Here is a 57,671-nt window from a genome sequence, read left to right on the forward strand (position 1 = left end):
CCCTCTCCCCCTCTCCCCCTCCTCCATTCCCCACCTGGGAGGACGAACTGTATTTGGAATTCCATCGGGGTTGCTACACAACTCATGGCGATCAAAAACGTTGGAACCGTCATTGTGAGGGGTTACTCTATCAAGCAGAGCTTTTTGCGGCTTGGGCAACATTGAGTTGTGGAGTGAGTTATCCGAAGAATGAGCTAGAATCGGCGTGGAAAAAGGTATTATTTAATCAATTTCACGATATTTTGCCCGGAACTTCGATTTCGCCAGTTTATACAGATGCATTACCAACTTGGCAAGAAGTAGAACGGGTTGGTGGTAGTATTTTGCAGCAGTCTTTGAATGCGATCGCATCCCAAATCTCTCTACCGACACCTCCACGAAGAGAAGCACAACCGGTAGTTATTTTCAATTCTCTCAATTGGGTGCGATCGCAGGTTGTTGAACTTGAATTTCCAGAAGTGGATGATGGGCAAAATCTGGATTGGACAATATATAATTTGGATGGGCAAGAGGTTGAGTCTCAGAGACGTTTTATTGGATTTAGACGCGAATCGAATGGTGATGAAATACCAGTAACGTCAGTCTTGTTTTTTGCCAGCGATCTTCCTGCTTGTGGTTATCGTGTCTTCTGGCTATGTCCGTGTAAACCTACTTTACAGTCTGTTAAACCATTTGAAGAGTTTGTTTTAGAAAATGAGTGTTTGCGAGTGACGATTGACTCAGAAACGGGTGATTTGTCCGGCGTCTTTGATAAAACCAATCAGCGTGAAGTTCTCAGTGGATTGGGAAATCAACTCCAAGCATTCCAAGATAGGGGTCAGTACTGGGATGCTTGGAACATTGACCCAAATTATGCTCAACATCCTTTACCACCCGCAGAATTATTAAGCGTTCATCATTTAGAACGGGGTACCTTACGAACCCGCGTGCGAGTAGTGCGAAGAATAGGTCAATCAACTTTTTCTCAAGATTACATTTTAGAAAAAGGGTCTGCTGTTCTTAAAATAGCTAACAAGGTTAATTGGCAAGAAAATCATGTTTTGGTAAAGGTAGCTTTTCCGCTAAACTTAGAAGCAGACTTTGCGACTTATGAGATTCCCTGTGGGGCTATTCGTCGGACTACTAAACCCACATCTCCAGCAGAAAAGGCAAAATGGGAAGTTCCCGCATTGCGTTGGGCAGATTTAACGGAAATTGAAACCGCAGATGCACGCGGATGCACGCAGATGGAACAGGAAAATATCAGCGTCCATCTGCGTCCGTCTGCGGTTAAACATTCTTACGGTGTTAGTTTACTGAATGATTGTAAATACGGTTACGACAGCCAACCCAACCAACTCCGCTTAACTTTGCTACGCAGTCCCGATTGGCCCAATCCGGAAGCAGATCGAGGTGATCATGAATTTACTTATGCCTTATATCCTCATGCTGATAGTTGGGAAACAGCCCATACAGTACGACGGGGGTATGAATTAAATCTACCCTTACAAGTGCTGGTACTGAATCCACAACAGTACAGTAGTAAAGGTTCTTTATCACCTAGTGGTAGTTTGTTGAACTTATCAAATGATAATTTAATCTTGATGGCTTTTAAGCAGTCAGAAGATGACCCAGAACAGTGGATTCTCAGGTGTTATGAATGTCATGGTAAGACAGCAGAGTTGCGCTTGCAAAGTGATTTGGGATTGACTTTAAATGAGTCGGTAGACTTATTGGAACGTTCTTTGAATTCTGACGATCCGCATACCGTAAAACCCTGGAAAATTATCGGCTTCAAGGTAGGTAAGAAGGAATTTAACTAGTAGACTGCACTCTTGAGGAGCTACCAGATCCCCGACTTCTTCAAGAAGTCGGGGATCTAAACCAACTTTACAATTAATATGGCAGACCACTCACTGGTTAGTTTTTCTATCTAAAGGATGTACCTGCTTAGACAATACTGCGTCACAATATCAATGTAGGATTATAACCTTATATATTTTGGTGTTGTATATACAAAAAGTTGAATTTTCTAGAGTAATTTTTCACTGGTCTACTGATAAGAAATTAACCAGAAATTATACAACACCTTCATTTATCCACATAAGTGATTAAATCTCCAATTGGTAGGAAAAATGCCTAATAATATCAAAGAGCAAATTCAAGCCGATCTTCAACAAGCAAAACAAACTGGACAGCTAAGAAGCGATCGCATTCGAGAAATTGTCAAAGGAGCAGTTTCTCAGGTAGCTTCTGAGTTTAAAGAAGGTTCAAGCGAACTTCGTACTCTTGTCAAAGATGCTATCTCTACAGTGATTGAGAACTTACAAGACAAAGGGGGCGAACTCAAAGAAGAGGTGACAGCCTCTATTGAGGGAGCTCTAGAAGCAATTAATAGTAAAAGACACGAAGCGATCGCAAAAACTCAAGCCGAGGTTCAGCAGCTACAGGCTAAATTGGACGAACAAGAAGATAAAATCCAACAAGAAGTAGAAGGTATACTAGCAGAAATCCAAGAAACAGGTAAAGAGAACTCTTCTTCCACCAAAACTGCGGTAGACTCTGCTATTAATGCCGTCAAAGATAGTGAGGAAGTTGCTTTGCTTAAGAAACGCTACGCTCAATTGCAAGGACAGCTAGCCATTGTACGAGCTAACATAACTGCACGGTACGGTGGACGTTCCCAAGAGGTTCAAGGGTATCTAGACGAAGCAAAGAACTGGTTTAACCAGGCTCGTCCACAAGCAGAAGTCGTAGTTACACAGGTACAAGAAAAGCACTCTCAAATCGATGAAAAAATTGGAGAAGCAGGTACTGCACTAGCTAGAAAAGAGCGACAAATCAGACAAATCTTGAGAGATTTATTATTAGCAGCAGCAGATAAATTTAAAGACAAAGATTCCGTAAAAGACCAGGAAACAGTCAATAAATAGAGACTTTAATTGTAGGTAGGGCTAAAGCCCACCTTTTTTCATCTATTAAAATCACAGTCTTAAGGGCTTTCCAAGAAATATATTATCCCAGAATGTCTACAATACAGTTCAGTTAAGCAGTTATTTAGAAACCCGGTATCTTGGAGATACCGGGTTTATTCTACTATGTCTTACGTTTTTGATGTTGACCAGTTACTTATACAACATAAGCCCCTAAATTTATTTATGCAAGACAAGAAATTGATTCATTATTCAAATTCCCTACTTTTAACCATGGGGATTAACTAGTCACCAGTCGCTGCTCACTGTTAATATATTTCTCCCTCTCTATTCAGTTTCTCTTCATACTTAGCAATCACCCAGATTGCATGAATACTACCGGGAAGCCAGCCCAAAAGGGTCAGTAAAACGTTGATGAACAAAGTTGGACCAATTCCAACTGTTAGAAAAACACCTAAAGGAGGCACCAATAAACCGAGAAGAAAACGAACTATTTTCATGGGATTGTTACTTCTTAATTTAAACTCTTTTACTCACATTATCTTGAAGTTACCGAATAAATGAATCCACCACATGGACTATGTTAGTTCGGTATTAAGTAGAGACCAAATTTTCAACGGCTCTACAAATAGATAGGAAAATCTAGCTGGATGGTAATTCAGCCTTTGTTTTGTCTTCACTGCTCTTCAAAGACAGGTCTTTTTCAACAAAGTAATTGTTGATGAAGGTATTAGCAAAAGAAAGAACTACCGGACCTAAAAGAAAAGCAATGATTCCATGAACGCTAAACCCTGGAACTAAGAATGCAGATAAAGCAAAACAGATGCCATTAACAACGAGTGAAAACGCGCCCAAGGTTACAAGGTTAAGAGGAAGAGAGAGAGTTGATAGCACTGGCTTAACTGAACCGTTGATTAAACCAATCACTACAGCAGCAATCATAGCAGATGGAAAATTAGCTATGTTCACACCAGGAACGACTAGATCGACAATTAGCAGACTCAAAGCTGTAGCAAGTGCGGTTAGAAAGATACCCATAATCAATGTACCTAAAAACTAGAGTTTTAATGTCCTATTACGATCTTTAATCGACACGTTATGCTTCAACATCTCTAGTAAGGCAGATTTGGCTTATCCATTTGGATGGGCTTTAATACAATATAGGAGTAAAGATTTGAGAAGAAAGTCCTTATAAAGAAAATCTTAACAATCGATATGACTCAAAGGAGCTATACACCTTCTGATACCTTAATTATTCTGATGGCTATGTAATATTTTTAAAGTAAAGAGACAATTTATACAAAACTTCTTCTTGATGAGTTTCTAAAGTACAATCAGATAAGGGATACGCAACACAAGTTATGGTGTAACCCCTCTCTATTTCATTCGGACGCAAAAACTTTTGCTCGCTTTGATCGACTTCTCCAGTTACAAGCTTAGCAACGCAGGCTGAACATTCTCCCTGCTTGCATCCAGATGGTAAGCGGATACCCGCGTCTTCTGCTATATCCAGAATATATTGGTCATCCGGTACTTCGATAATGCGATCTAAGCCAATATTAGAATTGATCAGTCGAACTTTATAAACTGCCATCTACTGTTTTTGATATAAATTGATGAGTAATTTTGCTCAGATCCCCGACTTCTTTGAGAAGTCGGGGATCTTGCAGTGCATTCCACAAGAAAAAGTGCGTATCACACCATTGCTAGTTGTTGATTTGAGTATGTTTATACAGATGTGGTGAAAGAATAACTTGAATCTGTTTGTTCTGACACTCTTGAGAGAAAGCTTGGATTTGCTCGTCCCCATGCTCTTGCGTTAACAAAGAATTGAGAAATCCCTGAAATCCTAAAAAGGCTAGTTTGTAGATAGCCTGCTGACTAAACTGACCCTGAAAGTAGCCAGTGTGGGTATCAACTCCATTAGAAGCGTCATTATTACTAGCTTTACGTGTATATGCAAATGTTAGAGAAACATAATCCCAAAAGTTTATAGCTGGCTTTTGTATAGCCAAACTCACAATTCCTATATTTTGACTCTTATCATCTTTATAATCTGTACAATCAAAGTAAGTGAATAAGTCTGCAGGCTGTAACTCAGTTTCTGAGAATGTCCTCATTTCTTCAAGTTTTCTATGTTCCCTGTTAGAAGAGCGAATTTCTAGATATTTATAGGGTCGCTCAAACGTGTAACTATCAGCATTGCCTTGCCGATCTAAATTAACAATTCCATATGTAGGGGTGCGACCAACTTTATCATGTTGGTTAGTGAAATGACTTACTGTTACATTACCAAGCCTGTAACCACTAATACGAGTCTTAGCAGGAAAACTAAAGTAATTTGCTGCTGTAGAGTTAACTCTCAAAGGTAGATCGCCCTCGTTACAAAAGATATAAGCTTCCTGGCAGCGTCGTAAGGAAGAACGTAGAAAGTTAGCTCGTCCTGGTAAAATAGTTTCTACGGGAATATCAGGTGCAACTAAAACAAGTTGTCCTAAGCAAAATACATTGCCAATATTTGAAGAAGGTATTTTGTTGATAGATTGAACGTCAAAAATATCCGAAAGAATACGAATGACATTAGTGACTACAAAACACCCCATGCTATGACCAATAAATGATAATTTGATTCGCTTATCTTTCGCTTCCTTATGTACAGTAAAATCAACCTGTCTTAACAATTCTATTAAATCTATAACTCCATAGTTACTAGCTCTATAAACATCACGAAAATAGGCACTTATTCTCAAAAGAATTAGCGCAAAAATAACGGAAGTTGCAATCACAGACGGAATTAAAAAAGCTGTGAATAAATGAACAAGGCTAGACGGTAATCGATTGAAAAATAGGAAAATTAGTGTAGTGACTATGCTAATTCCTAGCCCTATACTTAAGGTACCAGCTAATACAATTGGTAGAGCATTCAGTGCATAGCCGAGCTTTTCTTTAAAGGTGCCTGACTGGTCTTTTTTAAAGGGATTCTCGGATGGCCATCTGTATCCTATAAATATATATTTATTTTTTTGTTCAAGATTTTCATTAACGTAATCATAAATCTTTTTACATCCTTTCTCCGTATCAGAAGGTGTAGAACTGTATCCATGAATATTTATGACAATTTCTGGTTCCTGACTTTCTATTAAATATCTTGCAATCTTTTCAATGACTCCTTTAGTTGAAGTTTCATCTTGCTCGGCGATCGGAATAAAAAATTGTGGGTTAGCAGGTTTTTGTAAATGTTCTATATCATTGTCAGCTTTTTCGACATTGAGCGTTGCAGTACTAACGACTAAATAACCAGGTACTGTTGCCGATTTATTTTCTTTAAATTCGTAAATTTTGTACTGTTCAGCATCTAGAAGACTAGTAGCATCAGTATGAGAGTTCATAAAGTGTGTACTCCTTTACATCTCAAAGTCATTTAACAAAATTAAAAACTACGTAACAAAGTTGCCTATTTTTTTAAATTAACTAATGATTGTGTAACTGAAGTCTGTTTTGCTATATGGCAATCCTAAATCATTCGTAAGAAATTGATAACCGAACGGGCGAATAAAATTCGCTACTATACAAACAAAGTCCACCTACGTGGACTTTATCAGATAACCTGCCGCCCGTATTTCTTATCACAAATCCATGACTAGCTAACCGCTTACTGGTCACTGGTCACTGGTCACTGGTCACTGAAATACTTTGGAAAGTCGGAAGCGATCGCTACGAATTTTACGACCACCTTGCCAAACTTCTACTCTATCAGGATTGACAATATAGGAATAGCTACCGTTATTTGCACGATATTTAGATTTGCCCACAACCTTAGCAGGTAGTTTCACAGGTTTATTCGGATCTTTCTTGGATTTCCCGACATATAAAATTTGATTGTTTTCCTTGTAAACTTTGACAATAAAGTTGGCTGTCTCACCTTCAAGGATCGTAGTAATACTGTACCGATTTTTAGCTCTTGAGGTAGCAGCAGGTTTCTTTTGTGATGGTGAAGTTGGTTGTGTCTTAGAGTATGGTGAGACAAAATCAATAGTGAAAGCCGTTTGAGGACTTTTAAGCGAACCTTGTGCTGTTTGTGATAAAACGTGGTTACTTGTACCGAACAGAGTGGCAGAAGTCATAAATGCTATCAAACCATAACTGGCTTGCGAACTTCTCACTTTTTGCATAAAATTCCTCCCCCCTAACAAAGATGGTTCAAAACATCCGTGGTTAATTGCTGTTACAGTGTCATAACGACAACATCAGGAGAATTAGCGGTATAATCTATAGCAACGTAAAGACAAAGATAAGAGAGAATCAACACAAAAATACCCTGCCTTTCCACAATATATATATAAGACAGGGTGTTTTACAGTTTGTTAGTTCAGTTGAAAGGGATTTTTAAATGACAACGATATGGCATTAATACCCATTGTTGTATCTGCTACTACCGTTGTAGTAACTGTTGTAGTAACGGCGATTGCCTGTACCGTAGTAACCGTTGTTGTAGCGGCGATTGCCTCTAGAGTAGTAGCCGTTCCGAGATGGTCTGTAAACGTATACAGTACGATATACAGGACGGTATACTACACGCTGATATCCATATCTTCCACCAGAACCGTAGTAAGCTCTTCTGTGGTATCTTCCGCCTGTACCGTAGTGAGCTCTTCTGTGGTATCTTCCGCCTGTACCGTAGCAGTAGCAGTTTCTGTTATATCTACCACCAACGCCATAGCCAGGACGAGTTCCATAACCAGGGGTTGTGCTAATCCAGCTAGAGGAAACCCAATTACCAGTGCTTAACTGAACAAATCCACGTCTGGCTCTTACAGGTGATGCAAGTGCTGCACCATTTCTGACACTACCAATTACAGGATAGTAGTAGCCCGGACCAGAGCGAACATTGAGGTTGCCACCATTGGTGTTTACATAGTACTGGTAACCACGACCATAGTAAGCAGCTGAAGCTGGTTGAACTTGACCTAGAATTGCAAATAATGTACCAATAGTACCCAGGCTAGCAAGAGTTAACCAAGTAGATTTGAATTGTCTGTTCCAACGAAATTGGAATTGAAACTCAGGAAGATCGTATTCAGCATCTTCCGTTGCCTCTGCATAGGCACTATCCAGTAGAGAATAAGCAAGATATTCCACAAAAATCTCCTTCTTTAAAAAGTATGCTAGATGTAGAGATTTGCCTTGCCCGTTTCCGTGTTAATTCTGAGTATTTCCGAAAATACTCAAGTAATAGTATATGGCTTAATGTAGAAATTTTTACTTAGAAATTGAAAAAAAAAATTAATATTTGTCACAAAACTCGGAGATCGTCAAATTTATCATAGCGATCGCAAAAATTTTCATAAAATGTGATTCAGATCGCTGACAAATAATTGAGTTTAGAGGAAGCAGAAGGCAGAGGGCAGAGGGCAGAAGATGCAAAATGTTATCATGCAAGCTTTTGATTGATTTTTAATGGTTGATTTATTTACACTAAGTTGTACTAGCAACTTCTCCCGTGTCTCTCGCGTCCCAATTTCTTCTTCAACCTCCGGAAACATTTTGTTTGTCAAATCTGTCAGAACGGATAGGATAGGGATTGCCATTCTGCCAAACTTCTACTTTTTGAGGGCTGACGCGATACCAGAAACTACCATTATTTGCTTGATAGGTTTGTCTGCCAAGATACTCAGCTGGTATCTTAATGGGGCTACCTGGATATTCTTTCTTTTGTCCTATGTAGTAAAACTGTCCGTCCTCGTAGCACACCTTAACATGAACGCTTACTGTTTCTCCTTCAAGCATTGTCTTGCCACTGCATTCAGCATCAACGGATTCAGGAGGTTCAGCGTCAAAATTTTCAGAATAAATCGGTTCAGGAGATTCAACTGCTCTAGACATTGATTGTGAAGGCGAGACGTGCCGTCTTCCCACAAATGGTGGCATTTCACGAGCAAAGTTATCATTTCTTCTACCCTGAGTAGGAGATGATACTATTTTTTGCGGTGGTATTCTTCCAGCAACTAAAGATGGTAAAAAACGTATGGGGTCAACAGCACGAGGACCGTTAGGATAAATTTCAAAATGCAGGTGAGGTCCACTACTATTGCCTGTAGATCCCATCTTGCCAATCATCTGACCCTTGTTGACTTTTTGTCCTCTGCGAACTAACACATTTTGATTGTGACCGTAAACTGTAACTCGACCGTCAAAATGTCGAATATTAACTGCATTGCCAAGTCCCGTGTCCTCCCAGCCTGCTCGTAGCACTACACCGTCATCTGCTGCAAAAATAGGAGTTCCAATTGGTCCTGCAATATCAATGCCTTCATGCTGCCGTTTGCGAAAACCTTGAGAAATGACCCCTTGAGCGGGCCAAATCATCCCAGAAGAAACGGAATTTGGAGAAACAAAATTTTCTGGAGAAACAGAATTTTCTGGAATCCCGAACTCTTGATTTTCCTGTGTAAGAACACGATTATTTGTACCTAGCAGAACCATAAAAGATAATAGTCCAACTAAGCCACAACCACAAACACGAGACGCAGTTATTTTTTTCATTAGCTTCCACACCGGAGGAAAAATGGTTCAGAGTGTTTTTTGAGAATTGCTGTTACAGTGTTACGACAACAACGTTAACTTAGTCATCTGAATAAATTTGTAAGTCCGTTGCGATCTTAAGATTGGCTACCACTATAGGTTTACGGAGAAGGAATGTCTTGCCAAAATACCAAGTGGAAAAAGTGAGTTTTCTCAATCATTGACAGGTAACAGAAGGCACTTTGATATTGTTCCCAAGTAGAACCGTAATGTTTACAGAAAATTATATTTAGGGCAAAATTTCCTTCATTAATTCTGACATTGGAAGTCAGAAAAGCTTGTCTGTAGGAGTTTTTCTCGTTAAGTGCAATACTATTGATAAGGAGCTTGTGGGGCGGGCATCTTGCCTGCCTAAAACGGGCGAGACGCCCGTTCCACAAGAACTGTATTGGATTCAAGCGAGAATCACTATATTTAGAAATTCAAGTATTTTTAGGGTATCTTTATCCTCCTTAACTGGTCACTGGTTACTGGTCACTGGTCACTGGTCACTGGTATTTGTAGAATTGGTTCGTCTTCTTCCTCCGGTAACCCGTACATCGATCTATATAAATTCACGTATTGTTTGGCAGAGCGATACCAACTAAAATCTTCCTTCATACCCCGTTGTTGAAGTGCTTTCCATTGAGGTTTATAGCGGTAACCTTCCCATGCTCGGATTAAGCAGGTAAATAAATCCAATGGTTCGTAGCGGTCAAAACAATAACCTGTCCCTGATTCTGTCATTGGATCGTGGTGAGATACGGTGTCAACTAGTCCTCCTGTACGGCGGACAATTGGTACGCACCCGTAACGTAGAGACATCAATTGACTGATACCACAAGGTTCAAATCGGCTTGGCATGAGGAAGGCGTCACTACCTGCGTAGATGCGACGAGCTAATGCATCATTATAAAGTATATAAGTTGCAACTCTTCCGGGATACCGAGATGCCATTTGCCACATTTGGCTTTCATAGTATCTATCTCCTGTACCCAAAAGTACAAACTGAGAATCAGTATAAGCCAGGAAACGATCTAGAATTTGCAGCACCAAATCAATGCCTTTCTGCTCTACTAAACGCGTTACCATTCCCATCAAAAAGGCACCAGAATTGACTTCTAAACCTACTTCTTCCTGTAAAGCAACTTTGTTAGCTCTACGCTTTTCTAGGGTATCGGGTGTAAATGCCTGAGTAATATATTTATCATTCTCAGGAGCGTAAATTTCAGTATCTATACCGTTGAGAATTCCAGATAATTTCCCACTAATAAAAGACAGCAAGCCTTCTAACTGTTCACCATAAGTAGCTGTTTTGATTTGCTCAGCATATGTTGGGGAAACAGTAGTGACTCTATCTGCAAACTGCACCGCAGCTGCCATTGTGTTGTGTCCTTGCATATACCAAGGACACCAAGTAATTTTCTCCAAGTACCAGCGCCACGGACCTTGGTATGCCAGGTTATGTATCGTAAAAACAGTGGTGATCTCAGGAGATTGGTGCATCCACACTGGGATCATACCCGTATGCCAGTCATGACAGTGGATAATTTCTGGCTTCCAGTAGTTCCAGCAAAACTCAGCAGCACCATTCGCAAATAGTGTGAACCGCCAGAATTCATCTTCCCCACCATAAATTTTTCGAGGCGAAAATACTGGATGTCCAAACAAGTATAAAGGAATATCAGTACCAGGCAGAACGGTTTCGTATACCGCAAAGTCTTGGAACATGGCAAATCCCTTCCAAATTGGATCTTTGGGAACGTCCATTTTGTCTGAGATGTACCCATAGTAGGGCAAAAATATTCGCACATCGTGCCCCATTCTTTTTAGGATTTTGGGTAGTGCTCCAACAACATCACCCATTCCTCCAACTTTGGCAACGGGAGCTGCCTCAGCCGCAACAAATAGAATCTGCATGGTAATCTGTATTTCCCCGGCTCTGCCTAGTTTAAACTCTACTGTAGGGTGGGCATGACTCACCGTGACATTACTGGTGGGTATTACCCACCCTACTGCCGTACAACGGTAACTTCTTTTGATCTAATCACATTGCCAGCAGAAAAAATTAAGAATTTCTTTGGATTTGAGCAAAGATTTCATCGAGAATTTCTTGTGCTCCTTGCTCTCGAACCTTTTGCGCCAGTTCAGTTCCCAATTTTTCTGCGTCTTCAGTCTCTCCAGAAACCGTGTCTTGGACTACTTTTTTCCCATCAACACTGGCAACATTACCTGTCAGTGTTAAAGTATTACCATTGATTTCTGTATTGACACCGATAGGAACTTGACAGCCACCTTCTAAATCGCGCAAGAAAGCTCGCTCTGCCAAACAGCGATCGCGTGTTTCTGGATGTTCAATGGCTTTGAGCAGCGATATCAATTCGGTATCATCAGCACGGCATTCAATTCCTAAAGCCCCTTGTCCAACAGCATGAAGGGACACTTCTTTGGACAAAACTTGATGAATGCGATCGCTCATTCCCAATCGTTCCAATCCTGCAACAGCTAGAATCAGAGCGTCGTACTCACCAGCATCCAGTTTGGACATCCGCGTGTTGAGATTTCCCCGCACATCTTTAAAACTGAGGTGAGGAAAATGATACCGCAATTGTGCCAATCGTCTTAGGGAAGAAGTCCCAATGACTGCACCTTCTGGCAAAGTATCAATTTGTTTATCCTTATGTTTTTCATGCACAACGAGCGCATCTGCTGGGTTTTCACGTTCTGTTACAGCAGCCAGTGCCAATCCTTCAGGCAAACGTGTTGGCAAATCCTTCAGGGAGTGAACAGCAAAATCAATCTCCCGATCCAGCATTCCCAGTTCAAGCTCTTTAGTAAATAATCCCTTATCGCCAATTTTGGCTAGAGCTACATCCAGAATTTTGTCACCTTGGGTAGCCATGGTGTGAACTTCAAAAGAAATTTCCGGAAAACGTTTCTGGAGTTGTTCTTGTACCCAATGGGTTTGAACGAGTGCTAATTGGCTTTTACGAGAACCAATGCGAATTGTACGTATGGAACTGGAAACAACGGATGTCATAAAAGAATATGTAAAGCCAGGAGATAAATTCACTTTATCTAGAGTACCGCAGTGAGTGACTTCTCAGCCTTGCAATCTGCCGATTTTAGTGCTTATTTCTTCTTCACATTTCTTTACTAAATTTTTGTTAATTTTATATAGCAAAATTGCCTTTTTTGCTTTTTTTTACTCTCGTGCTCATACTCTGCATGGGAATGAAGTGGTCGCAGCCTAGGGTGTTGTCTTTGGGGGTATAAAGAAGCGATCTCCTTCCCCTTAAATCAATGCTATGAGGGGTCTGTTACTCCAAATTGAGTGATGACAATTTCTCTATCAGGAAAACGTGCTGTTATAGTAAGACTTCCGCCTAGAGATGTAATATATCTTGAGAGCGTAGAAACCTGAATATCGCCCTGATGCTCAATTTTTGAAAGAGCGGATTGCCCTACCCCCATATTGTCAGCAACTTCACTTTGAGTCTTGCCTACAGATTCCCTTATTTCAGAAAGTGTCAAATATAATAGTGCAAGATTTGCCTGCATCTCACTTTCTGCTTGCTGCTGAGGCGTCATTTTTTTACGAAGTTCGCTAAAAGGCTTGGTTTTCATAGGAGTCCTTCAGTTTTTAATTCTTCGAGGTGTTCATCATAAAGCGAGTCTGCCTTTGGAATATTCTCCTCGTACCAGCGCTCGTATCCCCCTTTATTCCCCCCAAGAAGAAGAATGGCAACTCTTCTAGGATCAAAGGCATAGAGTATCCGGTACGGTTCTCCCTTGTGCTGAACTCTTAATTCCCTCATGTGAGAATGGCGTGAGCCGTTAATCTTTGAACTGTAGGGAAAAGGAAGCTCTGCACCTCGTGCCTCAAGCAGTCGAACAACTGCGTCAATCGCAACCTGAGCACTTTCATCCAATTCCATCCACCACATTTCAAATTCGTTTGTAAACTCTACCTCCCACGTCATGTTGCTTAGATAATAAATATTTTAACTAAAATATCACCTTTAACTCATATTCTGACTGCATGGAGAGGAAAAGTAAAGAAAAAGTTTCTACTAAAAATATCTGGAATTATCCTTATTCATCACGTAATCTTTAGTGCTATTTATATAGATAGCAAGTCAAAGTAACTTGACTCACTCAGTTCTGTAGGTACGGGATAATGTCTTGGCGTTGCTTGGTTGCCTTTAGTTTTGTCGCTTTATCTCTAATCAGTTGTAGCACCTCAAAGTCAGTAAAAGAAATTGGTAAGCTCGCTGGAGAAAGTGTGGTTTTCATCAACTACGAAGATCAGCCAGGGCATGGTACAGGATTTTTTGTGGTTGGTGAAGATAACCAAGCCTGCACGGTACTCACAGTGCGTCATGTGATCCCATCCAGTGCTAAATTTCAACTGCAAACCCCTGATAAAAAAATTTGGAAAGGAGCCAATATCACTAGTATCAAACGCTTTTCCAAGCAGGATTTAGCAGTTGTAACGTTCAACCCTGATAGTGGAAGTTGCCCCTATAAAGCCCTCAATTTCGGTAACTCCGACAATGTCTCTTTGGGAGACACGATCTACATTACTGGTTTTCCTGGTAGTGGTTTGGCGAAGCAGTTTACTGTTGGCACTGTGTCATTAATTGATAGCCAAACCCAAGGCTATGGCATTTCCTATACTGCAATCACCGCAGCGGGGATGAGTGGTAGCCCAGTGATGAATACATCAGGGCAAGTGGTTGCAGTTCATGGGCGTACCGATGTGGAACTTTCTCGAGAAGCTGAACTCAAAGGCGAACAACCACCACCACAACAGCAGTCTACAACAGTTACTAACCCAAGTCTCGGCGATGCAGTCGGCACTTTTAAATGGGGCATTCCGATTAATACTTATGTAGCAAATTTCGCCCAAGTAGCTACGGAGGCAGATAACTTCTTGAATGAAGGCAATGATTTGTCAGTTTCTCAACGCTATGAGAAAGCTATTGTCGCCTATGAGAAAGCCTTAGAAATCAGACCTGATTTGCATGAAGCTTGGTTTGGTAAAGGATTTGCCCAAGGCGAATTGAAACGCTACAGTGATGCGATCGCATCCTACGACAAAGCGATCGCACTCAAACCTGACAAACATGAAGCTTGGAATAACCGAGGCACTGCCTTAGATGAACTGCAACGCTATAATGATGCGATCGCATCCTACGACAAAGCGATTGCGCTCAAACCTGACTATGCTAATGCTTGGTATAATCGAGGTTATGCCTTAAATAGACTGCAACGCTATGATGATGCGATCGCATCCTACGACAAAGCGATCGCGCTCAAACCTGACGATGCTAATGCTTGGTATAATCGAGGTTATGCCTTAAATGGACTGCAACGCTACAGTGATGAGATCGCATCCTACGACAAAGCGATCGCGATCAAACCTGACAAACATGAAGCTTGGAATAACCGAGGCACTGCCTTAGATGAACTGCAACGCTATGATGAAGCGCTCAAATCATATGATAAAGCGATTGCGATCAAACCTGACAAACATGAAGCTTGGAATAACCGAGGCACTGCCTTAGATGAACTGCAACGCTATGATGAAGCGCTCAAATCATATGATAAAGCAATCAGTATTAAGCCCGACTATCAGCAAGCAATAAATAACCGCAAGCAGTTGCTTACTAAATTAGGTCGCTCAACACTGTCTTTCCCCTACACCCCATCACCTACACCCTAAACTCTGCTATAATACGCAAGTTATATTCCTAACAGCTTATTTCTTAGCATCCGATCCAGCTTTAAGATCCTCTTTTGCTAATTGGTCTTCAAAGCTGATAAACGTTGAACCAGGCGGAAAAGTGGAGACTGTTGAACTATTCGAGCCTTGGTCAACAGTAGTACCATTTCTATGAGCCTCAAGCATACGTCGTAGGGAATCATATCCGTCAACATTAGGTTTGAGTGTTATTAGCAGATTGCAATTATTGCGATCGAGCTTAGTGATGGCACAAATCACAGATTGGTTAGGTGTTTTGGGATCAAAGCGATGGCTAAACCCCACTAACCCATCTTGGCGAAAGCTTTCCAAGCGTTGGGCAATCTCATTGCATCGTTTTAGGGTATTCCAGCCACCACCAAAGCTGTTGACCATTCTCAGCCAAGGCTTTGTTCCCCGATCATTACGATACATCACCATCCAAACTTCACCACCGTTTTGTGCATCAGGTTGCAAAGTGCAAGAAAAACGATCTTTTGAACTGAAGCCAGACATCTCAGGAGTCCAGCCAGTAGCAACAATGTATGCTAATACCAAGCTAGCAATACCAGCAGCAGCACCAATCAAACCTGTAGTCAAATTTGCGCCTTCAAATATGTGCTTTCCCTTAGACATGCGATTTGCTCTCAAATCAGAGTAACACTGTTATGTATTGAAGATACATGGGACGCAAAGGCAATTACGGAAGGATTTGTAAAGAGGTGGCGATCGCTCTTCTGTTACTTTGCCCAAAGCAGCATTTCAAATTCACGTAAGCGTGGGCGAACACGCCCCTCTGCCCAGTACAATTGAAGCGGTAGTTAAAATTCTGGCAGTGGCGGCAGTACTTAATTGTGAAGACAGGATGGGAAAATGTACATTAACTACACAGTTCAAATTTGGAAAGAAGACTCGCAATTTGTAGCCCATGCCAACAGTAAAGCAGTTGAATTTTGATTTACCGCTTTCGGTGTTAATTGAGAGTCAGCAACAAGTAAATGATTTGCAACTTCTATCAATTACTACTGGACACATTTACGCTTTAGAAAAGCTACCAAACCATCATCGAGATCCATTTGATCGTTTGTTAATTGCTCAAGCAATGACTGAAAAAATGCCATTGTTAAGCGTTGATGCTGTGTTCGATCGATATCGGATTGAACGATGTTGGTAAATTTCATCTTCTCCCACTGTTGTAAAGAGCAAAATGCCTTCCCTACTCCCTACTCCCCACTCCCTATTACACCATTGCAAAATCAGATGCCATTTCTTCCTCAAGTTCATAACCTTGAGTCAACAGTTCAATGGCATTGTTGATTAAATCGACACCTTGCTGAACTGAGTCAACTACGCTCAACTGTCCGCGTAAATCGGCAGCACCAACAAAACCCTTAGCATACCAAGTCATGTGCTTGCGTGCTTGGCGTACACCTCTAATACCTTTGTACTCATATAAAGCTTCCAAGTGCTCCCTAGCGCATTCCAAACGCTGAATTGGAGTAGGCGGTGGTAAATATTCTCCGGTTTTGAGAAAAAAATCAATTTCACCAACTAGGAACGGATAACCTAGAGTTCCACGGGAACACATCACCCCATCAGCACCCGTTTGTTCCAAACACTTCAGTGCTGCTTCAACCGAAAAAATATCCCCGTTAGCAATTACGGGAATTGAAAGTACATTTTTAACGCGTTCAATCCATTCCCAACGGGCATTGCCATTATAACCTTGGGCGCGGGTACGACCGTGTACCGTAATCATTTGCGCCCCTGCATCCTGCATCCGCTTGGCAAAATCAAGAATTGTAATTTCTTTGTCATTCCAACCAATACGGGTTTTTACCGTCACAGGTACGTTTACCGACTTTACCACCTCTCGAACAATTGCCTCAGCCACTTCTGGTTGACGCAGTAGAGAAGACCCACCACCATTTTTAGTAATTTTATTGACTGGGCAACCCATATTAATATCAACGGTATCAGCACCTTCTGCAACTGCTTTCACCGCCGCTTCTGCCAAAAAATCTGGGCGACAGTCAAACAGCTGAATGCTAATTGGTCGCTCGTTGGGGTCTACCTCCATGATTTTGGGCAACTGCTTGACATAGTGTAAGCCCGTAGCATTTACCATCTCCGTGTACATCATTGACTCAGGCGCATAACGACGCACCAGTCGCCGAAATACCATATCAGTCACTCCGGACAAAGGCGACTGAAGGACTCGACTTTTGACCTCAAGCGAACCAATTTTTAGAGGAGTCGAAAGTCTAGCTTTTAAACTAGGAGACAGCGTAAGCATAAATTGAAGATTTTGGATTAGGGATTTTGGATTAGGGATTTTGGATTAGGGATTTTGGATTTTGGATTTTGGATTTTGGATTTTGGATTTTGGATTGGGGATTAGGGATTGGGGACTAGGAACTAGGGATTACAAAATAAAAGTAACAACTTAGATCTTAACTATAACTTCTCCTAATTCTAATCGCCAATCGCCAATCGCCAATCTAAAATCCAAAATCCAAAATCCAAAATCCCCAAAGACGGCAAACACCACAAGAGAAATACGGTTCACCCTATTTGTTTCAAGTATTAATTCTCATACATTAGATGAGTGACTGAATACTAATAGCCAATCACTGAGTGGTCAAGTGCTAACCAGTATAGAGGCATAACCGCCCTAACAAAGTTCGGAAAACCACCCTTCATGGACTGGCTACATCGGCTCAGTATATATATCAGCAGTACGTCAAATCATAGGGAATTATTGCTGGACTGGCTGCTTTCTAACTCAGTTGGTTCAAGATTTAGTCCTTTATACTCTCTTTAAATTTCTTGTAGTTATACGGAGCCAGCACCTACAATGGCAAAAGTAGTTGGAATTGACTTAGGTACTACAAACTCCTGCGTAGCAGTTATGGAAGGTGGTAAACCTACAGTAATTGCGAATGCAGAAGGTTTTCGGACAACACCTTCAGTCGTAGCGTTTGCGAAAAATGGCGATCGCTTGGTTGGGCAAATTGCAAAGCGCCAATCGGTGATGAACCCAGAAAACACATTTTATTCAGTGAAGCGCTTCATTGGTCGTAAATTTGACGAAATTACCCATGAAGCCACTGAAGTGTCTTACAAAGTGCTACGCGACAGTAACAGCAATGTAAAATTAGACTGTCCTGTAGTAGGCAAACAGTTTGCTCCTGAAGAAATTTCAGCGCAAGTTCTCCGCAAACTGGTAGAAGACGCTAGCAAATATATTGGTGAGACTGTAACTCAAGCAGTTATTACCGTTCCTGCATACTTTAACGACTCTCAACGTCAAGCAACCAAAGATGCTGGTAAGATCGCCGGCATTGAAGTACTGCGGATTATCAACGAGCCGACAGCCGCTTCTTTGGCTTACGGTTTTGATAAGAAAACCCAAGAAACCATTCTGGTATTCGACCTTGGTGGTGGTACCTTCGACGTATCCATTCTCGAAGTGGGCGACGGCGTATTTGAAGTGTTAGCAACTTCTGGAGACACTCACCTTGGTGGTGACGACTTCGACAAGAAAATTGTTGACTACTTGGCAGAAGAGTTCAGAAGGCAAGAAGGGATCGATTTGCGTAAGGACAAACAAGCTTTGCAACGTTTGACTGAAGCTGCAGAAAAAGCAAAGATCGAACTTTCTAGCGTTACCCAAGCAGAAATTAACCTGCCTTTCATCACTGCTACCCAGGATGGACCAAAACACCTGGATATGACGCTGACTCGTACTCAGTTTGAAAAACTCTGTGCTGACTTAATTGAGCGCTGTCGCGTTCCTGTAGAAAACGCAGTGCGTGACGCTAAGTTAAGCAAAAACGACATTAACGAAGTTGTATTAGTTGGTGGTTCTACCCGTATTCCCGCAGTACAACAGCTTGTTAAAACTGTGTTGGGTAAAGACCCCAACCAAAGCGTAAACCCTGATGAAGTCGTAGCTGTTGGTGCAGCAATTCAAGCAGGTGTGCTTGGTGGTGATGTTACTGGTATCTTACTGTTAGACGTAACACCACTGTCTCTAGGTGTTGAAACCTTGGGCGGTGTCATGACCAAGATTATCCCTCGCAACACTACCATTCCTACCAAGAAGTCGGAAGTTTTCTCTACTGCCGTGGATGGTCAAACCAACGTGGAAATCCACGTTCTCCAGGGTGAACGGGAAATGTCAAATGATAACAAGAGCTTGGGAACCTTCCGTCTTGATGGTATTCCCCCAGCACCACGTGGTGTACCCCAAATTGAAGTTATCTTTGATATTGACGCCAACGGTATTCTCAACGTGACTGCAAAGGACAAAGGTACTGGTAAGGAGCAATCTATTAGCATCACTGGTGCTTCTACCTTAGATAAGTCCGAAGTTGACCGCATGGTCAATGAAGCTGAGAGAAACGCTTCTACCGATAAAGAACGTCGCGAGAAAATTGACCGCAAGAACCAAGCTGATTCCTTGGCATACCAAGCTGAGAAGCAGTTAGAAGAATTAGGCGACAAAGTTCCGGATGCTGATAAGACCAAAGTAGCAGGTTTGGTCAAAGACCTGCGCGATGCAGTGGCTAAGGAAGATGACGAGCAAATCAAGAAGGTTATGCCCGAATTGCAACAAGCACTCTTTGCTGTTGGTAGCAACATCTACCAACAAGGGGGTGGTGATACTTCTGCAAGTAGTAGTTCTTCTTCTAGCACCTCTGATGGCGGCGCTTCCTCAAGTGGTGGCTCTGGTGATGATGTCATTGATGCCGATTTCACCGAGTCTAAGTAGGTTGGGTTGAGGAACGAAACCCAACATAATCGGCAATCTGTTGTGTTGGGTTTCGCAGCCGCTTAACCCAACCTACGTATTACCCTCAATACAATTTAAAAATGCCCATTCAAGATACTCTTGGATGGGTATTTTTATGACAGTTTTTAATATTGAAATTTTGTAAAAATTCTATGCAGCGATTATTTAAGAAAATTGATATTACTTTATACGGTTTTCATAGCAAAATTTATTCAAAAATGGGAACACTGAATATTAACAGCTAAGAGTTTGTACTCTAAGATGAACCTACAAATGAATATACAGCAGTGGTTTCCAGTTATCAAATGGTGGGTTTGGATTGCTATAACATTATCGTTTCCAGTTGGTGCGGGAGGATGGGGAGTTGTTCAACTCTTACAGTTGCCAGAACTTCCGGATTGTTTATCAGAAGCAAGTAGGACTTCTGCTTCTACAGTTTTCTACTGTGGCAAAGCGATCGCAGATGAACAAGATGTAGATAAGTTGTATCAAGCCATAGAATTAGTGAGTAGCCTACCTGCGACGCATCCCCAGTATCAAATGGCTGAACAGTTGACAGAACAATGGTCGCAGGCAATACTGCGATTGGGTGAAAATGCCTTTCAGCAGGGAGATATAGATAGAGCAGTTGATATTGTTAAAAAGATTCCGGACAGTGTTCCTACTTATAAATTAGCAGATAACAGAATTAAACTATGGAGATCTGTATGGTCAAAAGCTTCAGTAATTTATGAAAAAGCTGTAGCCAAACTAGAGAAAGATGATCGAGATAACTCGTATATAGCATTAACTGAAGCTCGAAAACTTCTAAAAATCGGGAATGATTATTGGGAGACAACCAAGTATCAAGAATTAGTGGCTCAAATTCAAGATATTAGAGAGAAACAGGAAGAGCGAGCGGCAGAAGAAGAAAAATATCGTCAATCAATAGCCAAACAAGAACCGGAGAAAATCGAGAATTGGGAGCAAGAGCAAGAAACACAAGATGTTGCTTATTTAACAAGAGCTAGGAACTTAGCCAAGTCTCAAAAAGTTGAAGAAATGATAGATGGCATTAGTGAGGCTAGCATGGTGAGTTATGGTCGTCACTATGATGAAGCACAAAAACTGATTGCTGTTATCAGACAAAATATAGAAATTGTTGATGACCGCTCCTCACTTGAACAAGCTAAAAAACTTGCAAGTCGTGATGATTTGATATCTGTACAAATGGCAATTAATGAAGCTAGTTTGATTACAAAAGGGCGTCCTCTATATAAAGAAGCAAACGAGCAAATTGCCAAGTGGAATGCGAAAGTATTGAAACTGCAAAACAGTGACCAGTGACCAATGACCAGTGACATTAATTAATAAATTTGTACCTAGAGTAAGGTGCTTCATCACAAGCTAGCTTCTAAACTAAACTTGGTACTGATTTTAGACTTATTTAGCAGCACCAAGTAATTTATTCATACCTTGCAAACAATGGCATACCCACAAGCACCTTGGATACTGAATGGCTACGCTCTCCTGACCGGACATTTGGTAAATATTGAGCGAGTGCGTCACTTGATACCGAAAGAGTTAGAAATTATTACTGTGTTACCCGGTAAAACTCTTGGTGGTGTATATCTATCCTATTATGGACAAGGATCTGAATTGGAGTATAGCGAGTTAATTGTAGTTCCGGCGTTTGTGGGCTATCAAGGAAAAGTTGGTGGGTGGGTTTCCCATATATATGTGGACAATCCAGACTCAGTTGCTGGTGGTCGAGAAATTTGGGGATTACCCAAGGAAATGGCAGAGTTTACTTGGGAAAAAGGCGAACAAATCACGGTCCGCCAGGGAGAGCGAACATTGGTTCTCATTTTTCTATTTTTAAAGCATAGCAAGTTAGCTATATTTAGACAGCTTTGCTTAATCTTAAGCTAATGTAATTTTGTTAATTCTATTAGTTTGGTTCAAGATTTATGGATGTTAATACAGATACTATTGCAATCGCTTGATATATAAATATTCTATTGATGAATGCTTTGCGAAAGCAATGTTTAGCCAAGACAGAATTCAAAAATGCAACTGTTGAAACTATCCGATTAAAACTCTTGAAGCTAGGGGCAGTGATTACTATTAGTAAACGACGAGTTGTCATCGCGATTAGTCATGCTTGCCCTTATCACGAAATTTTTGCAAAAGTTTATGAGCGTTTATCCCAACTGCCTTGCCCTGGCTAATCATGACCTAACTAAATTCATAAGACATAGCTAATTCTAATTTTTTATAACTGATGTTTTGGGTTATTTGACTTGATTTAACCTAGAAATTGCTCTGTCAATTTTGATTATTAAAAGTTTTGACTCTCAGTAGAAATCAATTTTAGTGTATTTTTTATATTTTAAGTGAATCGCATTATTACTTAGACTCACCTATAGTCTTTAGGGAATTTGATGATGTATTAATTAAATTTTCCTAAAACAGGCTAATCCAAGTGTTTTTTTCTCACTCGTGAGAAATCTGGGTTTACCATCGGATTGAATGGTGTAGCAAATTTTATCGCGCTTACTTAAGCCAAGAATTTTGCGAACGGCATCGGGGACTGTAGTCTGATAGCGATCAGTAAGGCTAGACTCTACACATATAATTTCTGTTACTGCCATAGAAAATTAATTTATTTAAGATTTCTTTTAAAGTAATGCATTTGCATTGTCTTGTCAAGAGTGCAATTTGGCGGGAATGTACCATAACTTGCTATTGCCAATACTCCCCTGTCACTACGCTACTTGAGCCACTGCCACGAATTCAAGTTTCCAAACAATCGCAGGAATTACAGATCTGACTATACTCAATTTTATGCAATCCACTTGTTGAATAGCATAAATCAAGCGGTAAAAGTTGCACTTTTGTGCCAGTTAATTGGTAATTTCTTGTAATTCATTTAATCGCCAAGGTCTTAAAATGGGTATTTCACCAACATTAGCAGATTCAAAATAACTCGTTTTCATTATGTTTAGCTACTCCCTCCTAAAGATTAATTAAAAGTAAGTAATGATTTCTTTACTAGACAATGTAGTTATATTTGCTACTGTAATTGCTATCCCTATTATTTTACGGCTAATTATTTCCAGACACTTAGCACAACAGGCTCTGCGCTGGTGGTATCAGAGGCAACATTTGAGAATGTGTCAAGAAGCTGAGTTAATTCGCAATAAAATGTTACAAGAATTATTTGTCCTCAGACGACATATTGAATTATCGCGGTTAAGCTGCTCTGAAAGTAAGTTTGACGAAAAAAATCTCGATCGCATCCAAAAAATACATTCTTCGCTGATAGACTTGAGTGAATATTTTTACCCTGCTCACCTTGATGATGGTTTACCATTGGCAATCCGTGCTTTTGTAGAATCACGGCAGTCACACTTGTTTAACTTAAATATACAACTGGACTTACCAGAGACATGGAATCAAGGATCTGAGGAAATAAATCGTATATTATTAATGCTTTTGCATGAAGCTATTGAAATTATCAACGATCATAATGCGAGTTACTCATCAATTTTGTTAAGTTTAAAACAGGAAAAAAGGTACAGTGAGCTTAGATTAAAAATCTCTAGTACAGTCAAGTTTAATCATCATGATTATTCTGCTTTACAAACATTAAATTATTTATCCCATATTTTTAAAACTTTGACTGGCGGAAAATCTGGGTATCAGCAAAATGAATTTAGCCAGATATGGTATTTTTATTGGTAGAGGCAACAAGGTTTTAATTTTCAAACCATAGTTTTCTAATGGAAGGACTGAAAAATGAATCAAATGAATTCTCAAGAAAGTAAATACAATTTTTTAATTGTCGATGACCAAGAATTAGTTTTATATGCAACTATTGATCCTCTCAGACAGCACTATCCTGGAACTGAAATAATTCAAGCAAAGACGGCTCAAGAAGCATTGAAATTAGTCGCGCAAAACAATCTAGATTTAGTTGTTGTTGATTTATCGATGCCTGAAAATAGCGGACAATCAGCTAGAATTGATGCAGGTATTGAATTGCTCAAAAAATTAATGGAGCAGTATCCGACAATAAATATAGTTGTTCAAAGTGCTTATCCTCGCTCTCTAATTCGCTTAAAACCCATCATAAATAATCATGAAGGTGGTTTTACCGTTGCAGATAAAAGTTTACCAATGAACGAGATGCTAACAAAAGTAGATTGGGCACTTAGAGGATTAAATTATACACCAAAAGAGATGCGTTCTGGCTTAGAAATGAAACCAGAGTGGCTAGAAATGTTACAACTAGCCTTTAAAGAAGGATTCACTGATAGAGCAATTTCTGAACAAATGCGGATAGCTGAACGAACAGTAAGACATTACTGGACAAAAATTCAGGATGCGCTTTCTGTGTATCCTGAAGTAAATAAAAACTTGCGAATTCAAACTGAAAGTCGAGCTAGGGAAGAAGGGTTGATTGATTAGTCATTTATTATATTGTTCGGAGTCCTGTTGAAATTAGTTTAGATGCTAAAAACAGATGTTTACAAATTTTTGGAGAATAAGTAATTCCGGTTTTCAAAAACCTGTTGACATTATTGCTGAAACTGTAGCAATAGGTTTTATCATAATAGCCCGTTTGTTTGGAGGATTTGAATTCCTTGAATTATATGTGTTTGATACATTTATGCGTATACGTCCCCAAGAAAATCCAGATGAGAGGATTTTAATAGTAGGAATAAATGAGGATGATATCCGCAACATCGGTCAATATCCGATTCCAGATGGGAAACTTGCATTATTATTACAAGAGTTACAAAATTCTCAACCTGTTGCAATTGGTTTAGATATATATCGAGATTTAGCTGTACCCCCCGGAAGTAAAGAATTAGCTAATACTTTTAAACAAGCAAAAAATCTTATTGGGGTTGAAACAATTGTTCCTGACATTAGTAAGAGAAAAGTTAATCCTCCTCCAACATTACTGTCAGAACAATTAGGTTTTGCTGACGCTGTACCCGACAAGGACGGGAAGCAAAGACGAGCTTTATTAGGTGCATCTAATGCAAATGATGAATGGCGATTATCTTTACCATTACAATTAGCACGAATTTATTTAGAAAAGCAAGGTATTAAGTTAGATAGTATTGACGGTGATGAGTATGGAATGAGATTTGGTGTGACAGAATTACCACGCTTCCGTTCCAATTCCGGTGGATATATAAAAGCAGATGCTGGTGGTAGTCAAACCTTAATTAATTTTCGCGCTCATCCTCAACCTTTTGCTATTGTTTCTCTGAAAGACGTTGTTAATAAAAAAGTCTTACCAGAGAAGATACGAAATAAAATAGTTTTAGTAGGGATTATGAGTCCTAGCGCCAAAGATTATGTAGTTTCTGAAGCGATAAAATTGAAAAACTATAGCAAAGACCCATTAATTTATGGTGTTGAAGTTCAAGCACACGTTGTCAGTCAAATAATTAGTGCTGTAGAGGACAGAAGAACTTTATTAAAAACCTGGTCAGATGGGGGAGAGTATTTGTGGATTGTATTTGTTGGGTTTGCAGGAATTTTTCTAGGACGTAGCATTAACTCTTCCAGAAAACTCGTTTTGACTATTGGTATCATTAGCTTGATTTTGGTTGGTATTTCTTATCAATTATTAATATTCGGGTGGTGGCTTCCGATTGTTCCCTCTATTTTAGTTTTTTTATGTAACGGTTTGGCGATCGCAGTTTTTTCCAAATACGACGAAGCTTTACGCACCAGGATTCAAGATCGTCAAATAGTTATTGACTCAGTGTTTGAAACAATTCACGGTGGTCCTCTACAAAAGTTGAGTATGATTTTGAGAAATCTCGACGGGGATGAAAAGTTAGATAAACAGATATTATCTACTGATTTGAGACAGCTTAATCAAGAACTGCGGCAGGTACATATACTGTTACAGAGGGAAACTTCTACTAACGGGGAGATTTTTTATTTGCGAGGAGAACAACAATTAAATTTACAGCAACCAATTCATGAAGTTCTCCACCAAGTTTATTTTGATGTTTTAGAAAGAAATCACCCAGAATTTAAGACTCTTAAGATTAAGATAGTCAATTTTCAGCGACTTGACGAACGCAATCTAAGTATTGAGCAAAAACGGGGATTGTGTCGGTTTTTAGAAGAGGGATTAACTAATGCGGGTAAATATGCACGGGGTATGACTCGATTAGATATTATCTGCAAGCAAGAGCAGGGTTTTAATGTGATTCGAGTCAGCGATAATGGTTGCGGGATTCAAGAATCGAACCGGGAACATCAAGGTTTCGGAACGAAGCAAGCACAGAATTTAGCAAAGCAATTAAGGGGGAAATTTCAACGTTTTGCAAATTCTCCCAAGGGGGCAGTTTATCAACTTATTTGGACTGCTAGGAAATTTAATTTTTGGCGTTTGTAGTTTGGTAAATCTTGGAAATCAACAAATAATGATGTGTAGAAAAGTTTTGATATAACGTTTCTACTGTTTTTATATATTATAACAGAAGCATAATTTAGTAATGCAGATTTATGCAATTAAAATGGCATAAACCATGAAAGGAATATATAAATAATTGATTTAATATATAAACAGTTAGCGGAAAGGTTAATTTTTATAGTTTACAAGAATAAAAACTAGTTCTAATTAAGTATTGGGAAACATTGATTATGTATTTACGTAAATTATTTTTAATTTGTACAGCTAGTTCACTTGGATTATTTCTCGCACCCTTAAAAACTAATGCTGATACAATTTCAGATTATTACCGTCAAAGTAATTTTGCTGCTACTCTAGTACAAATAGAACGTTGGAACTCCTACACACCCAGACAAAAACAGCTATCAAGAAAAATTGGAGAAATTGCTAATGCTTATTACCAAAAGACAGGAAAACATCTTCCTATCACCACTCAATCTATCAGAATTATTATGAAGTCTCTAAGTGCAAACCCAGAGGAAGCTGCTTTTATTCGAGATAGAATGATGGCAAATAGTAACGCACAAGCAGTTATACCAAGGGTAGATAGGCTTATTAATCGCACGCGGAACTTTTTAGGTTGTCTAAATACTGGTGGAAGTGGTTGTATTCCTTAAATTAATTATGGGCTTTGTCTGTATAATATTTTAGAACCTTCCAATTAAAATACATACAAAAAATACAATTATGACAATTAGCAACAGAGCCATGAATAAACAATTTTTAGTGATTTCAAGACATTTACTGAATCAACTGCTAATAGCTAGTGTTTCCAGCTTATTTATTGTCAATACAGCATTAGCTTATAATCCACCCAAAAAGCCATCCCGTCCAAGAACTACGACTTCCAATGCAATCAGAAATGATCTCTGTTTGCAAAGTACAGAATATAATTTAACTGTACTTGCTCCCGTTGGTCACATTGGAGAAACTATTTCCCAGCAACCTATATTTGCTTGGTTTCTACCAAACAGCAAACCACGTAAAATGGAATTGAGTGTTTTTGAGTATGTTAATGATGCAAGAGGTAAAAAAATTAAAAGTTTTCAGCTTGACAGCCAACCAGGTCGTATGATGAAGTTCTCTCCTAATTCAGAAGGGTTTACTTTTGAGTTAGGAAAAACCTATCTTTGGCAAATATCACTGTTGTGCGATCGCAATAATCCGATGAAGGATATTTTTGCTGAAGCTGTCATTCAAATTGTACCCAAGTCCCCTGCTTTAGTAAGTCAGCTTGGTCAAGCAAATGACCCTCTTAAAAGAGCGAAAATTTATGCAGATGCTGGATTATGGTATGACGCTTTTGCTGAGGTTTTAGAAAACCCCCAAGGAAAAGATTTTATGTTACAAATGCTGACTAAGTTAAGTAAATTAGAAGCAGAATCTGCTGGTGATGCTTCTGAAAAATGGTTAAAAGATAACTTAGAAGCACAAGCTTCGCAGCTTGAGAAAGTGGTTGCAAGGGAAAAGTAATTTATCAAATATTGAGAATTTGATAGTAGTGAAGAATGCGGTAGATATCTACTTGCATTCTTCATTTTTTGTAGTTTACATCCAATTCCCTATTACTACCAAAGAAGACCAAAATCCAGGATGATTGTATCTGCTTGCTGGTGTACCTGCTTGGAGAAAAGTTTTTTGGACAGCTTGTAAAGCTTCTGCTCTACCCATTGTCGGGTGGGAGTTTAATTTTTCGTAAAAATCATTTGCGAATATAACTGCAACTTCATCGTTTAAAGCCCATAATGAAGCTATAGCGGATTTTGCTCCTGCTTGGATTGCAATCCCAGCTAATCCTAATGCAGAACGATTATTACCAATAGCGGTTTCGCAAGCAGTTAATGTCAGAATTTCTAATGGTTCTCGGTTGCGAGAAATTTGACGAATGAGTTGGTCTAATTCATTAAACTGGAGGATTTGATTGTTTCCTTTCTCATCTTTATCCCCCATAACTATAAATGTATTTTTTGGTTCTGTACCAAACTTACCATGAGTCGCAACATGCAGAATAGAAAACACCTGTTGACCGAGTTGTTGCTGCAAATTCTCTCGTGTCAATTCTCTATCCACCAACTTTGTACCAGGAATTTTTTCGATCACTCCGTCTATTTCCCGCTTCACACCGTCAAGTTCTGCAAATGAGAACTCATTCAGCTTCGGTTGTTCGCTCAAACCTAAAGCTAGTACGCGCAAATTTCCCCGATTTAAAGGTTTTGAGTCAGTTAACTTTAAACTGGGGGTAGTTGCGATCGCGTATTTTTCTATTAAAAACTGTTGACCATCGTGGAGTGCAGACATGGGAACGCTACGTAAGATACCATCATGGATAAATACCAGCTTGTTGATTTTTGCAGGATTGAGTTCATTATGGAAAGGTGCAATCATCCAATTGTAAATATCTTGGCTGATTTTTAGGTCATAATTATCCCGAACTCTCTGTAAACTGCGACGAAAATTATTAATTTCTTCGTTTAAATTTTCCTTGGATATCTTGTACCATTGATATTTGTTGTTTTGACCCGGTAAGCTTAAAATTATTGCTGTCTTATTCTCAAAAATTACTGTACTGATAACAGCAGTTTTGTCATCCTGTATTTCCGGTATTTTTGCTTGCTTCTGGATAAAATCATTGATATTACAGTCATTACCAAAATAATTTTGTAATTCTGCTAGTCTCAGACCGTCAATTGTATTTAAAGCTGAACTAAAGTTATTGTTTTTCTGATTATTCTTATTTTCTAACGATGATTTCCTTGATATTGGTAATGGAGTTTCCAAACTTAGCCTCATCTCCACCAAATCGCGGTAAATTGGCTCAATAGTATCCCGAAAATCAAATTGAACATCTCGATTTGCAGTGAGAATATCTTGACGAATAGTATCTAGAGTATTTAAGGATTGTTCGTAAGCAGCGATCGCTAATTCCAGATTTCCTTGTCTTTTAAAAATACGTCCAGTTTGCCACTCCCACAAATATAAACTATCTGCAGCATTTAAATCTTGTTCTGCTGTTAACCGCGCTTTTCTGGTAAATTCTAGCGCTTGTGAATATTTTACCCGACATTCATAAATATGTCCCAATTGACCTTGTGCAAAAGACTCCGCACGAAAATCTCCATTTTTTTGAGCAATCTTCACTGCTTGTTTGAGTAAAGTTTCAGCTTGGGGAGAATTTTTTGAATTTACACATTCATATTTACCACCCAACTTTCCTTCTTTTGTTTCACTTTGGATAAACCGCGCCAAATTTATCGCTGCATAAACCCTAGTTTGATTTTCTGGTAATTTCTCCAGCAAACTCATCGCTTGTTTTAAATTATCTCTGGCTTGATTTATATTACCACTGCGATAATAAATTGGAATTAGTGTTTGTAAAATTTGTACTTCCCGTTGAAAATCTTCCTGATTTTTTGCTAGCTCTCGGCTTTTTTGTAAAGAGATAATTGCAGCATCATCTTCCGCTTTTGCTCGCTGACGAAACCTTGTCTCCGCTTGCTCCGTATCAGCTCCTTCACTAGCTAGATCGGCACGGCTATAATTTAATAAAGCCAAGCTATTGTGAGCATTCCCTAAACTGTGATTGATGGAAGCAAAATAATTAGATTTCCTTTGTTTCTCAGCTAAACTCAAACTTTGCTTGAGTACCTTCACCGCTTCGTCGTAATTTCCTCGCAGTCGATAGGTATCCCCTAAAATCCCTAAAGCTGTAATTTCTCCTTCTACATCTTTGCTGCTACGAGCAATTTGTAAAGCACTATCACCTGCACAATTTTTCGCTTTAATATCGGGATTGCACACCAAGTTTAAAGCCTTCTCTGACTGCCCAATATGATTGTAAACCTGGGCCTGCTCCGCTTTTAATCGCCCCCACATTTTCATATTACCAACTTGAAGGTAATGCGCGATCGCTCGTTCCCAATTGTTCAGCGATTCCTGCATTTTCCCCGTCTGGTAATAGGTTCTCGCTAAATTTTCCCTGACTACTACCTCATCGGATGGATTTTTAATCTTCTCCTTTAAAGCTTTTTCCCACAATGCGATCGCACCTGTTAAATCTCCTGCTTGGTAGCGTTCTACACCTTGCTCCACTAGTTGATTAGTCGCTTGAGCGTTAACTTTCTGTCCAGTTACTGTAGTTTTATTTGTAAAATTTACATTTCCCAACCACAGACAAAAGGTGAGACTGCACAGAAAAATTATTCCCAAAAAGCGCCGGATTTTTGACAGGGGACGTATATTTAGCTGCATGGTTTTATGAAGCTTAGATAAAGCTTTTGTGACAAGAAAATGAGTCCTTACCAATCCATATATCGGTTTTTGTGGATTTTGGCAATAAATATAAATTTTTTTGTAAAAGATTCACTAAGTAATTTTGCGTATGGTATTTTATTTGTAAGCAAAAATACTAAAAATTTATAAGAGTTTAACGCCGTGCTGAAGAACAGCTTGGTAAATTTGGTGCTGAAATGCGGAGTAGACATCCTAACTCCTGTAGGGCTTATATTGCTAGGTTGTGGGAGTGCGTTAGCGGAGCTTAACGAAGTGATCGCTCAAGTGCAACCTGATGGTAGCTTGGGTAGAGAAAATTCAATTATTAATTCAATTGATTCCCTCAACCAGCGTGTTGATGGTGGTGCGATTCGCGGAGCTAACTTGTTTCACAGTTTTCAAGAGTTTAATATTGGTGAAGGTAGGGGTGTATATTTTGCCAACCCAGATGGAATAAACAATATTCTATCCCGCGTCACTGGTGGTAATGCTTCTAATATTTTTGGGAAATTGGGGGTATTGGGTGGTGCGAATTTGTTTTTACTTAATCCCAATGGAATCGTATTTGGGGAAAATGCGAGTTTAGATATTCAGGGTTCCTTTGTTGCAACGACTGCTGATGCAATTGAGTTTGGGGAACAGGGGAATTTTAGTGCGACTCAACCGCAACAAAGTCGTTTGCTTTCCATCGCACCAGGAGCATTATTTTTTCAGCAAGTGCGATCGCAACCGGGGAATATTGTCAATCGCGGGAATTTGGCTGTAGGTAAGGATTTTACAGTTGCTGCTGATAATTTAGATTTACAGGGACAGTTACTTGCTGGGGGAAATTTGAACTTGCAAGGGACTAGTATTATTGAGTTAAAGAATGCAGAAGCTAAAGGTAATAATGTTGGTATTCAAGCTGGCTCATTAAATATGAGCCGCAGTTTGATAGAGGTAAATTCTTCTAGTCAGGAAAAAACTGGCAGCTTGTTTATCAAGCTGATACAAGCAGTGATAACAGAGCCGGTGATATTAATATTAATACTCGCGATCTTACCTCCCTGATTGGTGATGGAACTGCTATTGGTACCACTACTAGAGGTAAGGGAAATGCAGGGAATCTGAGGCTTAATACAAACTACTTAATAGTTAGAGACGGAGCTTTGTTAGCAGCAGATACTACTTCTAACAGTAGTGGTGAGGGAGGAAGTTTAAATATTAATGCTTCTAAAAGCATTGAAATAATTGGAACAGCAAAAACAGATAACAGTCCTAGTGGTTTAACTACTGAAACTAGAAGTTCTGGTAAAGCAGGCAATTTACAGGTCTCGACAGGACAACTAATAGTACGTGATGGTGGAACTATATTGGCTGAAACTAGCGGAACCGGAAATGCGGGAAATATCAGTATTAACGTTGATAATCTCTTAAACATGAAAACAGGGAATATTTCTACAGCTTCTACCCAGTCTTCCGGAGGTAATATTCAGATCGAAGCTGGAAATATTCGCTTATTTGATGATAGCGATATTACTACTTTTGTGAGTATTGGCGAAGGTGGAGGTGGAAACATCACCCTCACAGCTAACTCTATTATCGCCCTCGATGACAGCGATATCCTCTCCTTTGCTCGTGACGGTAAGGGAGGTGACATCAAATTTAACACCGCAGGCTTTTTCAGTACACCCCTCTACCGTCCTACTCCTCCAACTACAGATGCAAATGCTTTAGATGCACTTGACGGTAATAACCGCGTCGATGTCAACGCTTCCGGTGCAGTTAGTGGAGCCATTACGGGAGTTCCAGATATTACATTTATTGAAGAGAGCTTGACAGATTTACCCAACAATCAAATAGATACCAACGCTCTCATCGCTAATAGTTGCATTAACCGCACAGCGAACCAAAACAGCACCTTTTTCATCACTGGTAAAAGTGGTATCCCCATCCGTCCCGACGACGCACCGCTTCCTCATCATTCTACAGGTTCGATTCAGTCTTTACCTACTGTAAATAACCGTCCAAGCTGGAAAATTGGCGATCCGGTTGTGGAACCGACGGGGGTATATAAATTACCGAATGGGAAGTTGATACTGAGTCGGAAGTGTAGTTAAGAAAAAACCCGATTGTGAGATAAATCGAGGTTATCAAGGTCTAAATTGGCAGTTATATGAACTAGTAATATCTTCTATTTTTCCTCCAATTTGTATACTGTTGGTTAAGATGTTCTTGCCAGCGCATTTGTTGCCGCATTCTCACATTATATTCTTTACAAGCATTTATATTGCCATTCACACAAGCTTGACTGAGTTGATTTAGATCCTCCCTTCCGCACCCTCAGTGTCACAGACGAAAAACTGCAACTAAAATAGTACAAAATAACTAAGTTGAGAAGAGAGTTCAATCAAATTGCTTTGAGTATTATTAATGGGTTGATTCACAGAACGTCGATCTTGCCCTGAGCAGCCTACGAAGGAAATGAAAACTAGCAAAGAACAAATGGCTAAACTCTGAACTGACGAACTTTGCATGATAATTCTTCAGAAATAAAAAATATTTACCTGTCAGAATACTACATCGGTCTAACTACAATTTTTACGATAAATTGCCGCAGCCTCCTGCCTCACCCGTCGAGATGGATTATTTTGAGCCATCTGTAAAATATTCGCACATCCACCAGGTCGGACTTCAGAGCGTTGCACCGAGGTAGGTCGAGAACGTGAGTTTCTTGGAAAGACAAGGCGAGGTCTACACACCAGTTTTGTTCGCCTGACTTGCCGCTTTAAGAATGGATCGAAATAAGTTTCAGTTTCGTTCTTACAAGTGTTTCGTAGCTCCTGCCTTGCTAATAGAAATGAACCCTGCATCAAGCCGTTGCTTTCTGAATGCGCGGGAGCATTAATTAAAAATGAGAGTCCTGAAACAGTTAATGTACTTCCTAAAGTTAATAGAGAAGTAACAAGTAGTTTCTGTAACATATTATTTCTCCTGGAATTTGGATTATTTTTCTTACTCGACAGGTATTTGTTTACCTCACACTTATAAGAATAAGAAGAATTTTTTGAAGATGCATTCACCATTTCTGCCTTTTGATTTGCAGAAAACTGCAATTTTATGAAAAACATAAACCGATAAAATAAATGAATTGAACGAACAATAAACAGCATTGTACTTTTGTGTTTGGTGGATAAATATGTATGCAGGTTTCTGCCAAGACTTTCAAAGCTACTGATTCCGTGGAATTAAATAATTCTAGTAAGTTATCTATAGATACAATCGAAAATGGTAATGCGGGAAGTTTGGCAATCGAAACCAAAAAGTTAACTATTAGAAATGGCTCCAAGGTATCATCTTCTACCCTTGGTGGTAGCGGAACAGGCGGAAATTTGGAGATTAACGCCTTCGATCTAGTTGAAATAACTGGAACAACACTAGATGGTTTAACGAGTAGTGGTATTGAGGCAAATACTCTAGGTTCTGGTACAGCAGGTAATATTAAAATTAATACTAGTAGGTTAATTGTCCGCGATGGTTCTAAGGTTTCATCTTTTACCGTACTTGGAAGTACAGGGAGCGGTGGAACTGTAGAAGTAAATGCCTCTGAATCTGTGGAAGTTAGTGGTATTCGCCCTAATTTATTAGCTTCCAGTAGTTTAGATACCAGTAGTGATGGGACAGGAAACGCTGGCAATGTAAAAATTTTTACATCTAAATTAATGATTCGCGATGGTGGACAAGTCACAGTTTCGACATCAGGGGTAGGTTTGGGTGGAAATTTGCAGGTAACTGCAACTGACTCTATTGAAATTAGCGGACAACTTTTCAATGGATTTTATCGAAGTGGAATTTTGGCTCAGAGTAGACCCATTTTTACCGAAGTCGCAGGAAAAGGGGGAGATATCGAAGTTATGACTCCTTCTCTAAACATCAGTGATGGAGGTCAAATCAGTGCTACAGCTTTAGGAAATGGCGATGCAGGGAATATCACCATCAACGTTGATAATCTCTTAAATATGAAAACAGGCGATATTTCTACTGCTTCTACCCAATCTTCTGGAGGTAATATTCAAATTAAAGCGGGAAACATTCGTTTGTTCGGAGACAGTGATATCCGCACCAACGTCTCCAGTGGTGAAGGTGGAGGTGGAAATATCACCCTCACAGCTAACTCTATTATCGCCTTTGATGACAGTGATATCCTCTCCTTCGCTCGCGACGGCAAAGGTGGCGATATTACCTTTAACACCGCAGGCTTTTTCAGTACACCCCTCTACCGTCCCACCCCTCCAACTACAGATGCAAATGCTCTGGCTGCGCTTGATCGTAACAATCGCGTTGATGTCAACGCTTCTGGTGCAGTTAGTGGAGCCATAACAGGAGTTCCAGATATTACATTTATTGAAGAAAGCTTGACAGATCGCTCTTTGCCTACTGCAAACAGCCATCCAAGGTGGAAAATTGGCGATCCGGTTGTGGAACCGACGGGGGTATATAAATTACCGAATGGGAAGTTTATACTGAGTCGGAAGTGTAGTTAAACACATCAATTTTACCTGAGTTTTGAAGATTACAGATTTATGCCATCCTGTTGTCCCCTAGCTGCAAGTTAATTGGCAGAAATGGTGGTTGAATGTCATAGTTGTTTTCCCTACTATTTAGTTACATTACGGGAGCAACAAATGATTTGAAACCAATAAAAATTATGAGTTGTTACTGATGTCACTGTATTGTATTCAAGGAAAAAATCATGAAATTAATTGAAAAAAACTCTCTGTTCTCAGACATTTCTGCTGAAGAATCTACAGTTTTTAATGGTGGTTACGGAAGTTATCCTACTTACGAACCCCGCGTCGTCTGGGACCCTAGACTGGGTAGATATCGCATCAAAATGGTTTTAGTTTTACGCTGGCGCTAAAAGCATTTTTGAAGCTAGATAAAATCTGGATCGCAAAGTGAATTTCTAACTTCAATTTCCACAAAACAAGAGAAATAACATATAGATTTCTCTTAGTATTTAAGGCATCTTTCATTATCAAAGATGCCTTCCCTCAAAAAATCTCCCCCATACCAACATCTCCTCCCATGAAATACGCTAGCGTTTTACAACATAGTGAAGAAGATTGTGGTGCAGCTTGTCTGGCTTCTATTGCTAAATATTATGGACGTAATTTCACTATCAACCGCATCCGCGAACTGATTGGAACTGGACAAACTGGAACTACTTTACTAGGTTTAAAGCAGGGTGCGGAAAATCTTGGTTTTAATGCACGTACTGCAAAAGCGTCTCCAGAAATTATCAATTGCATCCACGAAGCACCTTTACCTGCAATTATCCACTGGAAGGGTCATCACTGGGTTGTTTTGTATGGAAAAAAAGGTAATAAATGTGTTGTAGCCGATCCTGGTGTGGGTATTCGCTATCTTTCTATGCGGGATTTAGCGGAAGCTTGGTCGGATTGGGTGACTTTACTGTTAGAACCAGACCCCGTGCGATTTTTTGAACAATCTGATGATAAGGTGGGGGGATTTGGTAAGTTTTTAAAGCGCACTTGGAATTACCGCAATGTCCTATCTCAAGCATTAATTTTAAATAGTGTTTTGGGTTTGCTTTCCCTTGCTTCTCCGTTTTTGATGCAGATTCTTACAGATGATGTATTGGTGCGGGGTGATACTAAGTTACTAACTACGGTTGCAATGGGAGTTGCGGTAATGACCTTGGTTGGTAGTGTATTGGGGTTAGTACAATCGAATTTAATTGCCAATTTTGCCCAGCGTTTGGAGTTGGGGTTAGTATTAGAATTTGGACGGCAGATTTTACGTTTGCCTTTATCTTATTATGAAGCGCGGCGCAGTGGGGAAATTACCAGTCGTCTCCAAGATGTCCAAGAGATTAATCAGTTGGTTTCCCAGGTTGTAATTAGTTTACCCAGTCAGTTTTTTATTGCTGTTATTTCTCTGGCTTTTATGACCTTTTATAGTTGGAAATTGACAACAGCAGCGATGTTTTGTGCTGTGATTATGACCCTTTCTACGGTTGTCTTTTTACCTTCTCTACAGCAAAAGACACGTAATGTTTTAGTTACAGAAGCTGAAAACCAAGGTGTATTAGTAGAAACCTTTAAGGGGGCAATTACTCTCAAAACTACTACAGCAGCACCGCAGTTTTGGGAGGAATTTCAAGGTCGATTTAGTCGTTTGGCGAAGTTGACCTTAAGTACGATTCAAATTGGCATTATCAATAATAGTTTTTCCAGTTGCGTTTCTAGTTTGGGTGGAATTGCATTGCTGTGGTTTGGGGGAATGTTAGTTACCAATCCAGCCGAAAATTTAAGTATTGGTCAACTGTTAGCTTTTAAAGCAATGAATGATAATTTTCTCGGTTTAATTAGCACGGTTGTCAAGTTTGTGGATGAATTTACCCGCGTGAAAACAGCGACTCAAAGGTTAACGGAGGTAATTGACGCAACTCCAGAAAATTATGGCGATCGCAACAAAGCTTATGTAAATATTTCCGATAATGCGGAAATTGAATGCAGTCATGTGAACTTCCATTATCCGGGACGAATGGAGTTATTAGAAAATTTTTCTGTCACTATTCCTGGGGGAGAAGTAATTGCTTTAATTGGTAAATCTGGTTGTGGAAAAAGCACTTTAGTGAAGTTACTTTCGGGATTGTATAATTCTAAATCGGGTAATATTAGTCTGGGCTTATATAACTTACAGGATTTATCTTTAGATTGCTTGCGTCAACAGGTAGTATTAGTTCCTCAAGAAGCACATTTTTGGAGTCGTTCAATTGTAGAAAATTTTCGCTTAGGGAATTCACAATTATCTTTTGAGCAGATAGTTAAAGCTTGTAAAATTGCTGAAGCTGATGAATTTATTCGCAAACTTCCCGATAAATACCAAACTGTATTAGGAGAATTTGGTGCTAATATCTCTGGTGGACAGCGACAAAGATTAGCAATCGCTAGAGGTATTGTCAATGACCCACCAATTTTGATTTTAGATGAGTCAACTGCAGGACTCGATCCAGTAAGTGAAGCCCAAGTCTTAGATAAATTATTAGCATATCGTCGCGGCAAAACGACAATTTTAATTAGCCATCGTCCGCGCATTATTAACAGGGCTGATTGGATTGTTTATTTGGAAGATGGTGCTGTAAAGTTACAAGGTTCTCATGCTGATTTACGTAATATTGAAGGACAACATTTAGATTTTTTAATACATTGATGGTTAGATCGCAATATCTTGATGAATATTCTTCAAATATTTCTTGATTTCATCCTCAAACTTATCAAATCATTATTGCTATCATGGTTACTTTCCCTCCCATCAAAAGATTGAATACAGACATCGATCGTAAGTCAAATTATCCCCAACCAGAGGAAATCCCATTTTTGCGTCCCGTTACTAGCGAAGAATTTATTCCACCTACAAGTCGCTGGATATCAATCACTGGATTTGTCCTCACAGGAACTATTGCGATCGCAGTCTTAATGGCTTGGACAATTAAGTACAATGTGACGGTAAAAGCCGCAGCTACAGTCCGTCCTGCTGGAGAATTACGTGTAGTCCAACCAGAGATTGAAGGCGCAATTAAAACGATTTTAGTTAAGGAAAATCAAAGTGTTATCAAAGGACAAATTATTGCTCAATTAGATAACAGCCAGCAAGAAATTAAAAAAAGTCAATTACAAGGTAATATTCAACAACTCAATTTGCAAATTGTCCAAATCAACGCACAAATTCAATCTTTAAATACCCAAATATTAGCTGAGGAGCAATCCATTAATCGAGCGATTGTAGCAGCAGAAGCTGAGTTAGCACGCAATCAACGGGAACATGAAGATAGGAAAATTACTACCCAAACTGAATTATTAGCAGCAGAAGCACAACTGCAAAAAGAAAAAGCTGATTTACAAAAAGCTCAAGCTGATTTAGGATTTGCTCAATTGGAAGCAAACAGATATCAAATATTGCTCAAATCTAGTGCAATTTCTGCTAACGAATTTGACAAAAAACTACTAGCTGTTAAACAAGCTAAATCTGCACTTGCATCAATGCAAAAAACAGTAGATATCGCTCTAGCTAGACGCAAATCCTCTCAAACTGCTCTCAATCCCAGCAACGCAACAGTTGCGATCGCGCATCACTCAACTGTATATCAACAATGGTTACGAAACCTCTGGTGCTTTTGTACTCAATGACCAACCCCTAGAAACCAGTGTTATCCACATTCAAGTTGTGGAGGGGGAATTAGAAGATATAAAAATCGACGGTTTAAATCGGTTGGAACCCAGTTATGTCCGCAGTCGGTTGCGATTGGCTACCAAACGACCCTTAAACCGCAGACGTTTGGAAGAAGCATTGCAACTATTACAATTAGACCCGTTATTGCAACAGGTGAATGCAGAGTTAACCGCAGGTAGCGCTCCCGGTCGGAATATTTTACAGGTACAGTTAAAGGAAGCACCTGCTTTTCATGCTGGGATTGCGGTGAATAATAACCAATCTCCCAGTATTGGGTCGGTGCAGGGTAGCGTGTTTTTGCGTCATGATAATTTAACTGGATTTGGGGATAGTTTCTCGGCGGAATACGGACTCACTGATGGATTGGATATATACAGCTTTGCCTACAGTTTACCCATAAATGCCCGGAATGGTACTTTGAATGTGCGCTATAGCAATAATAACAGCCAAATTATTGAAGATACCTTTGATGAGTTGGGTATCCGTAGCGACTCAGAGACGCTTTCGTTTAGTTTTCGTCAACCTTTAGTAAGGAAACCGACGACGGAATTTGCTCTTGGTTTAGGTTTGGATGTGCGTCGCAGTCAAACATTTATCCTAGATGATATTCCCTTTTCCTTTTCCGAGGGACCAGAAGATGGTAAATCTAGAGTTAGCGTGATTCGTTTTTCCCAAGATTGGGTAAAGCGGGATGCGAAAAAAGTTTTAGCTGCGCGATCGCAATTTAGTTTTGGCATTGATGCTTTTAATGCAACAGTAAATGATTCGGGAACCGATGGACTATTTTTTGCTTGGTTAGGACAGTTTCAATGGGTGCAACAAATTACACCCAGAACGATTGTTTTAACTAGTCTTAACGCGCAGTTAACCCCCGATTCTTTGCTCTCACTGGAACGGTTTAATTTGGGAGGTGCGGATACCGTTAGGGGTTATCGGCAGAACCAGATCGTATCAGATAACGGAGTTTTGGCGACAGCAGAATTACGAATTCCCCTCACCAAAAATCCCCGACAATTGCAGTTAAACCCGTTTATTGAAATGGGTGCGGGTTGGAACAATCGCGGAGATAATCCCGACCCCGGTTTTATTATTGGCACTGGTTTAGGGGTACAATGGCGACCAATTCGCGGTTTAGATGTACGGGTTGATTATGGTATTCCTTTAATTGCAGCTAACGATGAGGGAAATTCGTTGCAGGAAAAAGGTTTGTATTTCTCTGTGCGATATCAACCGTTTTGAAAAATATCTCAGAAGTCGGGTTTCTATAATGTTAGAGATAATCTCCGACTTTCTAAGATTTAGGACAGCAATTCTAAATTCAAAAAATCAGGACGTATTGTCGGTTTTCCAAGATGTGGACTAGTAGGTAGTGAGAGTACGGATGTCGTTGAAGAAGGTCTTTCTGGTTCCCCGACGCTGCCTGATTTGTTGATAGGACGGTTCTACCAACTGCAACACCATATGAAAGAGAAAAGCCAACAAGTTGAGTGTTACCAGGATACTGGACAGATGTTTTTGACCATGACCAAAATTGTGTTCTAAGTGGTAGCCCTTAGTTTTAAGTACGTTGTGATTCTCGTTTTCTACTTTCCATTGAGCACGTCCGGCGGCAACAACTTCAGCTACGTTATCCGCTTGAATCTGATGCCGAGTCATAAAAGCGTTGCGATAAATTACCGAATCATCCGAGCCTTTGGTGAAGGTAAGTTCACACCAGTTAACCAATAAAGCAGGTTGTGTATCTCGTAACGGGATTTGGTTAACGTAGCGATAGCGGTAAATCTCCTGATAACGACTATTCCATCGTTTCGTTTCTAAAGTTTGAACCATGCCATAGTTATTTGTGCTTCCTGTCAAATTTTGAATTTAGAATTGCTGACGGCATTAATTCTATTTTGACATTTTGGAGCATATGTGAGTCCGACGTATAAGATGTATAAATATGTACACTGATTTAAAGTTGCCAGCATTACCCGCTTTTTTAGCTCTTTCATGGATGTTATGCTACTAAAATTTAGCGATCGCTATTCCATATACGGTAACATATTTGACCTCTGGATGGGGTAACGCCGGGTGGTTTCATACCGTTAGAGAAAATCCTCAACTCTTATTTTTCCGTTCTTTGTCGATTAATAGATTGTGAAGAATAAACGAAATTTCAAGGCTTTCAAATTATTCTTTCGTCGTATGAAACCACCCTGGCTCCGAAAATTTTCAAGAGGGGTCAACTTCCTCATCTGAAAATGGAACCCGATCGCTTTCCGGCAAGCTTCTATTTAGCTCTTTAGCAATTGTGTATGCATCAATTGCATTGTACTGTTTGAACAAATGATTACAAACAACAATCTCGCAAGAATACCCTGGCTTGAGTGATGTTATAAACACTCTTGCTCTTGGATTAGTGAAGACATCGCACCTAGTAACTTTAAATTCTACGTACCAAACGTCATACCCAAGGTATTTCACTAAAGCAAATACCTTAGCAGCGTATAACGCTTGCTCGTGTAATTGTGTGTAATATTCATTCATCCTAAAAAGTTATTCGCGGTTCTTACATAGTACACTTGTATGCCGACAAGAGAACAACTTTACTTCCAAAAAAAGTCCAAAGGTGCTTTTCCAACAAGACTTGATTCTTGGGTAATTTTGCGATCGCTCAGTTCCATAACCCGTGTGCGTATTTGTCCGTGCATTAACAGAGGAAGGTGCTACTGCCTTTAAATCCGGTAGTGGGCGCAGTTCTTTCCTGCGCTTTCTTATTATTCAGTTTCTCTCGTAACTCCTGCTCCACCAGTAGAGCTTCTATTTGGAACCTTATGATAATCCTACTATATCTCGTGCAAGAAAATTCAGAAACTGCCCAAGAACAGGATCGCTCTGGGTCTGCTCGGCGCGAGAAATTACTACTTCACCATCGGATTGAATGGTGTAGCAAATTTTATCGCGCTTACTTAAGCCAAGAATTTTGCGAACGGCATCGGGGACTGTAGTCTGATAGCGATTGGTAAGGCTAGATTCTACACATATAATTTCTGTTACAGCGTTGACGTTCTCAGTCAGTTGCTGGATGTTAGATAAAGTTAAAAGTATTCTGAGGAGAGATGTCAGCCAAAGACTTATTTCATGATGCTGTCAAACGAGCACTAGTAAAGGAAGAGTGGATAATTACAGCCGATTCGCTCATAATCAAGATTGAAGGTGTGAAGTTTGAGATTGACTTAGCAGCAGAAAAGATATTAGGAGCTGAGAAAGCAGGGCGAAAAATCGCAGTTGAAGTCAAAAGTTTTCTAAGTACTTCGGCAATTACTGACTTTCACGTAGCTTTGGGACAATTTCTCAACTATCGGCTTGCCTTGCAAATGAAAGAACCAGACAGGACGCTTTATCTAGCAGTACCTTTTGATACTTTTAATACGTTCTTTCAAGAACTGTTTGTTCGAGAAGCGGTCAAGTTTTACCAACTAAAGCTCGTTGTCTACGATCCAATTAAAGAGGAGGTCATTGAATGGAGAGAATAGAATACTACCGCCAATGCATCCGTAACTTGCTAAGCGAACAAGCATCTATGGAAAATAGTAACCCAGATGTTGAGTGTCAGTTAATGTTTGATAAAGAACATGACCATTATCAATTACTAGATATTGGTTGGGAAGGACTGAAGCGAGTGTATAACTGTTTTATCCATGTGGATATTAAAGATAGCAAGATTTGGATTCAGCGCAATACGACTGAGGTAGATATTGCCCAAGCATTAGTAAAGATGGGAGTATCAAAGGAAGATATTGTCTTGGGATTGCATCCGCCCTACAAACGTCCGTATACAGGGTATGGTGTGGCGTAGGAGAGAATATTGCTGTTTTACTAAGAAAAGGCGTTGCATACAGAGAGGGAGAATTAGCATTCTATTCCTTACTTGCAAAGCACGTATCTATAATGAGACTATGGAAAATACTGGGTAAAAACAGGTGAAATTATGCAGGCTATTTTTTGGACTGTAGAGGAAGTTGCTCAAAGAGCAAAACAGTTTTACGAGCGGGAGATTCGTCAAAAGGTTCAATGTCATAAGATTCTTAATTAGATATAACGCTCTATGAGCTAAATGGTTAAGTTACTGGTCATTCGTGCGATCGCTGCTTAATTTGCTAATGGTTCTATAGGACTAATATTTGATTTCTGAAAAAGCTCCGTACATTTGAAGAGTGGTAAAATCAAAGGTAGTGTGTTGCATAAACCACTCAAACATCCACTTTAGATGAGAGAAGGAAGGGATCAAAGCACAGAAACGCCGTACCCATGTTTTGGCTTGTAACCAAATATCCTCAATTGGATTTTGCGATGGGCAATTAGGAGCGAAGCGCACACAGTGAATTTTCCACTGGTCTTGAGACAAACCTTGGTTTATCTCGCCTAAAAAGTTTTGAACTAGATGTGAACGATGGTAAGAAGCACCATCCCAAAAAAGAAGTAATCTTTGGTTGGGGGACTGATCTAATAAATAACGTAGATAATCAATCGTATTTTCTGAATTACCTGCGTTATATGCTTTGAGTAGTAAGTTACCTTGGAGATAGTCAACCGCCCCATAGTATGTCTGTTTGTCTCGGACATTAACAACTCTCACGGCTATTTCAGTGTCAGTTTTTCCCCAGACATATCCACTTAAATCTCCCCACATTAAATGACACTCATCGAGCAGTAATACTCTCAACTTTCCTGCTTCGATTTCCTCCTGATGGCTTGCCAATAGTGTTTCAATCTCTTTTTTTTGCCGCAACAGCATCCTCGCGACTCTTTTGGATTCAAAGAAGTCGTTTTTTTCCAACTAATTCCTGCGGCATCAAATAAGTCATAATAGCTCCGTTTTGACTCATAAGTCACATCGTATTCAAAAGCCAATTTATATTCAAGTTCCCCAAGCTCCCAACATTCTTTTGTCTGCAACCAACTTAAGACTTCCTCTCGTTGTTGAGCACTTAAGTAGCTTTTTCTTCCCTTGTGGTTTAGTCCCAGTCCCGAAATTCCATATTCCTCGTAGGCTTGTTTCCAGCTTGTTATCGAACCAAGTGACACATCTAAAATTGTTTGAATTTCCTCATACTTGTAGCCTTGATAAACCAATTTCACCGCCAAAGCTTTTCTCACTTCACGGGCATCTGGGCGTTTATCTATAAATTCTTGTAGTTCTGCGATAGGGCTTTAGCCCTTAGCGCTTACGCTATCGCAGCTTGTAGATGCTGGTTTCTCATTGTTCGCTGTTAGACAGAGATCTCACTACGTATTATCTCGTAGTTTTTTTCAGAAATCAAATATGATTCCTATATACGTTTCTAGCAGTAAGCCGAGAGTTCTTTTCACGTACTCATGCAACGGACCAACTGGGGACATAATTTCTAAAATTCCAGATAAATAAGATAGCCGGACACTGCGGTTATCGATGAGTTGTGCCTCAATTCCTTTAAATTGCTCCCAAGTTACGTCTCTTAGAGTTACCAATTTTTCTTCTACAGTACGGTCTAAAAGGAAAGTATCCATAAATTTAATTATTCACGGCATTAATTCTATTTTGGCATTTTAGAGCATATGTGAGTTCGGCGTATGAGATGTATAAATATGAACACTGATTCAAAGTTGCCAGCATTACCCGCTTTTTTAGCTCTTTCGTGGATGTTATGCTACTAAAATCTGGCGATCGCTGTTCCGTATGATGTATACACATGGCTTACACATTGAAATTTAAAGACTTTTTGTCTTAACCTGGTTTTGGGTTCGGTAGGTACTCACTCCTTATGTCGTATATTCAAAAGGCTTAGATTTGCGTTGTAAATAAGGACTTTTTTGACTGTACTGTAGCAATTTTTCAAACAAAGACAGAATAAGAGTTTTCAGCCCATCTTGCTGAAAACTGCTCGTACCTCGGCTCAATACCCTATTGAGTTCGCTTGTATGCATTTCATGTTAGTTTATGTCCGTTTAAGGGAATAATAGCACAAAAGTCCTTTAGAGCAATAAGGACTTTTGTGCTAAAGTGTGGATAAATAAACGGTCTTTAGGGAAAATTAGGCAATAAGGCTTTATTGTCTATAAGGACTATGGAAAAAAAAGTAGTAGCAGTCAAAGCTTTTGTATCTGAGGAGGTGCGAAACCTGTTTAAGGCTGCTTGTGCAAAAAAAGGAACAACTATGAGTGATGCTCTCGCGGCAATGATAGACGACTTTATTAAGCAAGAGGAACAATCCACACCCAAGCAGAAAGACAAAGGAGCAGCATGACCAATTCACAACCAGAGGATATCAACGCACGGTTGAACGACATTGACGAGCGCTTAGAGCAATTGGGTGATGAGTTAGACCTCATCCGCACAATTCAAAATGGTATGAGACGAGAAGTTCGTACCACTAGTCAGGCGACAGCGCGATTAGAACGTACCGTCAACCAACTCGCCAGTATTGCTCGCGACCATCAGGTAGCTTTGCGAATTTTAGAGCGCGAAAGCGAGCAAAAGCGATTCAATATTGAGCGCTTATCAACCGAAGCTGCCCAGGATAGGCAACTTGCTGCAATTGACCGCCAAACTTTTCAAACTGAGATTCGGCGGATTTGGGAATACTTGCGCGATCGCAATGGTGGCAACAGTCCACCAACATGAGCGATCGCATCTGGAGATTTTTTGCTTACGGAAATCCCCATTATCGTAAACTTTACGATCAAGTCTTTACTCTCTCACTTAAAGGAGGTATTAGTATTAATGTACTTTACATCCTTTGAGTCATTATTACGCTTGCTTCTATGGTGCCATCCTCAAAGCAGCCGATCTCAGAAATGTCAATTTCAGTAAATCTACTTTGTATAATGCGAACTTGACTGGTACTGACCTCAGAGATGCTAACTTGGAAGGTGCTGAATTAGCCGATGCAATTTTGGTTGCTGCCAACCTCAGTGGTGCTAACTTGCGAAACGCCCGGTTTGACGGTACTGACGCTGAGTCCACCAACTTCACTGGTGTCAATCTTGAAGGTGCGACCCTGTACGAGTCCAATCTTGAAGGTGCCTTGTTGGTTAGTGCTAGCTTGAGGAATTATGCTAAATAAAATCCGGCGATCGCTGTTCCGTTAGCAGTGACACATTAAATTGGTACAAAAATTGAGTATTTGACACGATAGAAGTTTCATAACTGGTAAACAGTTTACAAATATTTCCCCTATTCCTACTACCTTAGTCAACAGATAAATTTTTCCGAAAACTGATTTTTTAAACGAGAAGTATGTTATTGCAATAGTAATACTATCATTCATTCCCAATTAAAAAATTGTTTATTGAGTATGTATACCTTAAAAGTACGTAAGATTGGAAATTATCTAGGTACAACTTTACCTAAAGAAATTTTGCAAAAGCTTAGAGTTAAAGAAGGAGACAGTATATTCATAACCGAAACTGCAGATGGAATCTATCTGACAGCTTCTAATCCTGATTTTGAAAAAGCTATGGAGGCATACAAAAAAGTAAGTACTAAGTATAGAAATGCGTTGCACGAGTTAGCACAGATGTTGTAAGAGCGTAATGCCTTGCGCCTCTATCACAACACTTCATTTACTAGAAAAACACTGTATATTTCTACACAAAAAAGAATTTGTACTTAATTTGGAAGCTGTTCCCTAAGAAACTGCTCGAATTCTTGAACAGCGTCATATTGGTCAGGCATAGCGATATATGGCAGCAAGATATTTGGGTCTAAATCTAGGAAGAAACTGCTACGCTCGACTTCCTCATATTCACCTCGTTCGTTTAAATGGAATATTCTAATAGTGTCAGATTTCCAAAACCAAACTTCAGGAACTTGTTTGGGTTTGTATAATTGCCTTCTGTCAATAGTGCCACTGGTAATGATGACCTCAATGACGATATCAGGAGTTTCTTTGTCAGTACCGATGCAGTAAGATTCGTCAGGTGTTCCAGAAGCATAACCAGTTTTTTCTATGGTAAAGCCGCCACTTCTATAAAATCTGATATTTAACACTTTCATATAAGCTTCTAACAGCAAACCGAGAGTGCTTTTTACACGTTCATGTCTGGGACCAACTGGGGACATAATTTCTAAAATTCCAGATAAATAAGATAGGCGCACACTGCGATTATCTATGAGTTGTGCCTCAATTCCTTTAAACTGCTCCCAAGTCACGTCTCTGAGAGTTACCAATTTTTCTTCGACAGTACGGTCTAAAAGGAAAGTATCCATAAATTGAATTATTCACGGCATTAATTCTATTTTGGCATTTTAAAGTGTCTGTGAGTGGATGACGCAATGCGTTTTATGCCTGTTGTCGTCGTTTAGACACAATAGTGTTACCATAACACTAATTAACACTAGATGACAAGGAAGAAAAAAAAACAGAAAATAAGGTCATGACAACACTGTATAGTGCTACCATGCCCCAGGGAAAACGTTTAAATATATATTTCACTGATGATGACGATTTAAAGCTTTATGAAGAAATTGAAGCGATCGCCAAGGATGAGAAACGCTCTATGAGCCAAATGGTTAAGTTACTGGTCATTCGTGCGATCGCAGAACGCCAAGGACAAGTCAAGGAGAAAAATAAATGACCAACGCCGGACTTCTACCAATGTTTGTTCAAGAAGCGCTCAAGTGTTACCAACTAAAGCTCGTTGTCTACGATCCAATTAAAGAGGAGGTCATTGAATGGAGAGAATAGAATACTACCGCCAATGCATCCGTAACTTACTAAGCGAACAAGCATCTATGGAAAATAGTAACCCAGATGTTGAGTGTCAGCTGGTGTTTGATAAAGAACATGACCATTATCAATTACTAGATATTGGTTGGGAAGGACTGAAGCGAGTCTATAACTGTTTTATCCATGTCGATATTAAAGATAGCAAGATTTGGATCCAGCGCAATACGACTGAGCCAGATATTGCCCAAGCATTAGTAAAGATGGGAGTATCAAAGGAAGATATTGTCTTGGGATTGCATCCACCCTACAAACGTCCATATACAGGGTATGGTGTGGCTTAGGAGGGAATAGCAGAAGAGACTAGTGGTGCTAATCTGATTAGAACCGATATGAGTTGTGTCAATCTGAGCGGTGCTAACCTGAGCAATGCCAATCTGGAGTTTGCTATCCTGGATGCTGCCAACCTTACTAAGGGTAATTTGAGGGATGCTGTTTTGGATTGCACCTATCTGATTGGTAGTAACTTGACTAATGCTAACTTGAACGATGCCTATTTGAATTCTGTTACTCTCGATGGTGCTAATTTGACTGGTGCTAACCTAACTGGTGCTTATCTTACTGCTAGTCTAAAAAAGACCATTTTTTGCAACACTATCATGCCAGATGGAAGTATTCGGAATGACCATTGCTGCTAATAAGTCTTTGTATCTGGAATTTAGTGATGTATCAGCCATGAGGGGAACGTAGAGGCTGTTTAGCAGATTATCAATATCTTTGCCGGATTTGTGCAGTTGGTCTACCCTTTTTATTTTGTATGTCGAATGAACAGAATCTGAGAAAATTTTATTAATTTGACTGGCGACACAGCCAACAATACCCTAATTACTAGCGAAGATATTTCTCATCGTTTAGGGCATATAGCTTCAAACTTGGCGCGTGTGCGTTCATTTTGTAATAGTGCGTTCAAAAAAGGTCTAGAAGTAGCGATCAATGAAACCGAGTGGTTTATAGAGTGGGTAGCAGCAGAGATTGAACCAGAACAAGCAGAAGAACTGGTTAACATTCAAGTTCAGCTTGCACGCTGGCAAATAAATTTAGATGGTATTTTATCAGATGAACTTCGTCGATCGCAGACAGCCCAAATTGCGGAAACTTACTCGCAGAGAGTATTAAATATGTCAGGCTTGCTGGATTCGTGAAGAGCAACTTTTTTACTAGGATTGTCGTGCGTTCTTCCAAACTTTCCAACTGTTGTATATTAATAGAGAAGTAGCACCACAAGCAAGAGCAATGCCACTTGGTATACCCGCAATAACCAATGCTAAACTCCCAACCCACAAGGTTAAGGAGTAAATGAATAAAACAGTTTTTCTATGAGACAACCCAGCCCGTAATAATCTGTGGTGTAAATGGCTTTTATCTGCAATAAAAGGTGATTTGCCTTGGAGAATTCGCAGCAAAATCACTGCTGACATATCTATAATTGGGACTGCCAGAATGAGAAAAGGTGATAGGACTGCAGTTACAGCCGCCGTTTTCACTAGACCAATTACACTCACTGCTGCTAGAGTAAATCCCATAAAATATGCTCCGCCATCTCCCATAAAGATTTGTGCGGGGTTAAAGTTATAACGAAGAAAACCTAATGCTGCACCAGCAAGAGATGCAGCTATCAGGGCTGCTTCAGGTTGATTCATGAATAATGTCACAACCAACATCACCACAGCCGCTATTCCTACTACCCCAGAAGCTAAGCCGTCTAAACCGTCAATCCAGTTAATAGCATTGACCATTCCTACAAGCCATAGGATTGTGATGGGTAAACTTAACCAACCCAGTTGCACTAGCCCACCTGTAGGAATGCTCAAAAAATCTATACTTACACCTGCTTTCCACGCACCTGTTGCTACAACTATTTGTATTAATAAGCGTGCAATGGGCGAGAGATTTAATAAATCGTCTGCTAAGCCGATGAGAAAAAAGCCTACACCACCCAAAGTAACTCCCAAAATTTGCCATTCTTTTTCAGTTGATAAATTTCCAAATCCACCTAACACCCAAATAATGAACAGAGAGGCTACTGTACCTAAGAAGATAGAAACGCCTCCTAAACGCACTGTTGGACGTTGATGGACTTTACGTTCATTGGGTTTATCTACTCGTCCGCTTTTAATACCTAAGTTTTTGACATCAGGAGTTGTCCAGAGAACGATAACAGCAGCAACAAGGAAGGCAATGAGATGATAAATTTGAGCGGGTATCTGCATATTCCTCTTTTCATGAATCGGTTACACAGAGCGAACGACTAGTTTGTTGTACTAAATATGACATCAACCCAGTAGTTAGCTGATTGATAAGTCGAGGTGGGGAAAGCAGGATTACTGCTGTAGGTATAAACCCCATTCGGACCGGACTCACCGTTACGGAGTGCTGTCAATGGTTGAGTAGTCGTGCCAGAGTTAGCAAAGTATCCTACATCTTGTGAGTAAAAACCAACATTGGTGTGGTAGGATGCCACGTAAACAGTATTAGCTGCGATCGCAACGGGAGTCGCAAAGTTAACTTGCTGCCAACCTGAAGCCGTTTCGTTCGTGAAGGTTGCTGTTGCTAACTGCTGACCATTGCTGTTCCACAGGCTACCAACGTGAGTTCCTGTATTTTGCTGTCCTTTGTAAAAACGAATGCCCTTGATGAAACCGTTCTGACTCGAACGGAACTTCACGCCTAGTTCCACTGCACTTGGATCGTTTTCTGTGATGAGGCTGGGAGTGGCTGTGTTATTCCAAATGCTGACGGTTACTGATGATGTGTTGCTAGTGGTAAACGACCAAGTGTAGTTTTGTGCTAGAGCATTACCTGCCAAATCTTTGACTCTTGGGTCAGTGCTACCGCCCTTGAGTGTAGCAGTATAGGTTGTGGAAGTTGCGAGGGAACTGCTTGGCGTGAGTGTAGCAGTGAGGTTCGACGCATCATAGCTGATGGTAGCAGGTACAAGCGTGTTGTTGGCATTGCGTAACTCAAACGTATTGCTGTTAATTGTGGTTGTATCTATTGGTTCGCTAAAGGTAGCAGTGATGGTTGTACTGATGCTTATACCAGTTGTGTTGTTAACAGGAGTGCTTGCAGTCACCGTTGGTGGAGTCGTGTCAGGAGCAACATTAGTACTAAAGACAACATCTACCCAATAGTTACTGGATTTGTAAGTGTTGGTAGGGAAGGTAGGGTTAGAGCGGTAGATATATACGCCGTTAGAACCACTCTCGCCATTACGAAGGGCATATAAGGGTGAGCTATTCACACCCGAGTTGGTAAAGAAATTTTCGTTCTTAGAGTATTTACCAACATTAGTATGATAGGAAGCTACGTAAACGGTATTGGCAGTGATTTGAATTGGAGTTGCAAAGTTGGCTTGTTGCCATCCTGTGGCAGTCTCGTTGCTGAATGTTACTCTTGCTAACTGTTGACCACTACTACTCCATAACGTACCAATGTGAGTTCCTGTGTTTTGGGGTCCTTTGTAGAAACGAATACCAGTGATGTAGCCATTCTGATTGGTACGGAATTTCACACCTAGCTCTGTAGCCGTTGAGTCATTGGTTGTGACCAAACCGGGAGTCACTGAGTCATTCCAGATACTGCACGGACAAGTCCGTTCGCCAACTGCGATCGCTACTTCTGTTGCAGGTGTTTGGATATTGCCGCTATCGTCAATAGCACGACTTTTAATAATTGCTGTACCAATCGTTGTGGGTGTCCAAGTGTAGCTCCAAGTCGCACGACCATTAGCCATATGCCATGTTGTTCCGCCATCAACTGATACTTCAACACCACTCACAACTCCATCTGTGTCGCTCGCCGTACCCGTAATGACTACAGGATTATTCAGTTGCACCGTTGTGCTAGCAGTTGGTGCAGTAATTGTTGAGGTAGGAGCAGTGTAGTCAAAGGAGGTCGTTGCTAGTTGTAAACTAGTCTGGAGAGACCCAGGTTGTACACCCATATCAGCAAAAAGGTTAACAGTTGCTTGCTGCATACGCACATCTGGCGTTGCACCTGATGGTACGCGATCGTGATTGACATCCAAACCCCAAGACCATTGTACTGTTCCAGAACCAAACACTAAGGCACCGCTAGTGTGTTTATACAGTGTTAAATGGTGTATAGCTGTACCAGATGCAAAAGTAGACCCATAGTCTTGGAGGACGGGAGCATTGTTAACAATCGTTGTTGACATCCGAATCAAGCCTGGGGGTCGAAAGCCATTGTCTATATCTTCATCCCACTCATAACCAAGTGTGCTGTTAGCTAGTGTGGCAGTCGTTCCTGGCGCAAGAGTTGCAACACTCGTATTCCGCCAGAAGCGCATTTTGCCATCTTCGGCTGGTACCTGAATAGCTGTAGTCGCTCCATCGTTGACTGTAAAAAGCGTACCTGTTAAGGCGTTTTCCGGACGACCACCATCTTTAGGTGGGCTAAAACGTGGGTCACGCCAAGTTCCAGTCCAAGTCGTTGGTTGTGGATCGATCGCAGCATTAGCTTTGGTCTCTTTATAGCAAACTAATGTGTGGTAAGGTGTGTTCGCTCCATCAATGCTGTTTTCCCAACGAGTTTTCCAAAAGACTTCATTACCACTGAAAAATGCTAAATGAACACCTATATTTCGAGCAGCTTCCACTTTAGTTCGTTGTTGGTCAGACCAATATTCATCGTGACCAACTGATAGAAAAACTTTATGATTGCGAATCAGGTCACCACGGCGATCGCTATCCACACCAGTAAAATAGCTGACATTGTAGCCATTAGCCTCTAACCAACGCACCATTGGGTATTCAGCACTAAATACCCAGTCTTGACCGTTATCAACTATACGCGTATTAAAAGGACGGTTGTAACTCACCTTGTAAGCTCGTCCAGCAGGGTTCCCTTGATAGAGACTGTTACCACCATAATTGTTATAAGCCTGCCAAGTTGTATCAGAGGTCTGAAACAGTAAATCAGACGTACCAGAGTCATCTCGCACAATAAAAACAATGTGACTTGCTCCGCCAGTGTCATTACGCACCGCTTTAGCAAAATAGATTCCCGACGTAGCATTTGCAGGGACATTCCATGAAGCTGACACCGACCAATTTCCACAATCAATCAGTCCAGTGGTACTATTAGTGATGCAGCTTGGTTGGCTTGTAGTTGGGTTTTGTACTTGAACAGTTGCTACTTTGCGAGCACCTTGCCCACCATAGTATCCCATGCGGTATATATCAAGACGGTAGTTCAGAGCAACGGTTTTGATTTTGAAGGAAACAGTTTCTCCTTTATTAACACTAATATCTGTGGCAAAGCCTTGAATACTTGAGTCACCAATACCGCTAATATCCCACTCGGACTTAGGATTACCCGCCAGACAGTTCTCCGCAACAATTGAGTTAACAGGAGAAGAACAGGGATCTACAGCAAGTGCTTTTTGCACGAGCAAAGGATCGCTCACATTCAGTTGTAAGACAACTAGAATTGCGAGCATCATCAGCAATATATTTTTGAGTAGCTTCTTCATTGAGTTCTTGTTAATGTAGTTATATTTATGATTTTTGTTTACGTGTATCTAACTATAGAAATCCTAAATCTCCGAAAAACAAGGTAGAAACTGTCCAATCTTCGACATCTTGCCTTTGTGCTCTTTGCGTCTTTGCGGTTCAAAAACATTTTTTAACCACGTTCGCGAAGCGTGCCGACGAAGGAGGCATAGACGCAAAGAGCACGAAGAGAATACTTATTTTTCAAAAAGCAAATTAGGATTGCTATAGTTATTTTTAGTTACGGTGTTGTACTAAATATGACATCAACCCAGTAGTTAGAAGATTGATAGGTAGAGGTGGGGAATACAGGGTTGGCACTATAACTGTAAATACCATTAGATCCACTTTCTCCGTTACGGAATGCATACAACGGTGGATTATTTACACCAGAATTGGTAAAGTAATTTTCATTCTTGGAGTAAAAACCGACATTAGTGTGGTAAGAAGCCACATAAACAGTATTGGCAGTAATCTCTACAGGGGTTGCAAAGTTAACTTCCTGCCAACCTGAGGCAGTTTCGTTAATAAAAGTTGCCGTCGCTAACTGTTGTCCACTGCTGCTCCACAGGGTGCCAACGTGAGTTCCTGTATTTTGCAGTCCTTTGTAAAAACGAAGACCCTGAATATAACCGTTCTGGCTTGAGCGGAATTTTACACCCAGTTCTACTGCACTTGGGTCATTTGTGGTCACTGTACTGGGAGTTGCTGTGTTACTCCAGATACTTACTGATGAACTGCTGCTTGTGGTAAACGACCAAGTGTAGTTTTGTGCCAAGGCATTACCGGATTGGTCTTTTACCCTGGGATCGGTGCTACCGCCTTTAAGTGTAGCAGTATAAGTCGTGGCAGTGGCGAGCGGACTGCTTGGTGTAAGGGTGGCAGTACGGTTTCCAGTATCATAGGTGACGCTGGCAGGTATCAGTGTGTTGTTGGCATTGCGTAACTCAAAGGTATTGGTGTTGATTGTGGTTGCATCTATTGATTCGCTAAAGGTGGCGGTGATGATTGTACTGGTGGTGACACCCGTTGTACCGTTAACAGGAGTGCTTGCAGTCACTGTTGGTGGAGTCGTATCGGGAGCAATACTAGTGGTAAATACTACATCTACCCAATAGTTAGAAGATCGGTAGGAGTCAGTGGGGAACGTAGGATTGGAACTATAGATGTATACGCCGTTGGCTCCACTCACCCCGTTACGTAAAGCACGCAGTGGTGGATTGTCTACTCCAGAATTAGCAAAGAAATTTGGATCTGATGCATATCTACCAACGTTAGTGTGGTAAGACGCTACGTAGACGGTGTTAGCTGCGATCGCAACTGGAGAAGAAAAGTTGACTTGCTGCCAACCTGAAGATGTCTCGTTGCTGAATGTTGCTCTCGCCAGCTGCTGTCCGGTGCTGCTCCACAGAGTTCCGACGTGAGTCCCCGTGTTGCTGCTACCCTTGTAGAAGCGAATGCCAGTTATGTAGCCAGTTAAATCTGAGCGGAACTTTACGCCCACTTCGACAGAACTGGAATCTGCTTCTGATGGATTATTTGGTGCTGCTGAATTATTCCAGATGCTACATGGTTGCTCGTTCGGACAGGGTAAATTTCCTGTGGTGAATGACCATGTGTAGTTAGCAGCTAAGGCATTGCCTGCCAAATCTTTAATACGCGGTTCTGTTGTCCCGCCTTTAAGAGTGGCTGTATAGGTTGTATTTCCAGCCAAGGGGCTTGTTGGTATGAGTGTTGCAGTCCGGTTTGTCTCGTTATAGGTGACGGTGGCGGGAACTACTGTGTTTGCGGGATTGCGTAATTCAAAAGTGTTTGTGTTAATCGTTGCTGGAGAGATCGCTTCGTTAAAGGTAGCAGTCACACTTGTTCCAATGGCTACGTTTGTCGCGTTGTTGCTAGGAGTTGTTGACGTTACCGTTGGCGGAACGGTATCTGCTGCATAGGTAGCGACATATGAACCTGTGTCTCCGGAAAACCTCGCATACACAATCCCTTTGATTGTCTCCGTTGTATAGGTAACTGGAGTGCCATTGCGTGTAATTGAGTTAAGCGGCGCACCACTAAATTGATTTGGTAACATTGCCTGTAAACCATTGGCACCTGCACCTTTAGCGATCGTAAAGCTTAAAGTGCCGTTGTTCCATACTAGTGAATTAAAAGAAGAACTATCACGACCATCAAGCCAAGTTAAGATTTGTTGAGCGGAGACAATAGGTACACCACGAGTTTTGGCAGAGTTAACAACTGCATTAGATACTGATGAGTTGCCAGTATCAGTATGGGCATTGACATTGAAAACACCGTAATATCCCTCTGACCCCAATGCCCGATCTAATAGAGTATCAATAGTGTAGGGGTATGACTGTCCGGATTCATCAGTCATTTGGGTATTTGCTTCATAGACATCAATCACTGTCCCATCTTGTTCAGTTAAACGCATGGGCATACCGCTACCAGTAAAGAAGCCAGGACGGTCGAGAATCCAAGAGGGTGGCCAGTAGTAAAAAGTAGTGTTCAACCGTATCCCTTGACTGAGTTCCACTTCTGGCGTGCTAGACCAATCGCTCCAGACTAGGCAGTGATGCCTTTGAGTGACTGGTGCTGGTAAGCTTGGGTACTTGTTAGCAAAATTACTTAACTGCTGTGTGTAAACAGTTTGAAGAGAGGCAGGTGTAAAATCAGTACAATTGGTAGTCACGTGTAACGCAATTTCAAACCCTTGAGCATCATAAGCAGCTGCTTGAGCGTTAGTTAGGGGCATGCTGGACGTGGGAAAGACGTATGAAGTCCCTCGAATGCACTCCCAATTTTCAACTGAACAACCAGCCGGACTACTCGCATTGAATTGGTCAAAGCGCGGTCCTGTTCCCCCATTTCCATGATCGTCACCTGTCATCAGCACAACCGCTTTTTTACCATGTGGGAAATACCAGAAGCGTGGTAACGGTTTCTTAGAAAGATTCATCGTAATGATGAGGTTTGCTAGTAAGCGCTGTTGCTCATCTGCTTGAGGTATGGCAACTTTGTTAAGGTCAACCCAATCTGGCTGAGAATCTCCAAAAAACAGATCATCAGAGCGAATTGGGGAAAATCCATCCCGCTCTTGTCCTGCCCAAGCAGGGTTACCCTGGCGCGTATAGACTATCGATTGCGCTAAGTCGTAAGTGAATGCAGCAGCCTGACCGCCGTTGCTCCCAACGGTGCGTAATGAGACAGCAGGATTTGTGGTTGCTGTTGTCGCATTTGTGTAAAGCGTGGCAATACTAGTCGCTCCGTTTAAAGTATAGCGATCGGCGGTTCCATGGAACTGCATAGTCTGGTTGACGATTCCATTACCTGCGGGCTTTGAAGTGTCTGCTAACAAATAGCCGTTTGAAAGGGTGTTACCTGTATCTGTCAGCCCAAGCAAACTAGCAAGCTGTTTGTCAGGACGCATCGCGATGAGATTGCCACCACCGTTCACCCAATTAGTAAACATTGTTACCTGTTGGGACGAGAGACCTAGATCGGTAAGGATGACAACATCATAGTTTGCAAGTGTTGTTGCTGAAACTGCTGAAATATTACTAACATTGAAAGAGTTGAGTCCTTCAGTTCGGAGAATTTCAGCATAGTAATCTCCAAAGGGATTAGATGCACTGGTGACGATGAGAATTGGTCCACCTGGTGGTGATGGTATTGATGCAATCAGTGTCTTTTTGGAAGAAGTTACACGATCTGAATTGATTAAAGCTTGAGATTTTTGGCTTTTTTGTTGATTTTTCTGTTCTTTAACTTTGGCTGGGATTGGAATTAGCTGTTTTTGTTGAAATTTTACTACATCCCACAGAATGAGCTCAGACGCTTCGTCTCCAGTGGCTAAAAGATTGCTGTCTGTAGGGCTAAAAGCAACTCCGGTAATTGCTTTCTTGTTACCATGAAGGCTACCAAGCGGTACACCCGTTGGTATATTCCATAGGAAAACTTTGTTTTCGTCGCCACCTCCAGCTAAAACGGTTCCATTTGGGCTAAAGGCTAATGTTTTAATTCGTTTTGTTGGTCCTCTTAGAACTTGATTCTCATTGCCATTTGCAACATTCCAAAGTCTGACAGTACCATCTTTGCTAGCACTTGCCAAAAGAGTTCCATTTGGACTAAAAGCAACGGAAGTGACTCCACCCTTATGACCGAGTAAAACTTTGCGTTTTTTACCAGTTTCTGTATCCCATAAAATGATTGTAGTATCTTCACTTCCGCTTGCTACGATCTTGCCATCTGGGCTGACAGCATCAGTATTGACAAAGCCAACGTGTCCTTCAAGAACGTGAATTAGCTTTCCAGTTTTTGCATTCCACACAGTACTCCGGGTATCCTCTCCTCCAGTGACCCAAAAATTCCCGTCTGGACTGACAGCAATTGTCCTAGTTGGATTTTCG

General features: G+C 40.5%; 53 protein-coding genes and 3 pseudogenes (1 of these 56 running past the window's edge). 30 read left to right on the forward strand and 26 right to left on the reverse strand.

Annotation, left to right across the window (positions count from 1 at the left end; genetic code table 11):
* Window positions 1-1,802 (forward strand): annotated as a pseudogene (locus WA1_RS59350) (alpha-mannosidase); the annotation flags it as partial.
* A gap of 312 nt (window positions 1,803-2,114) precedes the next feature.
* Window positions 2,115-2,912 carry a hypothetical protein gene (locus WA1_RS03985; protein ID WP_017743358.1) on the forward strand — a complete coding sequence of 266 codons (798 nt, stop codon included), beginning with the start codon at window positions 2,115-2,117 and terminating at the stop codon, window positions 2,910-2,912.
* Window positions 2,913-3,220: 308 nt separating this feature from the next.
* Here the strand turns inward: WA1_RS03985 and WA1_RS03990 are convergent, their stop codons facing one another.
* The 11 genes from WA1_RS03990 to WA1_RS04040 form a co-directional block, all read right to left on the reverse strand.
* Window positions 3,221-3,412: a YqaE/Pmp3 family membrane protein gene (locus WA1_RS03990; protein ID WP_017743357.1), complete on the reverse strand. Its 192-nt coding sequence runs from the start codon at window positions 3,410-3,412 to the stop codon at window positions 3,221-3,223.
* Window positions 3,413-3,554: 142 nt separating this feature from the next.
* Entirely contained in the window at window positions 3,555-3,950 is a 396-nt protein-coding gene (locus WA1_RS03995; RefSeq protein WP_017743356.1) for a phage holin family protein, read from the reverse strand.
* Window positions 3,951-4,176: 226 nt separating this feature from the next.
* Window positions 4,177-4,506: a 2Fe-2S iron-sulfur cluster-binding protein gene (locus WA1_RS04000; RefSeq protein WP_017743355.1), complete on the reverse strand. Its 330-nt coding sequence runs from the start codon at window positions 4,504-4,506 to the stop codon at window positions 4,177-4,179.
* Window positions 4,507-4,618: 112 nt separating this feature from the next.
* Window positions 4,619-6,301, reverse strand: a complete 1,683-nt coding sequence (locus tag WA1_RS04005; RefSeq protein WP_017743354.1) for an alpha/beta hydrolase — start codon at window positions 6,299-6,301, stop codon at window positions 4,619-4,621.
* Between the two features lie 291 nt (window positions 6,302-6,592).
* On the reverse strand, window positions 6,593-7,084 hold the full coding sequence (locus WA1_RS04010; RefSeq protein ID WP_017743353.1) for a hypothetical protein: 492 nt from the start codon (window positions 7,082-7,084) through the stop codon (window positions 6,593-6,595).
* 235 nt (window positions 7,085-7,319) lie between these two features.
* Window positions 7,320-8,051: an SH3 domain-containing protein gene (locus WA1_RS04015; RefSeq protein WP_017743352.1), complete on the reverse strand. Its 732-nt coding sequence runs from the start codon at window positions 8,049-8,051 to the stop codon at window positions 7,320-7,322.
* Window positions 8,052-8,438: 387 nt separating this feature from the next.
* Window positions 8,439-9,455, reverse strand: a complete 1,017-nt coding sequence (locus WA1_RS04020; protein ID WP_017743351.1) for a M23 family metallopeptidase — start codon at window positions 9,453-9,455, stop codon at window positions 8,439-8,441.
* Window positions 9,456-9,968: 513 nt separating this feature from the next.
* Window positions 9,969-11,393: a glycogen synthase GlgA gene (glgA, locus tag WA1_RS04025; protein WP_017743350.1), complete on the reverse strand. Its 1,425-nt coding sequence runs from the start codon at window positions 11,391-11,393 to the stop codon at window positions 9,969-9,971.
* A gap of 148 nt (window positions 11,394-11,541) precedes the next feature.
* Entirely contained in the window at window positions 11,542-12,513 is a 972-nt protein-coding gene (gene hemC / locus WA1_RS04030) for a hydroxymethylbilane synthase (protein WP_017743349.1), read from the reverse strand.
* A 266-nt stretch (window positions 12,514-12,779) separates the two neighbouring features.
* A complete protein-coding gene (locus tag WA1_RS04035; protein WP_017743347.1) occupies window positions 12,780-13,100 on the reverse strand; it encodes a helix-turn-helix domain-containing protein in 321 nt (106 codons plus the stop codon).
* Window positions 13,097-13,456 carry a type II toxin-antitoxin system RelE/ParE family toxin gene (locus tag WA1_RS04040; protein ID WP_017743346.1) on the reverse strand — a complete coding sequence of 120 codons (360 nt, stop codon included), beginning with the start codon at window positions 13,454-13,456 and terminating at the stop codon, window positions 13,097-13,099. The genes WA1_RS04035 and WA1_RS04040 overlap by 4 nt, the downstream gene beginning before the upstream one ends.
* 197 nt (window positions 13,457-13,653) lie before the next feature.
* Between WA1_RS04040 and WA1_RS04045 the strand changes: the two genes are divergently transcribed.
* Complete coding sequence (locus tag WA1_RS04045) at window positions 13,654-15,201, forward strand: tetratricopeptide repeat-containing S1 family peptidase (RefSeq protein ID WP_017743345.1); 1,548 nt, start codon at window positions 13,654-13,656, stop codon at window positions 15,199-15,201.
* 36 nt (window positions 15,202-15,237) lie between these two features.
* On the opposite strand, the gene WA1_RS04050 is transcribed toward WA1_RS04045, so the two are convergent.
* The gene (locus tag WA1_RS04050; protein WP_017743344.1) at window positions 15,238-15,855 is read right to left on the reverse strand and encodes a COP23 domain-containing protein; all 618 of its coding nucleotides are present in this window, start codon (window positions 15,853-15,855) and stop codon (window positions 15,238-15,240) included.
* 292 nt (window positions 15,856-16,147) lie between these two features.
* Between WA1_RS04050 and WA1_RS04055 the strand changes: the two genes are divergently transcribed.
* Window positions 16,148-16,393, forward strand: coding sequence for a type II toxin-antitoxin system VapC family toxin (locus WA1_RS04055; protein WP_017743343.1), 246 nt, complete (start codon window positions 16,148-16,150; stop codon window positions 16,391-16,393).
* A 66-nt stretch (window positions 16,394-16,459) separates the two neighbouring features.
* Here WA1_RS04055 and dusB read toward each other — a convergent pair whose 3' ends face one another.
* Both dusB and WA1_RS59355 read right to left on the reverse strand, forming a co-directional pair.
* The gene (gene dusB / locus WA1_RS04060) at window positions 16,460-17,515 is read right to left on the reverse strand and encodes a tRNA dihydrouridine synthase DusB (protein WP_026134642.1); all 1,056 of its coding nucleotides are present in this window, start codon (window positions 17,513-17,515) and stop codon (window positions 16,460-16,462) included.
* Window positions 17,516-17,665: 150 nt separating this feature from the next.
* Window positions 17,666-17,788 (reverse strand): hypothetical protein, encoded by a 123-nt coding sequence (locus tag WA1_RS59355; RefSeq protein ID WP_017743341.1) that lies wholly within the window; start codon window positions 17,786-17,788, stop codon window positions 17,666-17,668.
* 288 nt (window positions 17,789-18,076) lie between these two features.
* On the opposite strand from WA1_RS59355, the gene dnaK reads away from it, so the two are divergent.
* From dnaK to WA1_RS04080, 4 genes and pseudogenes are all read left to right on the forward strand, one after another.
* Window positions 18,077-19,996, forward strand: a complete 1,920-nt coding sequence (dnaK, locus tag WA1_RS04065; protein WP_017743340.1) for a molecular chaperone DnaK — start codon at window positions 18,077-18,079, stop codon at window positions 19,994-19,996.
* Between the two features lie 294 nt (window positions 19,997-20,290).
* Window positions 20,291-21,343: a hypothetical protein gene (locus tag WA1_RS04070; RefSeq protein WP_148662611.1), complete on the forward strand. Its 1,053-nt coding sequence runs from the start codon at window positions 20,291-20,293 to the stop codon at window positions 21,341-21,343.
* A gap of 138 nt (window positions 21,344-21,481) precedes the next feature.
* Window positions 21,482-21,856, forward strand: a pseudogene (locus WA1_RS04075) (acetoacetate decarboxylase family protein); the annotation flags it as partial.
* A gap of 149 nt (window positions 21,857-22,005) precedes the next feature.
* Window positions 22,006-22,227 (forward strand): annotated as a pseudogene (locus WA1_RS04080) (transposase); the annotation flags it as partial.
* A 225-nt stretch (window positions 22,228-22,452) separates the two neighbouring features.
* On the opposite strand, the gene WA1_RS04085 reads toward WA1_RS04080, so the two are convergent.
* The gene (locus WA1_RS04085; RefSeq protein ID WP_051077043.1) at window positions 22,453-22,650 is read right to left on the reverse strand and encodes a type II toxin-antitoxin system PrlF family antitoxin; all 198 of its coding nucleotides are present in this window, start codon (window positions 22,648-22,650) and stop codon (window positions 22,453-22,455) included.
* Window positions 22,651-23,038: 388 nt separating this feature from the next.
* Between WA1_RS04085 and WA1_RS04090 the strand changes: the two genes are divergently transcribed.
* The 5 genes from WA1_RS04090 to WA1_RS04110 all read left to right on the forward strand — a co-directional run bounded on the left by WA1_RS04090 (window position 23,039) and on the right by WA1_RS04110 (window position 27,959).
* Window positions 23,039-23,743, forward strand: coding sequence for a hypothetical protein (locus WA1_RS04090; RefSeq protein WP_017743335.1), 705 nt, complete (start codon window positions 23,039-23,041; stop codon window positions 23,741-23,743).
* Between the two features lie 54 nt (window positions 23,744-23,797).
* Window positions 23,798-24,469 (forward strand): response regulator transcription factor, encoded by a 672-nt coding sequence (locus tag WA1_RS04095; RefSeq protein ID WP_017743334.1) that lies wholly within the window; start codon window positions 23,798-23,800, stop codon window positions 24,467-24,469.
* A gap of 55 nt (window positions 24,470-24,524) precedes the next feature.
* Complete coding sequence (locus WA1_RS04100) at window positions 24,525-26,429, forward strand: CHASE2 domain-containing protein (protein WP_017743333.1); 1,905 nt, start codon at window positions 24,525-24,527, stop codon at window positions 26,427-26,429.
* 248 nt (window positions 26,430-26,677) lie between these two features.
* Window positions 26,678-27,103 carry a hypothetical protein gene (locus WA1_RS04105; protein WP_017743332.1) on the forward strand — a complete coding sequence of 142 codons (426 nt, stop codon included), beginning with the start codon at window positions 26,678-26,680 and terminating at the stop codon, window positions 27,101-27,103.
* A gap of 91 nt (window positions 27,104-27,194) precedes the next feature.
* Window positions 27,195-27,959: a DUF928 domain-containing protein gene (locus WA1_RS04110; protein WP_017743331.1), complete on the forward strand. Its 765-nt coding sequence runs from the start codon at window positions 27,195-27,197 to the stop codon at window positions 27,957-27,959.
* A gap of 75 nt (window positions 27,960-28,034) precedes the next feature.
* Here WA1_RS04110 and WA1_RS04115 read toward each other — a convergent pair whose 3' ends face one another.
* Window positions 28,035-30,734: a CHAT domain-containing protein gene (locus WA1_RS04115; RefSeq protein ID WP_017743330.1), complete on the reverse strand. Its 2,700-nt coding sequence runs from the start codon at window positions 30,732-30,734 to the stop codon at window positions 28,035-28,037.
* Between the two features lie 183 nt (window positions 30,735-30,917).
* Here WA1_RS04115 and WA1_RS04120 point away from each other — a divergent pair, with 183 nt between their 5' ends.
* Together WA1_RS04120 and WA1_RS04125 are read left to right on the forward strand one after the other, a co-directional pair.
* Window positions 30,918-31,805 (forward strand): filamentous hemagglutinin N-terminal domain-containing protein, encoded by an 888-nt coding sequence (locus tag WA1_RS04120; protein WP_051077041.1) that lies wholly within the window; start codon window positions 30,918-30,920, stop codon window positions 31,803-31,805.
* A gap of 98 nt (window positions 31,806-31,903) precedes the next feature.
* Complete coding sequence (locus WA1_RS04125) at window positions 31,904-32,854, forward strand: S-layer family protein (protein ID WP_017743329.1); 951 nt, start codon at window positions 31,904-31,906, stop codon at window positions 32,852-32,854.
* Window positions 32,855-33,322: 468 nt separating this feature from the next.
* On the opposite strand, the gene WA1_RS04130 is transcribed toward WA1_RS04125, so the two are convergent.
* The gene (locus WA1_RS04130) at window positions 33,323-33,718 is read right to left on the reverse strand and encodes a hypothetical protein (RefSeq protein ID WP_148662612.1); all 396 of its coding nucleotides are present in this window, start codon (window positions 33,716-33,718) and stop codon (window positions 33,323-33,325) included.
* Window positions 33,719-33,937: 219 nt separating this feature from the next.
* Here WA1_RS04130 and WA1_RS04135 point away from each other — a divergent pair, with 219 nt between their 5' ends.
* From WA1_RS04135 to WA1_RS04150, 5 genes are all read left to right on the forward strand, one after another.
* Window positions 33,938-35,278: an S-layer family protein gene (locus tag WA1_RS04135; RefSeq protein ID WP_017743326.1), complete on the forward strand. Its 1,341-nt coding sequence runs from the start codon at window positions 33,938-33,940 to the stop codon at window positions 35,276-35,278.
* 209 nt (window positions 35,279-35,487) lie between these two features.
* Window positions 35,488-35,655: a hypothetical protein gene (locus tag WA1_RS56595; protein WP_017743325.1), complete on the forward strand. Its 168-nt coding sequence runs from the start codon at window positions 35,488-35,490 to the stop codon at window positions 35,653-35,655.
* 167 nt (window positions 35,656-35,822) lie between these two features.
* Window positions 35,823-37,973 (forward strand): peptidase domain-containing ABC transporter, encoded by a 2,151-nt coding sequence (locus tag WA1_RS04140; protein WP_017743324.1) that lies wholly within the window; start codon window positions 35,823-35,825, stop codon window positions 37,971-37,973.
* Window positions 37,974-38,056: 83 nt separating this feature from the next.
* The gene (locus WA1_RS04145; protein WP_017743323.1) at window positions 38,057-38,950 is read left to right on the forward strand and encodes an HlyD family secretion protein; all 894 of its coding nucleotides are present in this window, start codon (window positions 38,057-38,059) and stop codon (window positions 38,948-38,950) included.
* Window positions 38,880-40,232 carry a ShlB/FhaC/HecB family hemolysin secretion/activation protein gene (locus WA1_RS04150; protein ID WP_017743322.1) on the forward strand — a complete coding sequence of 451 codons (1,353 nt, stop codon included), beginning with the start codon at window positions 38,880-38,882 and terminating at the stop codon, window positions 40,230-40,232. Before WA1_RS04145 ends, WA1_RS04150 begins: the two co-directional genes overlap by 71 nt.
* Before the next feature lie 120 nt (window positions 40,233-40,352).
* Here WA1_RS04150 and WA1_RS04155 read toward each other — a convergent pair whose 3' ends face one another.
* From WA1_RS04155 to WA1_RS61270, 3 genes are all read right to left on the reverse strand, one after another.
* The gene (locus WA1_RS04155) at window positions 40,353-40,850 is read right to left on the reverse strand and encodes a hypothetical protein (protein ID WP_201789066.1); all 498 of its coding nucleotides are present in this window, start codon (window positions 40,848-40,850) and stop codon (window positions 40,353-40,355) included.
* A 357-nt stretch (window positions 40,851-41,207) separates the two neighbouring features.
* Complete coding sequence (locus tag WA1_RS04160) at window positions 41,208-41,522, reverse strand: hypothetical protein (RefSeq protein ID WP_017743320.1); 315 nt, start codon at window positions 41,520-41,522, stop codon at window positions 41,208-41,210.
* A 285-nt stretch (window positions 41,523-41,807) separates the two neighbouring features.
* Window positions 41,808-42,113, reverse strand: a complete 306-nt coding sequence (locus tag WA1_RS61270) for a type II toxin-antitoxin system PrlF family antitoxin (protein WP_336389839.1) — start codon at window positions 42,111-42,113, stop codon at window positions 41,808-41,810.
* Here WA1_RS61270 and WA1_RS04165 point away from each other — a divergent pair.
* Together WA1_RS04165 and WA1_RS04170 are read left to right on the forward strand one after the other, a co-directional pair.
* Window positions 42,095-42,511 (forward strand): XisH family protein, encoded by a 417-nt coding sequence (locus tag WA1_RS04165; protein WP_017743318.1) that lies wholly within the window; start codon window positions 42,095-42,097, stop codon window positions 42,509-42,511. The genes WA1_RS61270 and WA1_RS04165 overlap by 19 nt on opposite strands.
* Window positions 42,499-42,834 (forward strand): XisI protein, encoded by a 336-nt coding sequence (locus tag WA1_RS04170; RefSeq protein WP_017743317.1) that lies wholly within the window; start codon window positions 42,499-42,501, stop codon window positions 42,832-42,834. Before WA1_RS04165 ends, WA1_RS04170 begins: the two co-directional genes overlap by 13 nt.
* 318 nt (window positions 42,835-43,152) lie before the next feature.
* Here the strand turns inward: WA1_RS04170 and WA1_RS54615 are convergent.
* Window positions 43,153-44,183 (reverse strand): IS630 family transposase gene (locus WA1_RS54615; RefSeq protein ID WP_148662614.1). Its coding sequence is split into 2 segments (ribosomal slippage): window positions 43,153-43,778 and window positions 43,778-44,183, totalling 1,032 coding nucleotides; the frame shifts between segments, so codons are not numbered across the junction.
* A 105-nt stretch (window positions 44,184-44,288) separates the two neighbouring features.
* Entirely contained in the window at window positions 44,289-44,525 is a 237-nt protein-coding gene (locus tag WA1_RS04185) for a PDDEXK family nuclease (protein ID WP_017743313.1), read from the reverse strand.
* A gap of 557 nt (window positions 44,526-45,082) precedes the next feature.
* Between WA1_RS04185 and WA1_RS04190 the strand changes: the two genes are divergently transcribed.
* The 4 genes from WA1_RS04190 to WA1_RS04205 all read left to right on the forward strand — a co-directional run bounded on the left by WA1_RS04190 (window position 45,083) and on the right by WA1_RS04205 (window position 46,543).
* Window positions 45,083-45,262 carry a plasmid partition protein ParG gene (locus WA1_RS04190; protein WP_017743311.1) on the forward strand — a complete coding sequence of 60 codons (180 nt, stop codon included), beginning with the start codon at window positions 45,083-45,085 and terminating at the stop codon, window positions 45,260-45,262.
* Entirely contained in the window at window positions 45,259-45,639 is a 381-nt protein-coding gene (locus WA1_RS04195) for a hypothetical protein (protein ID WP_017743310.1), read from the forward strand. The genes WA1_RS04190 and WA1_RS04195 overlap by 4 nt, the downstream gene beginning before the upstream one ends.
* A gap of 115 nt (window positions 45,640-45,754) precedes the next feature.
* Window positions 45,755-46,081: a pentapeptide repeat-containing protein gene (locus tag WA1_RS04200; RefSeq protein ID WP_017743308.1), complete on the forward strand. Its 327-nt coding sequence runs from the start codon at window positions 45,755-45,757 to the stop codon at window positions 46,079-46,081.
* Window positions 46,082-46,312: 231 nt separating this feature from the next.
* Window positions 46,313-46,543, forward strand: a complete 231-nt coding sequence (locus tag WA1_RS04205) for an AbrB/MazE/SpoVT family DNA-binding domain-containing protein (protein ID WP_017743307.1) — start codon at window positions 46,313-46,315, stop codon at window positions 46,541-46,543.
* A gap of 83 nt (window positions 46,544-46,626) precedes the next feature.
* Here WA1_RS04205 and WA1_RS04210 read toward each other — a convergent pair whose 3' ends face one another.
* Entirely contained in the window at window positions 46,627-47,226 is a 600-nt protein-coding gene (locus WA1_RS04210) for a Uma2 family endonuclease (RefSeq protein ID WP_017743306.1), read from the reverse strand.
* 167 nt (window positions 47,227-47,393) lie between these two features.
* On the opposite strand from WA1_RS04210, the gene WA1_RS04215 reads away from it, so the two are divergent.
* The 4 genes from WA1_RS04215 to WA1_RS04230 all read left to right on the forward strand — a co-directional run bounded on the left by WA1_RS04215 (window position 47,394) and on the right by WA1_RS04230 (window position 48,885).
* On the forward strand, window positions 47,394-47,594 hold the full coding sequence (locus WA1_RS04215) for a ribbon-helix-helix domain-containing protein (RefSeq protein WP_017743305.1): 201 nt from the start codon (window positions 47,394-47,396) through the stop codon (window positions 47,592-47,594).
* 97 nt (window positions 47,595-47,691) lie between these two features.
* Window positions 47,692-48,027: a XisI protein gene (locus WA1_RS04220; RefSeq protein WP_017743303.1), complete on the forward strand. Its 336-nt coding sequence runs from the start codon at window positions 47,692-47,694 to the stop codon at window positions 48,025-48,027.
* Window positions 48,028-48,060: 33 nt separating this feature from the next.
* Window positions 48,061-48,381, forward strand: coding sequence for a pentapeptide repeat-containing protein (locus WA1_RS04225; protein WP_272819405.1), 321 nt, complete (start codon window positions 48,061-48,063; stop codon window positions 48,379-48,381).
* A 156-nt stretch (window positions 48,382-48,537) separates the two neighbouring features.
* The gene (locus tag WA1_RS04230) at window positions 48,538-48,885 is read left to right on the forward strand and encodes a hypothetical protein (RefSeq protein WP_017743301.1); all 348 of its coding nucleotides are present in this window, start codon (window positions 48,538-48,540) and stop codon (window positions 48,883-48,885) included.
* 15 nt (window positions 48,886-48,900) lie between these two features.
* On the opposite strand, the gene WA1_RS04235 is transcribed toward WA1_RS04230, so the two are convergent.
* From WA1_RS04235 to WA1_RS04245, 3 genes are all read right to left on the reverse strand, one after another.
* The gene (locus WA1_RS04235) at window positions 48,901-49,947 is read right to left on the reverse strand and encodes a glycosyltransferase family 4 protein (RefSeq protein ID WP_026134638.1); all 1,047 of its coding nucleotides are present in this window, start codon (window positions 49,945-49,947) and stop codon (window positions 48,901-48,903) included.
* A gap of 44 nt (window positions 49,948-49,991) precedes the next feature.
* Window positions 49,992-53,237 carry a N,N-dimethylformamidase beta subunit family domain-containing protein gene (locus tag WA1_RS04240; protein WP_017743299.1) on the reverse strand — a complete coding sequence of 1,082 codons (3,246 nt, stop codon included), beginning with the start codon at window positions 53,235-53,237 and terminating at the stop codon, window positions 49,992-49,994.
* A gap of 260 nt (window positions 53,238-53,497) precedes the next feature.
* A protein-coding gene (locus WA1_RS04245; protein ID WP_017743298.1) for a DUF4082 domain-containing protein crosses the window boundary here: on the reverse strand, window positions 53,498-57,671 show its 3' portion. 365 nt of this gene lie beyond the right edge of the window; the window shows 4,174 of its 4,539 coding nt (coding positions 366-4,539); its start codon lies beyond the right edge, outside the window; its stop codon occupies window positions 53,498-53,500.

The sequence above is a fragment of the Scytonema hofmannii PCC 7110 genome (assembly GCF_000346485.2).
In the GTDB taxonomy this organism is placed as follows: Bacteria; Cyanobacteriota; Cyanobacteriia; order Cyanobacteriales; family Nostocaceae; genus Scytonema; species Scytonema hofmannii.

Bases quoted from the DNA above. Each gene is read 5' to 3' on its own strand.
- WA1_RS04040 (WP_017743346.1), bottom strand. From the start codon at position 13,456: ATGACGTGGGAGGTAGAGTTTACAAACGAATTTGAAATGTGGTGGATG.
- WA1_RS04005 (WP_017743354.1), bottom strand. From the start codon at position 6,301: ATGAACTCTCATACTGATGCTACTAGTCTTCTAGATGCTGAACAGTAC.
- glgA (WP_017743350.1), bottom strand. From the start codon at position 11,393: ATGCAGATTCTATTTGTTGCGGCTGAGGCAGCTCCCGTTGCCAAAGTT.
- WA1_RS04000 (WP_017743355.1), bottom strand. From the start codon at position 4,506: ATGGCAGTTTATAAAGTTCGACTGATCAATTCTAATATTGGCTTAGAT.
- hemC (WP_017743349.1), bottom strand. From the start codon at position 12,513: ATGACATCCGTTGTTTCCAGTTCCATACGTACAATTCGCATTGGTTCT.
- WA1_RS04085 (WP_051077043.1), bottom strand. From the start codon at position 22,650: ATGGCAGTAACAGAAATTATATGTGTAGAGTCTAGCCTTACTGATCGC.
- WA1_RS04115 (WP_017743330.1), bottom strand. From the start codon at position 30,734: ATGCAGCTAAATATACGTCCCCTGTCAAAAATCCGGCGCTTTTTGGGA.
- WA1_RS04145 (WP_017743323.1), top strand. From the start codon at position 38,057: ATGGTTACTTTCCCTCCCATCAAAAGATTGAATACAGACATCGATCGT.
- WA1_RS03990 (WP_017743357.1), bottom strand. From the start codon at position 3,412: ATGAAAATAGTTCGTTTTCTTCTCGGTTTATTGGTGCCTCCTTTAGGT.
- WA1_RS04100 (WP_017743333.1), top strand. From the start codon at position 24,525: ATGTTTACAAATTTTTGGAGAATAAGTAATTCCGGTTTTCAAAAACCT.
- WA1_RS56595 (WP_017743325.1), top strand. From the start codon at position 35,488: ATGAAATTAATTGAAAAAAACTCTCTGTTCTCAGACATTTCTGCTGAA.
- dusB (WP_026134642.1), bottom strand. From the start codon at position 17,515: ATGCTTACGCTGTCTCCTAGTTTAAAAGCTAGACTTTCGACTCCTCTA.
- WA1_RS04190 (WP_017743311.1), top strand. From the start codon at position 45,083: ATGGAAAAAAAAGTAGTAGCAGTCAAAGCTTTTGTATCTGAGGAGGTG.
- WA1_RS04135 (WP_017743326.1), top strand. From the start codon at position 33,938: ATGCAGGTTTCTGCCAAGACTTTCAAAGCTACTGATTCCGTGGAATTA.
- WA1_RS03985 (WP_017743358.1), top strand. From the start codon at position 2,115: ATGCCTAATAATATCAAAGAGCAAATTCAAGCCGATCTTCAACAAGCA.
- WA1_RS03995 (WP_017743356.1), bottom strand. From the start codon at position 3,950: ATGGGTATCTTTCTAACCGCACTTGCTACAGCTTTGAGTCTGCTAATT.
- WA1_RS04160 (WP_017743320.1), bottom strand. From the start codon at position 41,522: ATGAATGAATATTACACACAATTACACGAGCAAGCGTTATACGCTGCT.
- dnaK (WP_017743340.1), top strand. From the start codon at position 18,077: ATGGCAAAAGTAGTTGGAATTGACTTAGGTACTACAAACTCCTGCGTA.
- WA1_RS04185 (WP_017743313.1), bottom strand. From the start codon at position 44,525: ATGGATACTTTCCTTTTAGACCGTACTGTAGAAGAAAAATTGGTAACT.
- WA1_RS04220 (WP_017743303.1), top strand. From the start codon at position 47,692: ATGGAGAGAATAGAATACTACCGCCAATGCATCCGTAACTTACTAAGC.
- WA1_RS04130 (WP_148662612.1), bottom strand. From the start codon at position 33,718: ATGTTACAGAAACTACTTGTTACTTCTCTATTAACTTTAGGAAGTACA.
- WA1_RS04215 (WP_017743305.1), top strand. From the start codon at position 47,394: ATGACAACACTGTATAGTGCTACCATGCCCCAGGGAAAACGTTTAAAT.
- WA1_RS04210 (WP_017743306.1), bottom strand. From the start codon at position 47,226: ATGGATACTTTCCTTTTAGACCGTACTGTCGAAGAAAAATTGGTAACT.
- WA1_RS04090 (WP_017743335.1), top strand. From the start codon at position 23,039: ATGATTTCTTTACTAGACAATGTAGTTATATTTGCTACTGTAATTGCT.
- WA1_RS04110 (WP_017743331.1), top strand. From the start codon at position 27,195: ATGAATAAACAATTTTTAGTGATTTCAAGACATTTACTGAATCAACTG.
- WA1_RS04240 (WP_017743299.1), bottom strand. From the start codon at position 53,237: ATGAAGAAGCTACTCAAAAATATATTGCTGATGATGCTCGCAATTCTA.
- WA1_RS04095 (WP_017743334.1), top strand. From the start codon at position 23,798: ATGAATCAAATGAATTCTCAAGAAAGTAAATACAATTTTTTAATTGTC.
- WA1_RS04165 (WP_017743318.1), top strand. From the start codon at position 42,095: ATGTCAGCCAAAGACTTATTTCATGATGCTGTCAAACGAGCACTAGTA.
- WA1_RS04010 (WP_017743353.1), bottom strand. From the start codon at position 7,084: ATGCAAAAAGTGAGAAGTTCGCAAGCCAGTTATGGTTTGATAGCATTT.
- WA1_RS04105 (WP_017743332.1), top strand. From the start codon at position 26,678: ATGTATTTACGTAAATTATTTTTAATTTGTACAGCTAGTTCACTTGGA.
- WA1_RS04050 (WP_017743344.1), bottom strand. From the start codon at position 15,855: ATGTCTAAGGGAAAGCACATATTTGAAGGCGCAAATTTGACTACAGGT.
- WA1_RS04170 (WP_017743317.1), top strand. From the start codon at position 42,499: ATGGAGAGAATAGAATACTACCGCCAATGCATCCGTAACTTGCTAAGC.
- WA1_RS04205 (WP_017743307.1), top strand. From the start codon at position 46,313: ATGTATACCTTAAAAGTACGTAAGATTGGAAATTATCTAGGTACAACT.
- WA1_RS04195 (WP_017743310.1), top strand. From the start codon at position 45,259: ATGACCAATTCACAACCAGAGGATATCAACGCACGGTTGAACGACATT.
- WA1_RS04045 (WP_017743345.1), top strand. From the start codon at position 13,654: ATGTCTTGGCGTTGCTTGGTTGCCTTTAGTTTTGTCGCTTTATCTCTA.
- WA1_RS04020 (WP_017743351.1), bottom strand. From the start codon at position 9,455: ATGAAAAAAATAACTGCGTCTCGTGTTTGTGGTTGTGGCTTAGTTGGA.
- WA1_RS04035 (WP_017743347.1), bottom strand. From the start codon at position 13,100: ATGAAAACCAAGCCTTTTAGCGAACTTCGTAAAAAAATGACGCCTCAG.
- WA1_RS04070 (WP_148662611.1), top strand. From the start codon at position 20,291: ATGAATATACAGCAGTGGTTTCCAGTTATCAAATGGTGGGTTTGGATT.
- WA1_RS04140 (WP_017743324.1), top strand. From the start codon at position 35,823: ATGAAATACGCTAGCGTTTTACAACATAGTGAAGAAGATTGTGGTGCA.
- WA1_RS04055 (WP_017743343.1), top strand. From the start codon at position 16,148: ATGCCAACAGTAAAGCAGTTGAATTTTGATTTACCGCTTTCGGTGTTA.